Source organism: Bacillus sp. YC2 (assembly GCF_019891195.1).
GTDB lineage: Bacteria > Bacillota > Bacilli > Bacillales > Bacillaceae > Bacillus.
This window is the reverse complement of record NZ_JAHXDO010000001.1, coordinates 921,739-979,409: the sequence shown is the minus strand read 5'-3', so window position 1 is coordinate 979,409 and position 57,671 is coordinate 921,739. Positions and strand designations below refer to the sequence as shown.

Annotated in this window: 58 protein-coding genes and 7 pseudogenes (2 of these 65 only partly in view); 45 read left to right on the top strand and 20 right to left on the bottom strand. The window is 41.6% G+C overall.

Going from position 1 to position 57,671, the window contains the following annotated elements:
- From KY305_RS04885 to KY305_RS04835, 11 genes are all read left to right on the top strand, one after another.
- Positions 1-1,141: the 3' portion of a molybdopterin-dependent oxidoreductase gene (locus KY305_RS04885; protein WP_223061579.1), read on the top strand. 863 nt of this gene lie to the left of the window's left edge; the window shows 1,141 of its 2,004 coding nt (coding positions 864-2,004); its start codon lies beyond the left edge, outside the window; the stop codon is at positions 1,139-1,141.
- Positions 1,142-1,267: 126 nt separating this feature from the next.
- Entirely contained in the window at positions 1,268-2,368 is a 1,101-nt protein-coding gene (gene ychF / locus KY305_RS04880; protein ID WP_061522748.1) for a redox-regulated ATPase YchF, read from the top strand.
- Between the two features lie 110 nt (positions 2,369-2,478).
- Entirely contained in the window at positions 2,479-2,766 is a 288-nt protein-coding gene (rpsF, locus tag KY305_RS04875; RefSeq protein WP_061522749.1) for a 30S ribosomal protein S6, read from the top strand.
- A gap of 39 nt (positions 2,767-2,805) precedes the next feature.
- Positions 2,806-3,324, top strand: a complete 519-nt coding sequence (gene ssbA, locus KY305_RS04870; protein WP_003219228.1) for a single-stranded DNA-binding protein SsbA — start codon at positions 2,806-2,808, stop codon at positions 3,322-3,324.
- A gap of 43 nt (positions 3,325-3,367) precedes the next feature.
- On the top strand, positions 3,368-3,607 hold the full coding sequence (gene rpsR, locus KY305_RS04865) for a 30S ribosomal protein S18 (RefSeq protein WP_004392983.1): 240 nt from the start codon (positions 3,368-3,370) through the stop codon (positions 3,605-3,607).
- A gap of 311 nt (positions 3,608-3,918) precedes the next feature.
- Positions 3,919-4,479, top strand: coding sequence for a bifunctional transcriptional activator/DNA repair enzyme AdaA (locus KY305_RS04860; RefSeq protein WP_223061578.1), 561 nt, complete (start codon positions 3,919-3,921; stop codon positions 4,477-4,479).
- A gap of 16 nt (positions 4,480-4,495) precedes the next feature.
- A complete protein-coding gene (locus KY305_RS04855) occupies positions 4,496-5,011 on the top strand; it encodes a methylated-DNA--[protein]-cysteine S-methyltransferase (RefSeq protein ID WP_223061577.1) in 516 nt (171 codons plus the stop codon).
- 2 nt (positions 5,012-5,013) lie between these two features.
- Positions 5,014-5,829, top strand: coding sequence for an SPL family radical SAM protein (locus KY305_RS04850; RefSeq protein ID WP_316252429.1), 816 nt, complete (start codon positions 5,014-5,016; stop codon positions 5,827-5,829).
- A 17-nt stretch (positions 5,830-5,846) separates the two neighbouring features.
- Complete coding sequence (locus tag KY305_RS04845) at positions 5,847-6,605, top strand: exodeoxyribonuclease III (RefSeq protein ID WP_223061576.1); 759 nt, start codon at positions 5,847-5,849, stop codon at positions 6,603-6,605.
- Positions 6,606-6,668: 63 nt separating this feature from the next.
- Positions 6,669-7,613, top strand: coding sequence for a transcriptional regulator CcpB (locus tag KY305_RS04840; RefSeq protein WP_223061575.1), 945 nt, complete (start codon positions 6,669-6,671; stop codon positions 7,611-7,613).
- A 50-nt stretch (positions 7,614-7,663) separates the two neighbouring features.
- On the top strand, positions 7,664-8,044 hold the full coding sequence (locus tag KY305_RS04835; protein WP_223061574.1) for a VOC family protein: 381 nt from the start codon (positions 7,664-7,666) through the stop codon (positions 8,042-8,044).
- Between the two features lie 32 nt (positions 8,045-8,076).
- Here KY305_RS04835 and KY305_RS04830 read toward each other — a convergent pair whose 3' ends face one another.
- Complete coding sequence (locus KY305_RS04830; protein WP_223061573.1) at positions 8,077-9,408, bottom strand: MFS transporter; 1,332 nt, start codon at positions 9,406-9,408, stop codon at positions 8,077-8,079.
- 217 nt (positions 9,409-9,625) lie between these two features.
- On the opposite strand from KY305_RS04830, the gene KY305_RS04825 reads away from it, so the two are divergent.
- Positions 9,626-10,522 (top strand): CPBP family intramembrane glutamic endopeptidase, encoded by an 897-nt coding sequence (locus KY305_RS04825; protein ID WP_223061572.1) that lies wholly within the window; start codon positions 9,626-9,628, stop codon positions 10,520-10,522.
- Here KY305_RS04825 and KY305_RS04820 read toward each other — a convergent pair.
- The 3 genes and pseudogenes from KY305_RS04820 to KY305_RS04810 all read right to left on the bottom strand — a co-directional run bounded on the left by KY305_RS04820 (position 10,519) and on the right by KY305_RS04810 (position 13,661).
- Positions 10,519-12,408: a thioredoxin domain-containing protein gene (locus KY305_RS04820; RefSeq protein WP_223061571.1), complete on the bottom strand. Its 1,890-nt coding sequence runs from the start codon at positions 12,406-12,408 to the stop codon at positions 10,519-10,521. The genes KY305_RS04825 and KY305_RS04820 overlap by 4 nt on opposite strands.
- Positions 12,409-12,443: 35 nt before the next feature.
- Positions 12,444-12,599 (bottom strand): annotated as a pseudogene (locus KY305_RS04815) (DUF255 domain-containing protein); the annotation flags it as partial.
- Between the two features lie 135 nt (positions 12,600-12,734).
- The gene (locus KY305_RS04810; protein ID WP_223061570.1) at positions 12,735-13,661 is read right to left on the bottom strand and encodes a DMT family transporter; all 927 of its coding nucleotides are present in this window, start codon (positions 13,659-13,661) and stop codon (positions 12,735-12,737) included.
- A 134-nt stretch (positions 13,662-13,795) separates the two neighbouring features.
- On the opposite strand from KY305_RS04810, the gene KY305_RS04805 reads away from it, so the two are divergent.
- Positions 13,796-15,244 (top strand): aminotransferase-like domain-containing protein, encoded by a 1,449-nt coding sequence (locus KY305_RS04805; RefSeq protein ID WP_223061569.1) that lies wholly within the window; start codon positions 13,796-13,798, stop codon positions 15,242-15,244.
- Between the two features lie 40 nt (positions 15,245-15,284).
- On the opposite strand, the pseudogene KY305_RS04800 reads toward KY305_RS04805, so the two are convergent.
- Both KY305_RS04800 and KY305_RS04795 read right to left on the bottom strand, forming a co-directional pair.
- Positions 15,285-15,449 (bottom strand): annotated as a pseudogene (locus KY305_RS04800) (DUF255 domain-containing protein); the annotation flags it as partial.
- Positions 15,450-15,598: 149 nt separating this feature from the next.
- Positions 15,599-15,964, bottom strand: a complete 366-nt coding sequence (locus KY305_RS04795) for an NmrA family NAD(P)-binding protein (protein ID WP_316252432.1) — start codon at positions 15,962-15,964, stop codon at positions 15,599-15,601.
- Between the two features lie 391 nt (positions 15,965-16,355).
- Between KY305_RS04795 and arsR the strand changes: the two genes are divergently transcribed.
- The 4 genes and pseudogenes from arsR to arsC all read left to right on the top strand — a co-directional run bounded on the left by arsR (position 16,356) and on the right by arsC (position 18,653).
- Positions 16,356-16,673: an arsenical resistance operon transcriptional regulator ArsR gene (gene arsR, locus KY305_RS04790; protein WP_223061640.1), complete on the top strand. Its 318-nt coding sequence runs from the start codon at positions 16,356-16,358 to the stop codon at positions 16,671-16,673.
- Between the two features lie 55 nt (positions 16,674-16,728).
- Positions 16,729-17,156: pseudogene (locus KY305_RS04785) on the top strand (ArsI/CadI family heavy metal resistance metalloenzyme).
- A gap of 19 nt (positions 17,157-17,175) precedes the next feature.
- Positions 17,176-18,216, top strand: a complete 1,041-nt coding sequence (gene acr3 / locus KY305_RS04780; protein ID WP_223061567.1) for an arsenite efflux transporter Acr3 — start codon at positions 17,176-17,178, stop codon at positions 18,214-18,216.
- Positions 18,217-18,230: 14 nt separating this feature from the next.
- Positions 18,231-18,653, top strand: a complete 423-nt coding sequence (gene arsC / locus KY305_RS04775) for an arsenate reductase (thioredoxin) (RefSeq protein ID WP_223061566.1) — start codon at positions 18,231-18,233, stop codon at positions 18,651-18,653.
- A gap of 96 nt (positions 18,654-18,749) precedes the next feature.
- On the opposite strand, the pseudogene KY305_RS04770 reads toward arsC, so the two are convergent.
- Positions 18,750-18,915, bottom strand: a pseudogene (locus KY305_RS04770) (DUF255 domain-containing protein); the annotation flags it as partial.
- A gap of 301 nt (positions 18,916-19,216) precedes the next feature.
- Between KY305_RS04770 and KY305_RS04765 the strand changes: the two are divergent.
- The 8 genes and pseudogenes from KY305_RS04765 to KY305_RS04730 all read left to right on the top strand — a co-directional run bounded on the left by KY305_RS04765 (position 19,217) and on the right by KY305_RS04730 (position 23,848).
- Positions 19,217-19,477, top strand: a complete 261-nt coding sequence (locus KY305_RS04765; RefSeq protein WP_223061565.1) for a metal-sensitive transcriptional regulator — start codon at positions 19,217-19,219, stop codon at positions 19,475-19,477.
- 180 nt (positions 19,478-19,657) lie between these two features.
- On the top strand, positions 19,658-20,140 hold the full coding sequence (locus KY305_RS04760; RefSeq protein WP_223061564.1) for a DsrE/DsrF/DrsH-like family protein: 483 nt from the start codon (positions 19,658-19,660) through the stop codon (positions 20,138-20,140).
- A gap of 35 nt (positions 20,141-20,175) precedes the next feature.
- The gene (locus KY305_RS04755) at positions 20,176-20,544 is read left to right on the top strand and encodes a rhodanese-like domain-containing protein (protein WP_223061563.1); all 369 of its coding nucleotides are present in this window, start codon (positions 20,176-20,178) and stop codon (positions 20,542-20,544) included.
- A 63-nt stretch (positions 20,545-20,607) separates the two neighbouring features.
- Positions 20,608-21,165: a sulfurtransferase TusA family protein gene (locus KY305_RS04750; protein ID WP_223061562.1), complete on the top strand. Its 558-nt coding sequence runs from the start codon at positions 20,608-20,610 to the stop codon at positions 21,163-21,165.
- Positions 21,166-21,186: 21 nt separating this feature from the next.
- A pseudogene (locus tag KY305_RS04745) lies at positions 21,187-21,580 on the top strand (DsrE/DsrF/DrsH-like family protein).
- Between the two features lie 19 nt (positions 21,581-21,599).
- Positions 21,600-22,746 (top strand): annotated as a pseudogene (locus KY305_RS04740) (MBL fold metallo-hydrolase).
- Between the two features lie 36 nt (positions 22,747-22,782).
- Complete coding sequence (locus KY305_RS04735) at positions 22,783-23,010, top strand: sulfurtransferase TusA family protein (RefSeq protein WP_223061560.1); 228 nt, start codon at positions 22,783-22,785, stop codon at positions 23,008-23,010.
- Positions 23,011-23,071: 61 nt separating this feature from the next.
- On the top strand, positions 23,072-23,848 hold the full coding sequence (locus KY305_RS04730; protein ID WP_223061559.1) for a sulfite exporter TauE/SafE family protein: 777 nt from the start codon (positions 23,072-23,074) through the stop codon (positions 23,846-23,848).
- A gap of 67 nt (positions 23,849-23,915) precedes the next feature.
- Here KY305_RS04730 and KY305_RS19910 read toward each other — a convergent pair whose 3' ends face one another.
- Positions 23,916-24,095: a hypothetical protein gene (locus KY305_RS19910; protein WP_262417552.1), complete on the bottom strand. Its 180-nt coding sequence runs from the start codon at positions 24,093-24,095 to the stop codon at positions 23,916-23,918.
- Positions 24,096-24,430: 335 nt separating this feature from the next.
- Between KY305_RS19910 and KY305_RS04725 the strand changes: the two genes are divergently transcribed.
- The 3 genes from KY305_RS04725 (at position 24,431) to KY305_RS04715 (ending at position 30,394) form a co-directional block, all read left to right on the top strand.
- Positions 24,431-26,605 (top strand): anthranilate synthase component I, encoded by a 2,175-nt coding sequence (locus KY305_RS04725; RefSeq protein WP_223061558.1) that lies wholly within the window; start codon positions 24,431-24,433, stop codon positions 26,603-26,605.
- A gap of 451 nt (positions 26,606-27,056) precedes the next feature.
- The gene (gene ppsA, locus KY305_RS04720; RefSeq protein ID WP_223061557.1) at positions 27,057-29,657 is read left to right on the top strand and encodes a phosphoenolpyruvate synthase; all 2,601 of its coding nucleotides are present in this window, start codon (positions 27,057-27,059) and stop codon (positions 29,655-29,657) included.
- Positions 29,658-29,968: 311 nt separating this feature from the next.
- Positions 29,969-30,394, top strand: a complete 426-nt coding sequence (locus tag KY305_RS04715; protein WP_223061556.1) for a MaoC family dehydratase — start codon at positions 29,969-29,971, stop codon at positions 30,392-30,394.
- A gap of 111 nt (positions 30,395-30,505) precedes the next feature.
- Here the strand turns inward: KY305_RS04715 and KY305_RS04710 are convergent, their stop codons facing one another.
- Positions 30,506-30,844, bottom strand: coding sequence for an MmcQ/YjbR family DNA-binding protein (locus KY305_RS04710; RefSeq protein ID WP_223061555.1), 339 nt, complete (start codon positions 30,842-30,844; stop codon positions 30,506-30,508).
- 231 nt (positions 30,845-31,075) lie between these two features.
- Complete coding sequence (locus KY305_RS04705; protein ID WP_223061554.1) at positions 31,076-32,053, bottom strand: HD domain-containing protein; 978 nt, start codon at positions 32,051-32,053, stop codon at positions 31,076-31,078.
- A gap of 419 nt (positions 32,054-32,472) precedes the next feature.
- Between KY305_RS04705 and KY305_RS04700 the strand changes: the two genes are divergently transcribed.
- Positions 32,473-33,351 (top strand): YitT family protein, encoded by an 879-nt coding sequence (locus KY305_RS04700; protein WP_223061553.1) that lies wholly within the window; start codon positions 32,473-32,475, stop codon positions 33,349-33,351.
- Positions 33,352-33,412: 61 nt separating this feature from the next.
- On the opposite strand, the gene KY305_RS04695 is transcribed toward KY305_RS04700, so the two are convergent.
- Complete coding sequence (locus tag KY305_RS04695; RefSeq protein ID WP_223061552.1) at positions 33,413-34,315, bottom strand: alpha/beta hydrolase family protein; 903 nt, start codon at positions 34,313-34,315, stop codon at positions 33,413-33,415.
- A gap of 208 nt (positions 34,316-34,523) precedes the next feature.
- Here KY305_RS04695 and KY305_RS04690 point away from each other — a divergent pair, with 208 nt between their 5' ends.
- From KY305_RS04690 to KY305_RS04680, 3 genes are read left to right on the top strand one after another with little or no spacing between them, the layout of a single operon-like run.
- On the top strand, positions 34,524-34,985 hold the full coding sequence (locus KY305_RS04690) for a MarR family winged helix-turn-helix transcriptional regulator (protein ID WP_262417550.1): 462 nt from the start codon (positions 34,524-34,526) through the stop codon (positions 34,983-34,985).
- A 15-nt stretch (positions 34,986-35,000) separates the two neighbouring features.
- Entirely contained in the window at positions 35,001-35,639 is a 639-nt protein-coding gene (locus tag KY305_RS04685) for a nitroreductase family protein (RefSeq protein ID WP_223061550.1), read from the top strand.
- 36 nt (positions 35,640-35,675) lie between these two features.
- Positions 35,676-36,047 (top strand): DUF1304 domain-containing protein, encoded by a 372-nt coding sequence (locus KY305_RS04680; RefSeq protein WP_223061549.1) that lies wholly within the window; start codon positions 35,676-35,678, stop codon positions 36,045-36,047.
- A 68-nt stretch (positions 36,048-36,115) separates the two neighbouring features.
- On the opposite strand, the pseudogene KY305_RS19905 reads toward KY305_RS04680, so the two are convergent.
- Together KY305_RS19905 and KY305_RS04675 are read right to left on the bottom strand one after the other, a co-directional pair.
- A pseudogene (locus KY305_RS19905) lies at positions 36,116-36,244 on the bottom strand (lysine transporter LysE); the annotation flags it as partial.
- Positions 36,245-36,556: 312 nt separating this feature from the next.
- A complete protein-coding gene (locus tag KY305_RS04675) occupies positions 36,557-37,432 on the bottom strand; it encodes a LysR family transcriptional regulator (RefSeq protein ID WP_223061548.1) in 876 nt (291 codons plus the stop codon).
- A gap of 297 nt (positions 37,433-37,729) precedes the next feature.
- Here KY305_RS04675 and KY305_RS04670 point away from each other — a divergent pair, with 297 nt between their 5' ends.
- Positions 37,730-38,245 carry a DinB family protein gene (locus tag KY305_RS04670; protein WP_223061547.1) on the top strand — a complete coding sequence of 172 codons (516 nt, stop codon included), beginning with the start codon at positions 37,730-37,732 and terminating at the stop codon, positions 38,243-38,245.
- A 186-nt stretch (positions 38,246-38,431) separates the two neighbouring features.
- On the opposite strand, the gene KY305_RS04665 is transcribed toward KY305_RS04670, so the two are convergent.
- The 4 genes from KY305_RS04665 to KY305_RS04650 all read right to left on the bottom strand — a co-directional run bounded on the left by KY305_RS04665 (position 38,432) and on the right by KY305_RS04650 (position 43,480).
- Positions 38,432-39,094 (bottom strand): GntR family transcriptional regulator, encoded by a 663-nt coding sequence (locus tag KY305_RS04665; RefSeq protein WP_223061546.1) that lies wholly within the window; start codon positions 39,092-39,094, stop codon positions 38,432-38,434.
- A gap of 88 nt (positions 39,095-39,182) precedes the next feature.
- The gene (locus tag KY305_RS04660) at positions 39,183-40,727 is read right to left on the bottom strand and encodes a glycoside hydrolase family 32 protein (protein ID WP_223061545.1); all 1,545 of its coding nucleotides are present in this window, start codon (positions 40,725-40,727) and stop codon (positions 39,183-39,185) included.
- 74 nt (positions 40,728-40,801) lie between these two features.
- Positions 40,802-42,220, bottom strand: coding sequence for a glycoside hydrolase family 68 protein (locus KY305_RS04655; protein WP_223061639.1), 1,419 nt, complete (start codon positions 42,218-42,220; stop codon positions 40,802-40,804).
- Between the two features lie 345 nt (positions 42,221-42,565).
- A complete protein-coding gene (locus KY305_RS04650) occupies positions 42,566-43,480 on the bottom strand; it encodes a DMT family transporter (RefSeq protein WP_316252431.1) in 915 nt (304 codons plus the stop codon).
- A 185-nt stretch (positions 43,481-43,665) separates the two neighbouring features.
- Between KY305_RS04650 and KY305_RS04645 the strand changes: the two genes are divergently transcribed.
- Positions 43,666-44,079, top strand: a complete 414-nt coding sequence (locus KY305_RS04645; protein WP_223061544.1) for a VOC family protein — start codon at positions 43,666-43,668, stop codon at positions 44,077-44,079.
- Positions 44,080-44,138: 59 nt separating this feature from the next.
- Here the strand turns inward: KY305_RS04645 and KY305_RS04640 are convergent, their stop codons facing one another.
- Positions 44,139-45,068 carry a manganese-dependent inorganic pyrophosphatase gene (locus KY305_RS04640; protein WP_214800285.1) on the bottom strand — a complete coding sequence of 310 codons (930 nt, stop codon included), beginning with the start codon at positions 45,066-45,068 and terminating at the stop codon, positions 44,139-44,141.
- A gap of 208 nt (positions 45,069-45,276) precedes the next feature.
- Between KY305_RS04640 and KY305_RS04635 the strand changes: the two genes are divergently transcribed.
- A complete protein-coding gene (locus tag KY305_RS04635; protein ID WP_223061543.1) occupies positions 45,277-45,648 on the top strand; it encodes a winged helix-turn-helix transcriptional regulator in 372 nt (123 codons plus the stop codon).
- A gap of 37 nt (positions 45,649-45,685) precedes the next feature.
- Here KY305_RS04635 and KY305_RS04630 read toward each other — a convergent pair whose 3' ends face one another.
- A complete protein-coding gene (locus KY305_RS04630; protein ID WP_214800283.1) occupies positions 45,686-46,171 on the bottom strand; it encodes a spore coat protein in 486 nt (161 codons plus the stop codon).
- Between the two features lie 130 nt (positions 46,172-46,301).
- On the opposite strand from KY305_RS04630, the gene KY305_RS04625 reads away from it, so the two are divergent.
- The 10 genes from KY305_RS04625 to KY305_RS04580 all read left to right on the top strand — a co-directional run bounded on the left by KY305_RS04625 (position 46,302) and on the right by KY305_RS04580 (position 56,431).
- A complete protein-coding gene (locus tag KY305_RS04625) occupies positions 46,302-46,454 on the top strand; it encodes a hypothetical protein (RefSeq protein WP_214800282.1) in 153 nt (50 codons plus the stop codon).
- A 244-nt stretch (positions 46,455-46,698) separates the two neighbouring features.
- Positions 46,699-47,634 (top strand): YybS family protein, encoded by a 936-nt coding sequence (locus KY305_RS04620; protein ID WP_223061542.1) that lies wholly within the window; start codon positions 46,699-46,701, stop codon positions 47,632-47,634.
- A 30-nt stretch (positions 47,635-47,664) separates the two neighbouring features.
- Positions 47,665-49,644: a DHH family phosphoesterase gene (locus KY305_RS04615; RefSeq protein ID WP_223061541.1), complete on the top strand. Its 1,980-nt coding sequence runs from the start codon at positions 47,665-47,667 to the stop codon at positions 49,642-49,644.
- Entirely contained in the window at positions 49,641-50,090 is a 450-nt protein-coding gene (gene rplI / locus KY305_RS04610) for a 50S ribosomal protein L9 (RefSeq protein WP_061523429.1), read from the top strand. Before KY305_RS04615 ends, rplI begins: the two co-directional genes overlap by 4 nt.
- 159 nt (positions 50,091-50,249) lie before the next feature.
- On the top strand, positions 50,250-50,813 hold the full coding sequence (locus KY305_RS04605) for a protein kinase family protein (protein ID WP_223061540.1): 564 nt from the start codon (positions 50,250-50,252) through the stop codon (positions 50,811-50,813).
- Between the two features lie 86 nt (positions 50,814-50,899).
- Complete coding sequence (locus tag KY305_RS04600; RefSeq protein WP_223061539.1) at positions 50,900-51,556, top strand: PIG-L deacetylase family protein; 657 nt, start codon at positions 50,900-50,902, stop codon at positions 51,554-51,556.
- On the top strand, positions 51,553-52,887 hold the full coding sequence (locus tag KY305_RS04595; protein WP_223061538.1) for a glycosyltransferase family 4 protein: 1,335 nt from the start codon (positions 51,553-51,555) through the stop codon (positions 52,885-52,887). Before KY305_RS04600 ends, KY305_RS04595 begins: the two co-directional genes overlap by 4 nt.
- Positions 52,877-54,064, top strand: a complete 1,188-nt coding sequence (locus KY305_RS04590) for a carboxylate--amine ligase (protein WP_223061537.1) — start codon at positions 52,877-52,879, stop codon at positions 54,062-54,064. The genes KY305_RS04595 and KY305_RS04590 overlap by 11 nt, the downstream gene beginning before the upstream one ends.
- The gene (locus KY305_RS04585) at positions 54,057-55,112 is read left to right on the top strand and encodes a phosphotransferase (RefSeq protein WP_223061536.1); all 1,056 of its coding nucleotides are present in this window, start codon (positions 54,057-54,059) and stop codon (positions 55,110-55,112) included. The genes KY305_RS04590 and KY305_RS04585 overlap by 8 nt, the downstream gene beginning before the upstream one ends.
- A gap of 26 nt (positions 55,113-55,138) precedes the next feature.
- Complete coding sequence (locus tag KY305_RS04580) at positions 55,139-56,431, top strand: glycosyltransferase family 4 protein (protein WP_223061535.1); 1,293 nt, start codon at positions 55,139-55,141, stop codon at positions 56,429-56,431.
- A 291-nt stretch (positions 56,432-56,722) separates the two neighbouring features.
- Here the strand turns inward: KY305_RS04580 and KY305_RS04575 are convergent, their stop codons facing one another.
- Positions 56,723-57,671, bottom strand: partial view of a glycosyltransferase family 39 protein gene (locus KY305_RS04575; protein ID WP_223061534.1) — the 3' end only. 1,121 nt of this gene lie beyond the right edge of the window; the window shows 949 of its 2,070 coding nt (coding positions 1,122-2,070); its start codon lies beyond the right edge, outside the window; it ends in the stop codon at positions 56,723-56,725.

The window sequence follows — 57,671 nt, the reverse complement described above, 5'->3', positions numbered from 1 at the left end:
TCTTGGGATGCAGCGATATAAAAATGGCGGCGGGACGATACGCTGGATTGACGCTTTGGCTGCTGCGAGCGGGAATGTCGGGATCAAAGGCGGCGGAGCGAATTTTGGGAATGTCCAAGTCGGTGAAAGCTTTGCAAAACCCGGTATCACACGTCCTGAGCTGAAAAAAAGCACGAGAACGTTTTCGATGATGACGCAGGCCGAAGAGGCGCTCAATGCAGCTGATCCTCCTATTGAGATGATCATTGTCACGTGCGGCAATCCGCTCACGCAAGTGCCCAATACCGGAAAAGTAAAGGAAGCATTTGAGAAAACGCCGGTCACAGTGGCCATTGATTCTATCATGACCGATACGGCGAAGCTCTGTGACTATGTTTTACCGACGGCTGTTGTTTTTGAAGAAGAGGATATTTATTACTCAAGTATGTATCATCACTATGTACAATACGGCAAAAAGCTTGTGGAACCGCAGGGAGAAGCAAAATCCGACCGCTGGATTTGGACAGAGCTTGCAAAGCGTCTCGGATTTGGTGAGCTGTTTGACTATAGCACGGAAGAATTTCTGCAAATGGGGCTTTCTTCTTTGGAGCCTGAGGGAATCACCCTTGAAAAATTAAAGGAAAAGGGCCATTTGCCGCTTCCGGTTAAGCAGGTTCCGTGGGATGATTATCAATTTTTGACGCCGAGCGGGAAATTTGAGTTTGTGTCTTCTCTTGCAGAGGAGAAAGGATACAGCGGCCTGCCTCAATTGGAAGTGCCGGAGGAGTCTGTTTATCATGACGGAGAGCTTGCTGAGAAATACCCGTATACGTTATTGTCCATTCATCCGCAGCGCTCTAATCATTCGCAGCACGTCCCGTTTATTGATAAGCTTCAGCAAGTGCAGGTGGATCTTTCACCGGATATTGCGGAGGAGCTTTCTCTTCATGACGGAGATACGGCAGAAGTGTTCAATGACCGGGGGCGTCTGCGCGGAAAGGTGAAAGTGATGAAGAAGGCACACCCGAAGACGGTGAATATAGATGAAGGCATGTGGTCTGTATTCGGCGGCTCTGTCAACACGCTCACAAATGATACAAATTCCGATAATGGAATGGGAAGTACGCTTTTTGACTGTCTGGTAGCGGTTAAAAAAGGATAATCTAAGGAAAGAGAGAGCCGGAAATGCTTTTTTCCCAGCTTGTCTTTTCACATGAACCTCCTTATAATTGCTCTAGGTTTACATTACGTTTATACGATGATGGTTTGATATAGAGGAGATGAAAGAATGGCTTTAACTGCTGGAATTGTCGGTTTGCCGAATGTCGGAAAATCGACGTTGTTTAATGCAATTACCCAGGCTGGTGCCGAATCAGCCAACTACCCGTTCTGTACGATTGATCCGAACGTCGGAATCGTGGAAGTGCCTGACGAACGTCTGCAAAAGCTGACTGAACTGGTCAAACCGAAAAAAACGGTGCCGACTGCGTTTGAGTTTACAGATATCGCCGGGATTGTAAAAGGCGCGTCAAAAGGTGAAGGACTCGGAAATAAATTTCTTTCACATATTCGCCAGGTTGATGCGATCTGTCACGTTGTGCGTGCATTCGCTGACGACAATATTACACACGTTTCCGGAAAAGTTGATCCGATTGATGATATTGAAACGATTAACCTTGAGCTGATCCTTGCTGACATGGAGACGGTCGAAAAACGCATCGTGCGTGTGAGCAAGCTTGCAAAGCAAAAAGACAAAGAAGCTGTTATCGAGTTTGATATTTTGTCTAAATTGAAAGAGGCGTTTGAGCAAGAAAAGCCGGCCCGTTCCGTTGAATTTACGGAAGAACAGCAAAAGCTTGTAAAACAGCTGCATTTGCTGACGTCAAAACCGGTGCTGTATGTGGCGAATGTGAGCGAAGATGAAGTGGCTGATCCGTCAGGAAATGAATACGTCGCGAAAATCCGTGAGTATGCTGCGGGCGAAAACGCCGAAGTCATCGTTGTCTGCGCGAAAATTGAATCTGAAATTGCTGAGCTTGAAGGCGAAGAAAAGCAAATGTTCCTTGAAGAGCTCGGAATCGAAGAATCAGGTCTTGATCAGCTGATTAAAGCATCCTATTCTCTTCTCGGCCTTGCGACATACTTCACGGCAGGCGAACAGGAAGTTCGTGCATGGACGTTCAAAAAAGGCATGAAAGCACCTGAGTGTGCGGGAATCATACACACTGACTTTGAACGCGGCTTTATCCGCGCTGAAACGGTTGCTTATGAGGATCTTCTCGCAGGCGGCGGTATGTCAGGAGCTAAAGAAGCCGGAAAAGTGCGCCTTGAAGGTAAGGAATATGTTGTAAAAGACGGAGATGTCATTCATTTCCGATTTAATGTATAGGACACAGTTGTAAAGGGACAAGAGCTTTGGTATAATATAAACTTGTGAGTAATAGAATTATTGCTCCTTGCCCATTTAGGGCCGCTTAGTCCAAAAGGAGGTGCAAACAGATGAGAAAGTACGAAGTTATGTACATTATCCGTCCGAACATTGACGATGAGTCAAAGAAGGCAGTTATCGAGCGTTTCAGCAACGTTTTGACTTCTAACGGAGCGGAGATCACTGGAACAAAAGATTGGGGTAAACGTCGTTTAGCATACGAAATCAACGATTTCCGCGACGGTTTCTACCAAATCGTAAACGTTCAGTCTGATGCTGCAGCGGTTGCTGAATTCGACCGTTTGGCTAAGATCAGTGACGACATCATTCGCCACATCGTTGTTAAAGAAGAAGAATAAGCAATTTGAAATATATAATGTTAAAAGGTGGTCTTTCTTATGCTTAACCGAGTTGTATTAGTCGGAAGACTGACAAAAGACCCAGAGCTTCGTTATACGCCAAACGGTGCGGCTGTTGCCACGTTTACTCTTGCTGTGAATCGTACATTCACGAATCAGTCCGGAGAACGTGAAGCCGATTTCATTAATTGTGTCACTTGGAGAAGACAAGCCGAAAACGTTGCAAACTTCCTCAAAAAAGGAAGCCTTGCAGGCGTAGACGGCCGACTGCAGACAAGAAACTATGAAAACCAGCAGGGACAGCGTGTCTTCGTGACCGAAGTCCAAGCTGAAAGTGTTCAATTTCTTGAGCCTAAAAATGGCGGCGGTTCTGGTTCAGGTGGATACAACGAAGGAAACAGCGGCGGAGGCCAGTACTTTGGCGGAGGCCAAAATGATAATCCGTTCGGCGGAAATCAGAACAACCAGAGACGAAATCAAGGGAACAGCTTTAATGATGACCCATTTGCCAACGACGGCAAGCCGATTGATATCTCGGATGATGATCTTCCGTTCTAATAGATTATCGCTATATTCATAACAGGAAAGGTGGGAAATGACAATGGCAGGAGGACGCAGAGGCGGTCGTGCGAAACGCCGTAAGGTTTGTTACTTCACTTCTAACGGCATTACGCACATCGATTACAAAGATGTAGATCTTCTTAGAAAGTTTGTTTCTGAGCGTGGTAAAATTTTACCTCGCCGTGTAACTGGAACAAACGCAAAATACCAACGTAAATTGACTATCGCGATCAAACGCGCACGTCAAATGGCTTTACTTCCATACGTAACTGGCGAGTAAGCCGATAGATAAAAGAGCAAGGACCTTTGGGTTCCTGCTCTTTTTTTGATTTATAGCGCTGCTTCCGCCTGACCTCATGTCTCCGAGAATCGCCCCTCTCAGTTTGTGTCTTTATCCGTTTCTCCCCTGTCACTTGCTTCAATACAGCGATGTACGGAATGTTTCACATGAAACATTGAAAAAACAGCCGGATTACTTCAAATGACCTCGAGACGGTTTTCATAAAGTTAATCTTTGTTATCTTGCTCGCCTATTCAAAAATGCGTACATACGTACTGTTTTTGTTTATACTGAAGGAGGAGGTGATTCAGATGGGAACAGAAAGACATGTCCTGACGGAGGAAAAGTGGAACGCGATCATTCACAATGATTCTTCCTATGATGGGACGTTTTTTTATGCGGTGAAAACGACGGGGATTTTCTGCCGGCCTTCTTGTAAATCCAGAGTTCCGAATAAAGAAAATGTGGTGGTATTTCAAACGGCGGATGAGGCACTGGCCGAACACTTTCGTCCGTGCAAACGATGCCGGCCGAACGGACTCCGTCTGCCTGATGAAGAGTGGGTCACGCAAATCACTGAGTATATCGACAGCCATTATCATGAATCACTTACTTTGGAGACGCTGGCTGATATGTGTCACGGAAGCCCGTATCATTTACAGCGGACATTTAAAAAGATCAGGGACACGACTCCGAATGAATATATACAGAACATAAGGGTAGCAACGGCTGAGCGCCTTTTGAAGCTGACTGATAAGACAGTCACGGAGATTGCGATGGCCATCGGGATTTCGAACACTTCCCATTTTGCGACTCTTTTTAAGAAAAAAACGGGAAGTTCGCCAACGGAGTACAGAAAATCACAAAGATAGGACAAGGAGGTTCATCATGACTCATGAGATAACTGTATATTGGACACTATTTACATGGAATGATTGGAGTTTATATATGGCTGCCACCTCCAAGGGCCTTTGCTTTATCGGCTCGAACCAGGGGAAACTGGATGAATTGGAGCAGTGGGCCGGGAAAAAAATGCCGCAATGCCGATTGGTGCGCGATGATGAAAAACTTGAGCCTTACACAGCTGAATTGCATGATTATATCAAAAACGGCAAATCAGCATTTACAATGCCGCTTGATCTTCGCGGGACGGAGTTTCAGCTTGCTGTATGGAAGGCGCTTCAGGACATACCGTACGGGGAGACATTCTCCTACTCTGACGTAGCGGAAAAGATTTATAGACCGCAAGCAGTCAGAGCCGTAGGTGCCGCAATCGGTGCAAACCCTGTGTTAATTACGGTTCCGTGCCATCGTGTTATCGGGAAAAACGGGAAATTAACTGGGTTCAGAGGCGGCTTAGAAATGAAAAAGCAATTGCTGGCATTAGAAGGCAGGCAGATGTAACGGTGAAGCACTTATTATATAAACAGCCGAAAACAATGTTAAACAAAGGTTCAGGATTTTTATCAGGGTACAGCCACACGCTAAATCCATATACAGGCTGTACATTTGGGTGTTCTTATTGTTATGTACGGCGCATGCCTGTTTCATCGTTCCGAAAAGAAGAATGGGGAACATGGGTCGACATTAAGCAGGGTGCCGCAGAGCTTCTGGAGAAAGAACTCACAAGGGCGAAGAAAAAAGGCAGTGTCACGATTTTTATGTCCTCCAGTACAGATCCGTATCAGCCGATTGAACAGCGAGAGAGGATTACGCGGACACTAATAGAGGTCATGTCGGTCAATCAGCCGGACTTCTTATTGGTGCAGACGAGAAGTCCGCTTGTTCAGCGGGATATTGATTTGTTAGGAATGTTAAAAGATAGAGTCAGAGTCAGCATAACGATAGAAACGGACAGAGAGGATATTCGGAGGCGTTTTGCCCCGAATGCGCCTTCGATTCAAGGAAGGCTTCATACGCTGAAAATTCTTTCTGAAGCGGGGATTCCGGTTCAAGCGGCGGTTGCGCCCATTCTGCCAAGCACAGAAGCATTTCCGCAGAAACTCGCGCCGCACGTCTCCCGTGTTTGTATTGATGATTATTTTATGGGAGACGGAAGCGGCGGCAAGCGGACAAGGCAGCTGGGAATTGAATCGATCTATGAGGAATTGGATATGCGGGAATGGTACTCTCCCGGTGCTTACCGTAAAGTTTATAACAGAATGGCAGACGTTTTTTCACGGGATCAGCTGTATGTGAGCCGTGACGGATTTTTGCCGTGAATATCAGGAGGGGAGCAATGAAACTTATTTCTTGGAATGTCAACGGCTTGCGGGCCGTGATGAAAAAAATGGATATGGTTGCATATGTACAGGAGGAGGAAGCAGATATTCTATGTCTGCAAGAAACAAAAGTACAGGACGGACAGGTATCATTGCGGCCCGAAGGATATCATGCATATTGGAATTATGCGGAGAAAAAAGGGTACTCGGGCACCGCTGTTTTTTCAAAACAAGAGCCGCTATGTGTATCGTACGGATTGGGAATAGAAGAGCATGATCAAGAGGGCAGAGTGATTACGCTGGAGTTTGAGAATGTGTATGTTGTCAACTGCTACACGCCCAATGCTAAACGCGGATTGGAACGAATTGATTATCGGCTTCAATGGGAAGCGGATTTTAAGGCTTATTTGCAGGAGCTTGATCGGAAAAAGCCTGTCATTTTATGCGGCGATTTGAACGTGGCGCACCGGGAGATTGACTTGAAGAATCCAAAAGCCAACCGGAAGAACGCAGGTTTCTCCGATCAGGAGCGGGCGGCTTTTACCTCATTGTTAGAAGGCGGATTTACCGATTCATTCCGCTATTTGCATCCTAAGGTGGAGGGGGCGTATTCTTGGTGGTCTTACCGGCTGAATGCACGGGATAAAAATATCGGCTGGCGCCTTGATTATTTCATCGTCTCGGACAGGCTGAAGGAACGGATCAGCCAAGCGAATATTTGTGCCGGCATGATGGGTTCTGACCATTGCCCTGTTGAAATTACAATTGATTTATGATGAGATAGCAGTAAGAGTTTTCCGCTCTTGCTGCTTTTCTTATCACCGAAACTGGAGGAGTACATGGTAAATATAAAAGAGATTGCAAAATTGGCGAATGTGTCGGTAGCCACCGTGTCCCGCGTGTTAAATCATCATCCGTACGTGTCTGAAGAGAAAAGGCAGCTTGTGCATCAAGTGATGAAGGAATTGGATTATACGCCCAATCGCACTGCCATTGATCTCATTCGCGGAAAGACCAATACGATCGGCGTGATTCTGCCTTACAGCGACCATCCTTGCTTTGATAAAATTGTAAACGGTATCACAAAGGAAGCCTTTGCTCATGACTATGTGACAACCCTTCTCCCCACCAATTACGACCCCGATATTGAGATAAAATATTTCGAGCTGTTGAAAATGAAAAAAATTGACGGATTGATTGTCACCTCCCGCGCGAATGAGTGGGAAACAGTGGTTCCGTACCTTGAATACGGGCCTGTTGTCGCCTGTGAATATACGCAGCATCAGGATATTCCATGCGCTTATAATGACAGGCTATCAGCGTACAGAGAAAGCTTTCAGTATTTAAAAAGCCGCGGGCATCAAGACGTCGCTTTTACCTGTGTCCGAGAATCGGAAAAAAGCCCAAGCACGGCTGATAAAGTAAACGCATATGAGGCTGTTTACGGGGCTCTTGATGACAGCCGTATTTTGGTCGACTGTCATGATATGGACGACGGAGAGCGTGCCGGTGCATACTTTTACAACTGCAGCCAAACACCGACGGCCATATATGCGCATAGTGATGATGTTGCCGCCGGCTTATACCATTTTGCGCAAAGACAAAAATGGGATGTGGAGATCATTGGTGAGGGGAATCTGAGCGTCAGCCGGGTTTTGAACATTCCTTCCTTGGAGCTTCATTTAGAACGGGTCGGCAAAGAGGCTTTTTCTTTGTTTTTACACAGGAATATGGACAAAAAACAAATTATGCACCAAATTCAGAGGAAAAAACTCTTGAGCTGAAATGGGTTTCATGCCTTATAACTAGATTGATAAGGAAAGGGAGGATGAAGATGAGGATTGAGCATGCGGCCATATGGGTCAAGGATTTAGAGCGGATGAAAGAGTTCTATGAGAAATACTTTCAAGGAAAAGCGAATGACCTTTACCATAATGAGAAAAAAGATTTTAAATCGTATTTTATTTCGTTTGACTCCGGATGCAGACTGGAAATCATGAAAAAAGGCGATGTGAATGAGACACCTTCGCAGAACATGACAGGTTGGGCGCATCTCGCATTTTCAACCGGCAGCAAGGAGCGGGTGAACGAACTGACGGAAACCTTTAAAAAAGACGGTTTTAAGGTAATGAGCGGCCCGCGGGAGACGGGTGACGGTTATTATGAGAGTGTGATAGAGGATTGGGAAGGCAATTTGATAGAAATTACAGTGTAACAGTGCGGAGAGTACCCGCACTGTTTTTCTTATCAGATTTGCTGTGCGTTTGTTTTCGGCCCGAAAAGGATTAATAGGACGGAACATAGGAGCCAGCAGCCGCCAATGAAAACAAAGACGCTGACATAGCCAAGCTTTACGGCAATAAAACCGACAAGCAAGGAGCCGAATATATTTGAAAAACGGCCGAGTCCGTACGCCAATCCGCTGCCTGACGAGCGATATTCGGTAGGATATGGTTCGGATGTGTACGCGTATAAGTTTGAAGTGAAAACCCGTTCCGTGATGTTGACGATAAAACCGAAGACAATAATCATGATGGGAATAAACGTCATCCCGTATAATAGACCCGCGATTGCGGTCAGAAAGGCGCTTGCCGCCAAAATCCATTTTCGCTGGAATCTTTCGGATATCAGTGACCCGAGCAATGCGCCAAGCGGAGCGCCGACAGAGTGAAGTACATTATACCAAAGCGTTTTTTCCATGGTGATGCCGTTGCTTTTTAATAAGCTGGGCACCCATGAAGCAAAGCCGTAGAAGCCAAAGGTTTCAAAAATCCAGACTGCGGACAGGATAATGGTAATTTTTAAGTTTCTTCCTCGAAACAGTCCTAAGTAGCCTGCGTGCTTGACGGCTGGCGGAGCTGCTGCCTCCTTGGGTGCGGGAAGCGGGCCTTTTTCTTGCTCCACCCGCGCTTCAATCCGATTCATAATGGCGTCCGCTGTATCGTAAGAGCCGCGGTTCTCGTGCCAGCGCGGTGATTCCTCAAGCCTGCGGATAAAGAAGAAATAAATAAGACCGACGGCTCCCCATACAAAGACAAGCCGCCACCCCCATGAGCCTAAAGGAATCACAAAAGCAGACACGACATTTGTGACGGGAACGCCTATTAAACCGATCATTGCACAAAAGGAGATGTACTTCCCGCGCACTGAGGAAGGGAAAAATTCCGCCAGATAGCTGTTCGTCACGATCATTGCAGCTGCGACGCCGAGTCCGGTCAGAAAACGGAAAATCATTAAGGAAGGGATATCCCAGGCTAACGCATTTAAAAAGGATGAGATTGAAAAAATAAGGACAAAACAGTTGAGCGCTTTTTTTCGGCCTATTCGGTCAGCTAATCTTCCTCCGAGCGAAGCGCCTAAAAACATGCCTAAAAATGATGCGGCCGTGATATCGGCAATGGTGGACAGCTTTACGCCCCAATGCTCAATAAGCGCCGGAGCGACATTGCTGAGCGTAAACAGATCGGCAAGATCGAAGAAATAAATGATTCCGAGAGCGGTTAACACTTGGTAGTGCACACGCGAAATGGGGAGACGGTCTAATCGATTCGCGACGTTTGAGAATGACTGATTTTTCATAAAAAACCCCCTGATTTGACTGTTGTAATCAGAAAATACTGTAAATTTCATCCTGCAAATACATTATAATGGTCTTTCTGTCTCGAAAAAAGAGTTTAAATAACCAGAGACCGAGGAAATGGAATAGCGCTTTTTTCTTAAGGACTTATAAAATTTTCCTATATAGGATGCCGTTCATATAGTAAAATGTTCAAGGAAAGGAAGCTGATACATAAAAATGAATACATTTATACGGCCTTTAGAAGGCAAAAATAGTGTTTGGAGATATCTCCTTTCTATATTATTAATCGTGGGTTTATTCTTTTTTGGAAGTATTGTGGCTGTGTTTTATATGGTTCTCACGTCCGTTATTGAGCCTTCGTTAACATTCGATTGGGATGAGGGGGTTTTAAGTGACCCGCTGGCAGACATTTATTTGCAGCATATCGTATATTTTATAGCGATTCCGGGCATATGGATTGCCGTTCGATTTATCATGAAACGCCGGTTTTTATCAATCATCACACCGAATCGGACGCTGAATTGGAAGAGGATTTTCTTTGGATTCGGCACTTATTTTATCTTGATGATCATAGCGGAGCTGATCGATTTTGCGGTCAATCATGATAGTTTCTCACTGCAGGAATTCCATGCTTCCCGCTTTTTATGGCTGTTAGCGGCAGCGATCTTTTTGGTGCCGTTTCAAACCTCTGCGGAGGAATTTCTATTTCGCGGCTTCCTGCTTCAGTTTGCCGGAAAATTGACAACAAACACGGTGATCCTGTCCGTAATCATCGGAGGGTTATTCGGCGCTCTGCACTTCGGAAATCCGGAAATGGAAAATGGAGCTCTCTGGGCGGGGATTGGATATATCGCCATCGGCATGATATGGACCTTCATCAGTATTAAAACGGGCAGTTTGGAACTGTCGCTGGGCGGGCACGCCGCGAACAATATGTTTTTATTCATATTTCTCACCGAGGATCACACTGTGTACAGCGGTATTCCTTCTCTATTTCTATATACCGGTCACCATGAATTTTACGACTGTATATCGACGCTGGCCATCAACGTTGTATTTGCATGGCTTGCATTCCGTTTTGTGAAGAAAGAAAAAAAGCAGCAGGATGTTTAATCCCTGCTGCTTATTTGTAATGTCTTCATGGCTTCATTAATGTCTGTTGTCGGCTGTCGGCACGCGAAATTTTCACAAATGTAAACCGTCGTTTTGCCGTCGATGATTTGATATTCCGCTGCAAAATCGGCAATGTCTTTGAGATCTTCCGGTTTTTCTGCTGCGAGAATCGTGTACGCGGGTGTGAAATGCTGCTGAAGAGTCTCTATGAAACGCTTTCTGTCCGGATCGTCTTTGCTGCCGAATATGACGATTTCTTTCTGGGGCATTATATGTGCCAATACGCTTTGCATAAAAAAGGCATTGCTGCTTGGGTAAGCTTCAATTTCCCGTTTGAATACAGAAAACATGGTTTCCGCTTTTTCGATCAGCGATACATCACCCGTCAGACGGCCGAGACGAAGCAGCTGAACGGCTGCCATGCTGTTTCCGGAAGGCACGGCGCCGTCATAGACTTCTTTTTCCCTGACAAGGAGGGTTTCGGCGTCATCGCCTGTGAAGTAAAACCCGCCGTGCTGTTCATCCCAAAACAAATGAAGCATCCCCTTGCATAATTCTTTTGCTTTTTGCAAATAAGATGTGTCAAAATCGGCTTCGTACAGCTCGAGATAAGCTTGCATGAGAAAGGCATAGTCATCGAGAAACCCTTTGTTTTTCACTTCTCCGTCACGATACCGGACCATTACGCGACCGTTTGGCATGAGGTGATGTTCAAGAAAACGAACGGCTTTGTCGGCCATGCTGAGATATTCAGGTTCATGAAACGTCCTTGCCGCTTTTGCGAGTCCGGCAATCATGAGCGCGTTCCATGAGGTCAGCACCTTATCATCCACGTGCGGATAGGTTCTGTTTTCACGGGCCTCTAACAGTTTCCGCCTTGCGTCTTCCAGCCGTTCGCTAAGCTCATGCTTTGTCAGGCCCGTCTCTTCCAGGATGTCTTCCAGCCGTGTGAAAATAAGATGAGGGATATTTTTCCCTTCGAAATTGCCTTTTTCCGTGATGTTATACACTTTGCAATAAAGCGAGCCGAGTTCATCTCCTAAAAGATCTAACACTTCATTCCTCGACCATATGTAATATTTCCCCTCTTTGCCCTCTGTATCGGCATCTAAAGCCGAGAAAAAACTGCCGTCTTCATGCATCATTTCCCGCTGAATAAATGTAATGATCTGTTTGGCAACATGTCTGTAACGCTCATTTCGCGTGACTTGATACGCCTCTGTATAAGCGGTCAAAAGCAGGGCATTGTCATACAGCATTTTCTCAAAATGGGGCACGAGCCATTCATTATCAGTCGAGTACCGCGCAAAACCAAAGCCGATATGGTCGAAAATGCCGCCATTTGCCATACTGTCGAGCGTTTTTGTCACACTGTTCAATGCCTGCTCTTTATCTGTATAGCTGTAGTAACGAAGCAGAAACATGAGCATATGCGGCATCGGAAACTTCGGAGCCTGGCCGAACCCGCCATACACCGTATCAAACCCCCCGGCCAGCTGGCGGAAAGTGTCATGAACGGCCTGTTCGCCGAGCATGCCCTCAGTTTGATGGGTCTTCACTTCAAGATGAGCTGCCGCATTTTCTGCTATATCCTCCACATGCTGCCGATCATTCGCAAACGTCTCGGACAGATGGTCAAGCACATCAATAAACCCCGGACGATTAAATTTGCTTGTCTTCGGAAAATACGTTCCTGCGTAAAATGGCTTCTGATCAGGCGTAACAAACACATTCAGGGGCCATCCGCCCTGCCCCGTCATCAGCTGGCAGATTCTCATATACACCGAATCCACATCCGGCCGCTCTTCCCGGTCTACCTTGATGGCTACGAATTTATCATTTAAAATGCCGGCGATTTCTTCATCCTCAAAGGATTCGTGTGCCATTACGTGGCACCAGTGACACGTTCGCTAAGCTACCCGTACCCAATAGATAAGAGAACAGGCTTATTCTCTCGTTTCGCTTTTTCAAATGCTTCATCGCACCAAGGATACCAATCCACGGGGTTATAAGCATGTTGGAGTAAGTACGGTGACTTCTCAGTGATTAATCTATTGGGTACTTTTTTATTTGGCATGGGATCACCTTCTTTCTTTTAATATTTGTACGTTTAACATACCACAATTCTCTAAAAAAATTCATTTAAGTCTAACTTTTTGCACCAAGCTCAAGTCATTAAAAATAGAGCCTACTTATGACTCTATTTTCAAGGTTAAACTTCATCCACCTTATTGCTTTTTAGAGAGAAATAAGGATTTAAAATCTTTTTCATTTTATTTACTTTTAGATAGGTGAAACACACCCCGCCAACTGTAACCACCCCGCCTGTTAGTGCAATAAACGCAGGTACTTCACCTATCCACACCCAAGAAATGACCAAGGCTATAGCTGGTGTTAAATAAAGTGAAATGGTTGCTTCTGAAGCACCGACAAGTGAAGTTACATATGCAAGTGCAAAGTAAGGCACAACCGTTGGTAATAAACCTAAGTAAACGATAGACAATGTTGAGTTCATTGAAGCGTTCAAAAATTCTTCCCCTAAGCCCGGCAGAAAAACAAGCATAGGTATTGTCCCGCCCCAAATAGTGAATGTAACAAATGGAATAAATCCATATTTTTTTATATAGCGAGCTTGAAAAACGAAATAAATACTCTCCGAAAAAGCTGCCAGCAAGATAAACAAAATACCTTTCACTGAATTTGTATAGTCTCCTGCCCCAAATGAAATGAACGACACACCCAATAAACTTATGATAGAGCCAATCCATTTATAAAGCCCAAAATGTTCACCAAAAAACAGACGAGATAACATTGCAGAAAAGATCGGTGCCGTGGTCACAATTAAGCTAGCTATCCCAGCGCTAACTGTTTTTTCACCGATATTCAGCAAAATGTGATATAGCGCAAAACCTAAAAACCCTAAAAATAAAATGACAGGGATATCTTTCATGTCAGGTAAGCGAATCTGAGTCAAAACAGCAAAAAGTAACAATGCCGTAGATCCAATTACCAAACGAAATAAAGCAAGGTGTTCAGGTGTGTAATATTCTAGACCTACACGAATTCCCGGAAAAGCTGATGCCCACAAACCAATCATAAGACTATTAGATATGATGATTTGGAGAGTTTTCTTTTGCATGTTCTTCACTCCTCTTTACAAAAACCAACCAATTCTTTAATGTGTTTTATACTAATAAAGATTTGTTGAAATGACTTCAACCAATTAAACGAATTTTGTCCCAACCACTTTAGTTGTTAAGGAGAATACTTTTTATGAGCTTTCCAGAAGAAAAAAAGATTAAAAAGCTTCCTAAGTACATACAAATCATTCATTTTATAAAGGAGAAAATAGGAAATGGAGAGTGGCCAATTGGAAGTCGAATTCCAAGCCAGCGCACGCTTGCAAAAGACTTTAAAGTAAATCGAAGCACAGTTATTACAGCTTTTGAGGAATTGATGGCAGATGGGTTAATTGAAGGAAGAAAGGGTAAAGGAACAGTTGTCATCAACAATACATGGACACTATTGGCTAAGAATTCTGCTCCTAATTGGGACCAATATGTAACCTCTGGAATCCAGCAGCCAAGCCAAAAAATCGTTCAAGAGATCAATAAATCAGAATCAAATTCTGATCTTATACAGCTCAGTAAAGGAGAACTTTCAAATGAGATTTTTCCTTTAGCTGCTATGAAAGAGATTATGGGCAAGGTATCTCAAAACATAGAGGCATTCGGATATGAGCAACCAAAAGGATATTTACCTTTGAGAGAGGCATTAAGTGGCTATTTAAGAACAATCGGAATTCAAGCTTCATCTTCTTCCATTCTTATTGTTTCGGGTGCACTGCAAGCCTTACAGCTTATATCAATGGGGCTTTTGCAAAGAGGTTCGACCGTTTATCTTGATCAGCCTTCCTATCTTTATTCATTACACGTATTTCAATCAGCTGGTATGAAGCTGACTGGACTTCCTATGGATAATGATGGACTTTTGCCGGAACATATCCATATGACAAGGGGAGAACGGGGGAGGGCTATATTATATACAAATCCTTGTTTTCATAATCCGACAGGTATTTTAATGTCAAAAAAGAGACGAGAAGAAATCCTTGCGGCAAGTGAGAATGCACAGCTTCCCATTATTGAAGATGACATTTATCGTGAGTTATGGATAGATGAGCTTCCTCCAGATCCTATTAAAACAATAGATAAAAATGGGCATGTGCTTTACATAGGAAGTTTATCTAAGACATTAAGCCCAGGCTTAAGAATTGGATGGATGGTCGGACCAGAACCAGTGATTGAACGTTTATCCGACATAAAAATGCAAACAGATTACGGATCTAGTTCGTTATCTCAAAGAGTAGCGGCAGAGTGGTTTACATCCGGTGAATACCAGCAACATCTAGAACAGGTTAGAAGTCAATTAAAGGTGAGAAGGCAATTGGTCATGAGTGCTTTAGAAACCAATTTGAAGAATGTAGCTACATGGAATATTCCAAAGGGGGGATTCTTTGTCTGGGTAAAAATACTGCCTTCAATATCTATGAAATTACTTTATACAAAAGCTTTAACAAAAGGGATACTTCTCAATCTCGGCAGTATCTATGCTCAGGAAAAAGGGAATTATGTTCGCTTATCATATGCTTATGCATCTCTTGAAGACCTTCAAAAGGGAATTTATGAATTGGGTTTGATTATTAAGGAATTAGCAAGTAGATAAATATATAATGATTACTTTAAAAGAAAGAGACGTGCTATCAGTGACAAGTCGAATAGCCGATGCTGACAAGAACCGGCTTGTTTTCGCGCTTTGCTTTCTCGAAGGCTTCTTCTCCCCAGGGGTGCCAGTTTACCGGGTTGTGGGCATGTTGAAGTAGATATGGCGACTTCTCAGCGATTAAACTATTGGGTTTGTTAGTGGGCATGGGATCACCTTCTTTCAGTTTTATTTACATTTAGGTTACCACAGTACTTCTAAACAAATGCAAAATTTAAATGATTTACTTATAAGGACGAAAAAACCCCATCTTTTGTCTTGTGATGAGATTTTCGTGTGCTATTGTTTTTCAGTAGGTTAATACGTCCAATATTTTTCAAGCAAATGATGTGATCCCCATCTTGGAAATTCAGTATGTGTACCTGCACGAGCAACAAAGGTGTGAATAAACTGTTGGACGCCACTTTTTAATGTGCTCTTAATTAATGAAAACCCTTGTTGTCGCTCACTATCCGTTCCTGGTTTGGCAGGAAGTGTTATAGAAAATACTGCATCTGCATTTTTCATGGTTTTTTCCAAAGAAGCCAGATCATTAATATTGCCCTCAACAGCTTCCGTGCCGGTATGAATAAGTGCCTGAACTTTAGAAGAGTTTATATCTCTAACTAAATACGAACTTGAAATCCTTGTTTTAAAGCTTTTCTTGCAACAGCGCTTCCTTATTTTAAAGCCCCCTATTTGCTCTAGAATTTACATAGGATAAAGTATGCACTTTTTTGTAAGGTACTTAGAGTATAGAATGACCAAAAGCAATGAGGAATTCCAAGGGTATGAAGCCTTTAACTAGACCCTTTCTATTATGAGCGGAAAGTGGAAGATGTTAATCATTTTCCATTTATTGTGTTTTTTCGTGTCAAAATAACTTTAAAAAAATGGTGCGGCACCAAATACAAGTGGTAACCTTGATGTAATGAAGATATTAAAAAAATGGTTACACAAGTTTTTAGGGGTTTTAATAATTAATCAAAAAAAATTGATTTATTTCGTTGCATTTATTAAAAAATCCTGAGTATAATCAATACATCAAAAAAATTTGATTAAAGAGGGCGATATGATGAATGAGACGAAATCAGAATTACTTCGAAGATATGAACAAAAATTCAAAGCTCTTTCTGATCAGAAACGATTAGAGATCATGTATGAACTTTGTCAAAGGGGAAAAACCTGTGTTTGCGATCTGACTGAAATCTTTGAGATGACACAATCTAAACTCTCTTATCATCTTAAAATTTTATTAGATGCCAACTTAATTATGAAAGAAACAAAGGGAACATGGAGCTATTATGATTTAAATGACAATGAGGTAAATCATTTATTATCTGAAGAACTTTGTTGTGTATTTAGAAAAAAAGGTGAAGGAGATTGTTGTTAAACTGTTAATCATTAAATCAAATTTTTTTGATTAATAGATAAGAGGGGGAATTATTATGAAATTTGTTCATGTAGGGATTAATGTTGTCAATTTGAAGAAATCGATCGATTTTTATCAAAAGGTCTTTGGAGTAAAGCCTGTAAAAGTAAAAACGGACTATGCAAAATTTTTATTAGAAACTCCTGGATTAAACTTCACTTTAAATGCTTGTGATGAAGTAAAGGGAAATCAAGTGAATCACTTTGGATTCCAAGTAGATGGTTCTTGAACCACAAGGAAAGGCTTGAAAAAGAAGGGTTTTTTGCGCGTGAAGAAATGGATACGACTTGTTGTTATGCAGTCCAAGATAAATTTTGGATTACTGATCCTGACGGGAATGAATGGGAATTTTTCTTTACCAAATCAAATAGTGATTTTCAAAAACAAAATTCCTCCTCTTGTTGTGTAACACCAAGTGAAAATACAACGAACTCATGCTGTTAATATGAAAGGTGAGGATTAGATGAAACGTTTATCTTTGCTAGATCGCTATTTAACCCTCTGGATTTTTCTAGCGATGGCATTAGGAATAGGATTAGGTTTTATATTTCCGGGTTTTGTTGGTGGATTAAACAAGTTACAAGTCGGAACTACATCCATTCCTTTAGCTATTGGTTTAATACTAATGATGTATCCTCCTTTAGCAAAAGTTCGTTATGAAGAAATTGGGCGGGTATTTAAAGATATTAAAGTGTTAATTTTGTCATTAGTGCAAAACTGGATTATCGGGCCGATCCTGATGTTTGTTTTGGCTATCATCTTTTTGCCAGATAAACCGGAGTATATGATTGGACTTATTATGATTGGATTAGCTCGCTGTATTGCGATGGTTATTGTTTGGAATGACTTATCAAAAGGTGATACGGAATATGCGGCAGGGTTAGTTGCTTTTAATTCAATCTTCCAAATGCTTTTCTTTTCAATTTATGCTTATGTATTTGTGACGGTTATTCCACAATGGTTAGGAATTGAAGGAGCTATCGTTAATATAACGATGTCGGAAGTCGCAAAATCTGTATTCATTTACCTTGGAGTTCCTTTTATTGCCGGAATGCTGACACGTTATATTTTTGTAAAAGTGAAGGGAAAAGAATGGTATGAAAAAGTGTTCATTCCTAAAATTAGTCCAATTACATTAATTGCTTTGCTATTTACAATTATCGTCATGTTTTCTTTGAAAGGTGATGTAATCGTCAGCTTGCCGTTAGATGTTATTCGAGTTGCGATTCCATTATTGATTTACTTTGTTTTGATGTTCTTTGTTTCCTTCTTTTTAGGAAAGAAAATTGGAGCAAACTACGCTGTCACCACTACATTAGCTTTTACAGCAGGAAGCAACAACTTTGAATTAGCGATTGCTGTAGCTGTGGGTGTATTTGGAATTCATTCAGGTGCAGCATTTGCCGCCGTAATTGGTCCGCTTGTAGAAGTACCTGTTATGATTGCACTTGTTAATGTTGCTTTGTGGTTTCAACGAAAATACTTTCAAAATCACTCCATGTAAAGGGAGAATCATATATGAAGAATAAAAAAATTATTTACTTCCTTTGTACAGGAAACTCTTGCCGAAGCCAGATGGCTGAAGGATGGGCTAAACGGTATTTGGGTGATGTGTGGGAAGTTTACAGCGCTGGAATAGAAGCACATGGATTAAATCCTAATGCTGTTAAAGCTATGAAGGAAATAGGTATTGATGTATCTAATCAAACATCGGATATTATTAATCCTAACATTCTAAACAATGCTGATTTTGTCGTCACATTATGCGGTGATGCGGCAGATAAATGCCCCATGACTCCGCCACATGTTAAAAGAGACCATTGGGGTTTTGATGATCCTGCAAAAGCAAAAGGAACCGAAAAGCAAAAATGGAACACCTTCCAACGAGTCCGTGATGAAATTGGAGAACGCATAAAACGATTTGCTGAAACAGGTGAATAGAATTTTAATAGCCGTGGGGGAATCTCTCGGCTATTATTTTTATCAACATAAAGAAGATGTGAATTTTTGATGGTTATTCTAACAGACATGACACTAGTGACATGTCGAATAGCCGATGCTGACCAGAACCGGCTTGTTTTCGCGTTTTGCTTTCTCGAAGGCTTCTTCTTCCCAAGGATACCAATCACGGGATTATGAGCATGTTGAAGTAAATATGGAGACTTCTCGCGATTAATCTATTGGGTTTATAATTAGTAGGTATGAGATCCCCTTCCTTCTATTTAATTTTTTATCCGTATTGTCTTTACTTTAATTAATATACCAGGAATCAATTATATACTGAGAGTTGGAAGTAACGTATAAGAGGTGGGACTAATTATATTAACTCTTTATAATGATTCTCATGTACTTACCTAGCTCTGAAAATTGACAATATACCCACGAGGGTATATTATTGATTCATAAACAATATATCGTTAATAATGTAGTGTGTTAAAGTGCATAGTATGAATTGATAGTTGATAACATGTAAATATATAAATTTCAAAGAAGGAGTCCTGCGCATGGAGTATGATCAAAAGATTAAAAATCGTCTACGCCGGATAGAAGGGCAAATTAAAGGTGTATTGACAATGATGGAGCAAGGAAAAGATTGTAGAGATGTTGTGACTCAATTGGCAGCATCACGGAATGCTATCGACCGAGCATTGGGTGTTATTGTCAGTACAAATCTCGAACATTGTGTTCGCGAAAGCTTGAAACAGGGAAAAGATACAGAGGATTTAGTAAAAGAAGCTGTCGACTTATTGGTAAAAAGCCGATAAAAATTCATCAGCCTATTAGGTTGACGAATTTTTATATGTGTTGTAATATACCCGTACAGGTATATGTATATAGGATTTTATTTTTTTTTTTTTTTTTTTTTTTTTTTTTTTTTTTTTTTTTTTTTTTTTTTTTTTGCCTTTTGATATACCCCGGGGGGTAATTTGTTTAGGAGGAGAAATATGAAAGAACAAACAAAACGCACAACAATTGTTTTATTTAGTGGAGATTATGATAAAGCAATGGCAGCTTATATTATTGCAAATGGTGCAGCTGCCTACGATCATGAAGTGACTATCTTCCATACTTTTTGGGGATTAAACGCTTTGCGTAAAGAAGAGCTGGTTCCAGTGAAAAAAGGGTTTCTTGAAAAAGTGTTTGGAAAGATGATGCCTCGCGGTGCTGATAATTTGGGCTTATCTAAAATGAACTTTGCAGGTATGGGCCCTAAAATGATTAAAAATGTTATTAAAAAACATAATGCACTAACATTACCTCAGTTAATTGAGATGGCTCAAGAACAGGGGGTAAAGCTCGTAGCTTGTACGATGACAATGGATCTTCTTGGTTTACAGGAAAAAGAATTATTAGATGATATCGACTATGCTGGTGTAGCAGCTTATTTAGCAGATGCTGAAGAAGCCAGTGTCAACTTATTTATTTAATGTATCCATTGAATGAAGGGAGGTTAGTCAACACTATGGATAGTGGTGTAATTATCAATACCTTACTCATTTTATTTATACTTTGGGTTGTATTTCGACGTTTTTTACCAATGAAAGGTGTTAAACAAATAACAACTGCTGATTTAAAGTCAGTAATGAAAAATAAAGACAAACAGTTTATAGACGTACGATCACCTTATGAGTTTCGTACAAGGCATATGAAAGGGTTCAAAAATATTCCCTTGTCTAACTTGGCTCGTCAAACTAATCAGCTTTCGAAAGACAAAGAAGTTTTTGTTATCTGTCAAAGTGGTATGAGGAGTTTGAAGGCAAGTAAAGTATTGAAGAAACAAGGATTTATAAATATCACAAATATAAAAGGTGGCATGAATACATGGCATTAACACTCTAGAAAGTAACTTTTTGTATATTTATATACCCCCGCCCCTATATGAGAAGGAGGAAAAATGGTGAAAGCAAATATCGTATTAGACGCTAAAGGCTTGGCATGTCCAATGCCTATTGTAAAAACGAAGAAGAGAATGAAGGATTTAAAAGCTGGTGAAGTATTAGAAATTCAAGCGACAGATAATGGTTCTACGGCAGATCTGCAAGCATGGGCAAAAAGTACAGGCCATGAATATCTAGGTACTGAAACAGAGGGAGAAGTCCTTCGTCATTTTCTTCGAAAAGGAGGAGAGCATTCATCAGAAAGGGCATCTTCAATTCCTGAGATTTCATTAGAAGCTTTCAAACAGAAAGTGGAAAGTGACGAGCCTCTTAATATTTTAGATGTCCGCGAGGTAGAGGAGTATGAAGAAGCTCATATTCCGGGTGTTGTTCACATCTCTCTTGGTGAAGTAGAAAAGCGCTCTAATGAATTAAACAAAGATGATGAAATTTATATCATCTGCCATTCGGGAAGAAGAAGTGAAATGGCAGCCCAAACCATGAAAAAACAAGGGTTTAAAAAGTTAATTAATGTTGTTCCAGGTATGCGTGATTGGACAGGCAAAACAGAATAAATAAAAAAGGATGATGAACACATGAGTACAAGAGTAGCAATTATTGCGGCAAATGGTGGTCTATTCGATGCTTATAAAGTTTTTAATATTGCGACTGCAGCAGCAAGTGATCAAGAAGTATCCATCTTCTTTACATTCGAGGGATTAAATCTGATCCATAAGCAAGCACATTTTAGCTTTAGAAATGCCGAAAGGAAAAGAACACTTTGCGGAAGGATTTAAGAAAGCAAATGTGCCCTCTATTCCTGAACTGATTGAAATGGCGCAAGAAATGGGTGTTAAATTTATTGGTTGTCAAATGACGATGGACGTTATGGGTTTAACAAAAGATGATTTTGCAGAAGGAATTGAAGTAGGCGGGGCTGTTACCTTTTTAGATTTTGCTAAAGATGCTGATATATCCTTAACATTTTAGTACTGCTGAAAAAGATTCAATACAGGAGGTATTTAAACATGACCGTACAGGCACTTACCGCAAAAGAAGTGACACAAAAAATCTTTAACAAAGAACCTTTATTTATTCTGGATGTACGTAATGAAAATGATTTTAGCGATTGGAAGATTGAAGGGCATTATTTTGACCATCTGAATGTACCATATTTCGATCTTTTAGATGGCGTAGAAGATATCTTGGAGAAAATTCCTTCTGACAAAGAAGTGCTAGTCGTATGCGCAAAAGAAGGTTCATCCGTCATGGTATCCGAAATGCTTTCTGAAGCAGGTCTTTCTGTATTCTATCTTAAAGGTGGGATGAAAGCATGGAGTGAACATTTAGAGCCGGTAAAAGTCGGGGATTTAAAAGATGGAGGTGAGCTGTATCAATTTGTTCGAATCGGAAAAGGTTGCCTATCATATATGATATTATCCAATGAGGAAGCAGCGATAATAGATGCTGCACGTATGGCAGAAGTGTTTATAGATTTTGCTAAGGAGAAAGGTGCAACGATTACTCACGTATTTGATACACATCTTCACGCAGACCATATTTCAGGCGGCAGAGTAATTGCTGAAAAAACAAAAGCAACCTACTGGTTACCGCCGAAAGATGCTGAAGAAGTGATTTTTGATTATCAGCCGTTGGAAGAAGGAAATGATATTATCATTGGAAATACAAAGATTAGAATTCAACCGATTTATTCCCCTGGACATACCATTGGCTCCACTTCTTTCATTGTCGATGATCAGTATCTTCTTTCAGGTGATATTTTGTTTATCGATTCAATAGGGAGACCGGATTTAGCTGGTATGGCAGAAGATTGGGCAGGAGATTTACGAAAAACTCTTTATAGCCGTTACAAAGCGCTATCAAAGGATTTAATTGTATTACCGGCACACTTTATGATCATTGATGAGCTAAATGAGGATGGAAGTGTCGGTAAAAAACTAAGTACATTATTTACCGAGAATCATGGTTTGAACATTACGGACGAAACAGAATTCAGACACCTAGTGACAGATCATTTGCCTCCGCAACCCAATGCATATCAAGAGATTCGTGAAACAAATATGGGGAAAATCAACCCTGATGAAGAAAAACAGCGCGAAATGGAGATTGGGCCAAACCGTTGTGCAATTCGGTAACACAAGGTTTTATTAAACAACAGAGGAGAGATGAACATGAAATCAGATAAAGTATTAGATGCCAAAGGACTGGCATGTCCAATGCCAATCGTCAGAACAAAAAAAGCTATGAATGAATTAGAATCAGGTCAAATTTTAGAAGTGCATGCAACAGATAAGGGAGCTAAAAGTGATCTCGCTGCTTGGTCTGAATCAGGCGGGCATGACCTTTTAGAGCAAACTGAAGAAGACGATGTACTGAAATTCTGGATTAAAAAAGGATAATTAATGTGACAGGGTATCGAATAAAAAGATACCCTTTTCCTTTGAAAAGGAGGAAACCCGAATGGATATTGCCTTTATGATAACTCTTTTCATCATAGGATTTATTGGTTCTTTTATCTCCGGAATGATCGGTATTGGAGGATCTGTTATTAATTATCCAATGTTACTGTACATTCCTCCTTTGGTGGGAGTGATGTCTCTAACTCCCCATGAAGTTTCAGGGATTGGGGCTATTCAAGTTTTCTTTGCGACAATTGGCGGTGTTTGGGCTTATCGTAATAGTGGCTTTTTAAACAAAGCATTAATCGTTTATATGGGAAGTAGCATCCTTAGTGGGAGTGTATTGGGAAGTTACTTTTCTCATCTCATACCTGAAAAAGGAATAAATTTTATATACGGAATTCTAGCCATTATAGCTGTTATTTTAATGTTTATTCCTAAAAAAGGACAAGAACATATAGAAGGCAAAGAAATTATATTTAATAAATGGTTAGCTTCTTCTTTAGCCTTTATCATTGGCGGAATATCAGGCATTTTAGGAGCTGGGGGCGCTTTTATCCTAGTTCCTATTATGTTGTCTATTTTAAATATTCCCGTAAGAATCACTATTGCTTCTTCTCTTGCCATTACTTTTCTTTCATCTATTGGAGCAACGATTGGAAAATTGGCCACAGGTCAGGTGCTTTTTGTTCCAGCACTAGTTCTTATTGCTGCTAGTTTAATTGCTTCCCCTATAGGTGTAAAAGTTGGACAAAAAGTAAACACAAGATTCTTGCAATGGATTTTAGCTCTATTAATTTCAGCGGCAGCTATTAAAATTTGGCTGGATTTTCTATGAGAAAATTAGCTTTTTCACATCAAGATTTAAAAGAAAGGCCAACAAGTTCACTAACCGTTGGCCTTTCTTATTTCTGTGCTTGATCACATTCAATAAATGTTTCAAGTGCTGGATGAAATTCTTTTTGATAATGACGATTGGGGCAAGTTTTAATGATAGTACCATGAAAAGCATTTGATTTAGTGGCGTTTAATGTTTTTTTGCATGTAGGACAGCGTTCAGAAAATAAAAAATGCCATAACTTCAATGGCGAGCGATTCCGTAACCAAACAAAGGATATACATCAACTAACAAAAGGTTTAAATTCAAATTCATCAAATATCTCCCCTTACTCAACTCATCTCTTCTTAATCTAACTAATTGGTAATTCTTGTGTCAAATATAAAATAACCTAATATTTTCAGTCAATATTACAAAAAAACTAATTTTAATTAAATTTGCAATATTGAAATAAATTATTTAAAATTATTTACAGAATAGCCAAGTTTAGATTAGCAGAGACAGGATAGCTGAGTAGAGTAAGGAAACCCTTATAATGTATAGCTCAGTTTTCTCCTGTAAATTTTAAAGGAGGAACTAGACATGAGCATTCTTAAAGATTTTACAGCATCAGAAAACGGACAAAAGCAATATTTCACGAAAAATGGGTTGCAAATCATCAGGACTCAGAAATTGCTTGATCCTACAGCGGCAGCCAAGCAAGTTGAAACCGTCGTAAAAGGTATTGATTCGAAAAAAGGGGCTTTATTCTCAAGCAGTTATGAGTACCCAGGCCGTTACTCGCGTTGGGATATGGGCTTTGTCAATCCACCGATTGAGTTAAGTTCGTTCAAGGATTCATTTAAAATACGAGCTTTAAATAACCGAGGGAAATTACTTTTACAGTATTTAAATGACCATCTGTCCAGTTTCGAGGGAGTCTGTATCACTTTAGAAAAAGACATTGAAATAAACGGGAAGATTACTGCTTCAGAAAGTATCTTTTCTGAGGAAATTAGGAGTAAGCAACCGTCTATTTTTACCTTAATAAAGTATATAATGAATTTGTTTTTTTCCCAGGAGGATTCCTTCCTTGGTTTTTATGGTGCGTTTGGTTATGATCTTATATTTCAATTTGACCCTATAGAACAAAAGCATACACGAAATGAAAACCAAAATGACTTGCTGCTGTATATACCTGACGAAATTTTAATAGTCGATCACAGGCTGTCAACAGCTTATCGATTGCAATATGAATTTTCGTATAAAACGTACAACACAAATGAATTGGCACGTGATCAATTGTATTTTCAAGATGAACAACCAGCTTCGAAAATCAAACCAAAAGCGTATGTCGATGGGAAATATGCTGATTTGGTCCGAACTGCCACTCAGTCTTTTAAAAAAGGCGATTTATTCGAAGTTGTACCGACGCAATGCTTTTATGAAAAGTGTACAGATCAACCGTCTGATGTTTTTATGAGGCTACAGCAAATTAATCCGAGTCCTTACGGGTTTATTATTAATTTGGGTGGAGAATATCTAGTTGGCTCGTCGCCTGAAATGTATGTCCGTGTCGAAGGGAAAAGGGTAGAAACCTGCCCGATTTCAGGCACAATAAAGCGTGGTAGTAATGCACTAGAAGATGCGGAGCAAATCCTAAAGTTGCTGAATTCTAAAAAGGATGAGTCCGAGCTTACCATGTGTACGGATGTGGATCGAAATGATAAATCGAGAATTTGTGTGCCCGGGACAGTCAAGGTCATTGGCAGAAGACAGCCTGAGATCTATTCTCACTTGATTCATACAGTGGATCATATAGAAGGGCAGTTAAAACCTGATTTTGATTCCCTTGATGCCTTTATCACACATATGTGGGCAGTAACAATTACAGGAGCTCCTAAAAGGGCTGCGGCGAAATGGATTGAACAGCATGAAGAAGCACCCCGTAAATGGTATGGAGGGGCAGTTGGACACATTTCTTTTAATGGGGATATCAATACCGGTCTGACACTTAGAACGATATACATACAGGAAAATCAGGCAGAAATCAGGGTGGGTGCCACTTTATTGTACGATTCTATTCCAGAAGAGGAGGAAAAAGAAACACAATTAAAGGCACAAGCTCTAAAGAATGCGATTAGAGGGGATATAAGAGGAGCAGGAGGTGAAAAGTGTCCAGAAAACAAAGTCCTTTCCTCCAAAAGAATTCTTCTGGTTGATCATGAGGATTCATTTGTTCATACACTGGCTAATTATTTAAGGCAGTTTGGAGCGGAAGTGATCACGATGCGACACAAATATGCTCTTGAAGTTTTAAAAGAAAAGAATTTTGATTTAGTCTTTCTTTCACCTGGTCCAGGGCTTCCTTCAGAATTTATGACGAGCGAAACAATTCATTTATGTATAAGCAAACATATTCCTATATTCGGTGTTTGTTTAGGACTTCAAGCGATTGTTGAATACTTCGGGGGATCACTTGACGTGTTAGAAGAACCAAGGCACGGCAGAAAGAGGAGTATACATCTAAAGGGAACCTCCAAAATCTTTGAAGGGGTGCCCCGTCAATTTGAAGCAGGTCTTTATCACTCAATTTTTGCTCAATCAATATCTGAAGATCTTCGAGTGACAGCTATATCTGAAGAAGGGGTTGTGATGGCGATCGAACATAGAAATCTTCCTATCGCAGCCATTCAATTCCATCCCGAATCCATAATGTCAGCCCATGATCAAGTAGGTTTGACAATTATAAAAAACGTTATTCATTATATTAAATAGAGAAGAACCAAAGCCTCCCTAAATGCTAGGGAGGCTTTTTCGAAGTATGGGGTTATCCATCATTATAAACATCTTATTACATTAATCGATGAATATTTCAAATAATTCCATTTTAAACCTTGTTGTCCGATAATAAGGTAAAAATTCTTATGTTCCTGAAGTTGCACTAAATGATTGGGTATCATGTTTTGTGAGTCATTTATTTGAGAAATGTGGTTTTTCTTCCTTTGAATTCGCAACAATTATGGTCTTGTAAAAACATTGATAAAAAAGAAAAACTGTGATAAATTGATATAGATACACTATTATTGGATTTTTGTGTATAAAGTCCCTATTTTAATTATACAACATAAAATCCTTTTCAGTCAACCCCTATTTTTAAAAAAAAGGAGTGTTTTGATGTGAACATGGAGCAAGAACGAGTGGAGAGCGATAAATGGGAGGGAACGAAATGAAACCATATGTACTGGAGTTTCGGGAGATCGATAAAACGAGACAAATGGCGGTCGGCGGCAAAGGGATGAATTTGGGCGAATGTTCGAGGATTGAAGGAATACTTGTGCCAGAAGGATTTTGTGTTACCACTGATGCATATAAAAGAGTCATTGGGAAAAATGAGGAGTTTCATCAATTGCTGGATCAACTGGCAGTTCAAAAAGTGGACGAACGAGAAAAAATCAGTGAAATTAGCAGGCAGATTCGTGAGCTGATTGAGGGGATCGGGATCGACAAGGGGATCGAAGAAGAGATCGATCGATGTCTCTTAGCTTTTGGCTTCGAGCATTCATATGCCGTTCGTTCAAGTGCTACAGCCGAGGATCTTCCATTTGCCTCCTTTGCAGGTCAACAGGATACCTATCTAAACATCAAAGGGAAAGATGCAATTTTACAACATATTAGTAAGTGCTGGGCTTCACTATTTACTGACCGTGCTGTGATTTATCGAATGAAAAACGGATTTGATCATCGCAAGGTTTATCTGTCTGTTGTTATTCAAAGGATGATTTTCCCGCAAGCTTCCGGAATACTGTTTACAGCTGATCCAGTTACCTCAAACCGCAAAGTGCTGTCGATCGATGCCAGCTTTGGGCTGGGTGAGGCACTTGTCTCTGGCTTAGTGTCTGCGGACAACTATCAAGTGCGGGAAGGCAGGATTGTAGAGAAGAAGATTTCCAGCAAAAAGCTGGCTGTATATGCTCGAAAAGAAGGCGGGACGGAGGAAAAGCAAATTGAGCCGGATCAGCAGAATCTATCGACCCTGTCAGATGAGCAAGTGTTAGAGCTTGAAGGGATTGGCAGAAAGCTTGAGGCGTATTTTGGCTGTCCGCAAGATATCGAATGGTGTTTGGCTGATGATACATTTTATATTGTCCAAAGTCGACCAATCACGACTTTATACCCCATTCCCGAAGCAAATGATCAAGAAAATCACGTCTATATATCTGTCGGTCATCAACAAATGATGACTGACCCCATGAAACCATTGGGATTGTCTTTATTCCTGTTAACAACTAATGCACCCATGTGTAAAGCCGGCGGAAGGTTGTTTGTTGATGTCACACATCAACTGGCTTCACCTGTCAGCAGAAACAGTTTATTAAATGCCATGGGACAACATGATCCGCTCATGAAAGGCGCACTTATGAACATTATTGAGCGAGGAGATTTTATAAAATCGTTGCCAATTGATAATAAAGCACCGAGTCCCGCTAGAGGCAATACAGATATACCGGCACAAATTGAAAACAATCCATCAATCGTTTCTGATTTGATTAAACGCAGTCAAACATCCATTGAAGAGTTAAAACAAAACATCCAGACGAAATCAGGAGCCGATGTAATTGATTTTATTCTAGAAGATATCCAGGAATTAAAGAAGATTTTATTTAACCCGCAAAGTTCGGGCGTGATTCGGGTTGCTATGAACGCTTCATTATGGATCAATGAAAAAATGAACAAGTGGTTAGGTGAAAAAAACGCAGCAGACACGCTTTCTCTATCTGTACCCAACAATATTACTTCGGAAATGGGTCTTGCGCTTTTGGATGTCGCAGATGTGATTCGTCCGTATCCAGAAGTAATTGAGTATTTACAACACGTAAAAGATGATACCTTTTTGGATGAACTGGTTACGTTTGAAGGCGGGCAAAAAACCCAGGACGCTATCTATGCTTATCTGAACAAATACGGAATGAGATGTGCCGGGGAAATCGATATTACGAGAACTCGTTGGAGTGAAAAACCAATTACACTTGTCCCGATGATTCTTGGTAATATCAAAAACTTTCCGCCTAATGCCAGCCAGCGGAAATTTGAGCAAGGGCGGCGTGTTGCTTTGAAAAAAGAACAAGAAATATTAGATCAATTGAAGCAATTACCGGATGGTGAACAAAAGGCTAAAGAAACAAAACGAATGATCGACCTGGTCCGGAATTTCATAGGCTATCGGGAATATCCAAAATACGGTATGATTAATCGCTACTTTGTTTATAAGCAGGCTTTGCTGAAAGAAGCTGAACAACTCGTTCAAGCGGGAGTTATTCATGACAAAGAAGATATATTCTATCTCACTTTTGAAGAACTTCACGAAGCCCTACGCACAAATAAACTGGATGACCAGATCATCAGCAAACGAAAAGACGAGTACAAATTATATGAAAAACTAACTCCGCCACGTGTGATCACGTCAGACGGTGAAATCATTGCAGGTGAGTACAAACGAGAAAATCTCCCAGCCGAAGCTATTGCAGGGCTTCCTGTTTCTTCCGGAGTGATAGAGGGACGAGCACGTGTCATCTTAAACATGGAAGATGCTGTTCTGGAAGATGGAGATATATTAGTCACCTCCTTTACTGATCCTAGCTGGACCCCATTGTTTGTATCCATAAAAGGTCTAATCACCGAAGTTGGCGGACTGATGACCCATGGAGCAGTTATCGCCCGTGAATATGGCTTACCGGCAGTTGTAGGTGTGGAGAATGCTACGAAGCTGATCAAGGATGGACAAAGGATCAGGGTGAATGGAGCAGAAGGGTATATAGAAATACTATAATTCATGACATCAGTGCTTTGCGGTTATGGTAAGAACCCTGTCACTAGGACATTTAAGGGACAATAACTGAAGGCAGATATGAATGTCTGTTGAGACATTGAATCCTAGTTTTCTGTTAAAGAGCGCGGTTGTACAGCGACACAGACAGAAAATGAGGATTCCATAAATCTTTTAAACGTTTTTTTAATATATCAGCCTTTCATTATTGGTTCCTTTTGCGAACGTGCCGTCAAAGCAAAGGGGATTCCTTAAGGTATGTTAAAATGTTATGTGGGATGGGTTATGAAGATTGTATTCACGGAGGTGTATTTGTGAAGTTAGATGAATTTACTATTGGACAGGTTTTTCGAACTAAATCTTTTGAATTAACTAAAGAGAATGTAATGAATTTTGCAGAAGAATATGACCCGCAATACATGCATTTAGATGAAGAGAAAGCAAAAAGAGGCAAATTTAATGGGATCATTGCTTCTGGAATACAAACGTTAGCGATTACTTTTAAGCTCTGGATTGAAGAAGGGTGTCATGAAGACGATATTATTGCTGGAACAGGAATGAATAATATAAAATTCCTAGCACCCGTATATCCCAATGATAAACTGAGCACTATTGTAAAGGTTATTGATAAAAAACCAAATAAAAGTCAAACGGGGATACTTACTGTATCGTTTTCTACCTATAATCATAAAGAGGAAAAAGTATTTGAAGGTGAGTTATCAGTATTAATTAAACGATAAACTATTTACAAACAGGAACTTAATAGAGTTCCTGTTTTATTTATTCTGTACTATGGGAAGTCACTGGAAATCGTCCATTAATACCTTTAGTTTATCGTTTTGAAATAGATGTTAGCGATGTGACTTCTTTGGCTCTGTCAATTTGAAGCTATGTTGCACCATATCCTCAAGGGCCTCTTTCGAGAGGCTGCCATCTAAAATAATGGTATTCCAGTGGTCTTTATTCATATGATACCCAGGCCTCACCTCTTTAAAAATGCCACGCAGAAAATTGGCATGCTCAGGTTGGCATTTAAGGTTGACGCATAGATGACCATTAAGATTAAAGATAAGCGCAAACAACTTTTTATTGCCATTGTGACGCATCGCTGTCCACCCTTCACCAAAAGGATAGTCTTTATAGGTGTCTGGATAAGTCAGACAGTAATCGATTATTTCATCCTTAGTCATAAATAGGCCGCCTCCATTCTTTACAATTAATGATAAAGACAAATGAGCCAATGATTCATTGTGGATTTGAAAATTACTAATGAAAAAAAGAGAGACGATTGTTATCAAGAAAATCTAAGCATCACTCTTTTTCTTCCCTTTTCCATTTGGCTGTGTTGAATTTTATTGTTTTTTTTCATATCGGACTTCTTATTTGCAGTCCCTTTACCCTTTTAAAGTTCAAGAAGCAAATTAGTTTGAAATTATTTTGACATACATACCTTCCTCGGCTTTCCTCTTAGCGTTTTCGTTCATCTTTTTAATTTCAATTGATAATGCAGAAGAAGGTATAAGTTTGTCATCATAGAATACAGATGGGTCAATAAGCCTCACTTTATTTTTACGATGCAGATGATATCCGATCTTATCTTCTTTAACAATTACATTTCGATGTATGCGATTTAAAAGTTTTTTAACATCTATATCGCTGGATGAACGTAAGAGGTCCATTACTTCTTCATCTGTTCCGAGCAGTGTATTTATGTTAATTATTTTTTTATCCAAGGCGATTTTTAAAGTCTTAGCCAAGAAATCATAACCATAAATATTAAGAGGGTTCATAAAGAAATCAATAACCTCTTTATAATAAGTTCTTACAAACCATTCAGCAGTTTTTATATCCTTTAGGTGTATTTTTCCTTCTTTAACCATAAGATTATCTAAGAAAATATCGACTTCTTCTATTGTGATGTTTTCGTAACGATACATATCTCTCAAGGTATAATCTATCCTGTCAACGCATAACTCAGGAGCTGGTTGTTCGAGCAAATTCCAATGAGAGTTGTCTGATAGAATGTTTTTATAATCATATCCGTATTTACTAAGAATACGAGGGATTTCTGAATCAGTTATGATTTGATGATAAATGTTTTCGTGATAATCCTCATTTTTATTTTCAAACACAAAATCAATAACGTGTGAAAATGCAGTATGCGATACATCGTGAAGTAATCCTGCGATTTGTTCTTCTAAAGAACCGCCCAGTTTTTTTATTAGGAGCATTACGCCTATGGAATGTTCATACCTTGTTACATTCCACTTTTCATTAACAAAATAACTTGCTCCTCCTTGGTAAACACCTTTTAGTCTTTGTACTGGATTACTGAAAATAAGTTCTTCAAGAATGCCATCTATTAAATAATCACCATAAATATTATCTATTATCTTCATTTACTTTACGCTCCTTTATGCACTAATTGCACTAACTTGATGGTCTAAGCCTTTGGGTAATCGAACAAATACGCCGCCAGTGACAAGTCGAATAGCCGATTGCTGATAGGAACAGACTTATTTCCGCGCTTTGCTCTTCTCCCCGGGTTTTGATTGTCGGCGATTCAAGAGATTCAGAAGTGTTTTCCTCCTTTTGCAGAGAGACATAGGTCTTAACTGACATTTGAATGTTCAAAGCCATAAATGGTTAACTTATCTTTAAGATCTGCCATTCCTCGGTTCCAATCCTTTTATACAGCATGGCCTAAAATCCAATATCAGAGTGTGAGAAAAACTTATCTAATAAAAGCATGTTTTTAACTGAAAATATCTATTATGGTATATTTAAATAAGACAAAATATTTGAAACGAGGAATGATATGAATTCAATCGAAAAGCAAAAACATAAGAAATTTAAAGTGAAAAAGATCGTACAAGTCATCATGGTCATTATCGGCGGGATTATAGCGGCATATGGATTAGAAACAGTATTGATTCCAAACAGTGTATCTGATGGAGGAGTGACCGGTCTTAGCATTGTCGGTTCACAACTATTTCATTTGCCGCTAGGGATCTTGATCGCAGTGATAAACATTCCGTTTGTCTGGTTAGGATATAAGCAAATTGGGAAAAGCTTTGCGTTATTATCTATTATCGGAATCGCATCACTCGCCGCCGGTACAAGTTTTTTTCACCACACTCCAGCTATCATAGAGGGCGATACCTTGTTAATAACCGTTGTTGGCGGGATTATCCTTGGATTGGGAATGGGGTTGGCATTGCGCAATGGCGGCGCATTAGATGGAATTGATATGCTTGCCGTGCTGCTATCCCGAAAATTACCGTTTGGAACGAGCGACCTCATTCTATTTCTAAACATTTTTGTGTTTATTTTTGTTTCTGTTGTATTCGGCTTACAAGGGGCGTTGCTTTCAGTTATTGCTTACTACATTGCGTCCAAAGTCATTCATGTTGTTGAGGAAGGGTTAAGCGGTTCTAAAACCTTTCAAATCATTACAACACAGCCTGAATTAATGGTTGAGACAATACGTGATGAATTAGGCCGAGGCGCCACCTATAAAGAAGCTTACGGCGGGTTTTCCAACGAGAAATTTAAAGAAATCACATGTGTCATCAACCGTTTAGAAGAAACCAAACTAAAGGAAATTATTAATGATATTGATAAGCATGCCTTTGTTACCGTATATGACGTAGCTGAAGTGAAAGGCAGTAATTTTAGAAAACTTAATAATCATTAGAAAAAAACACAACTTATAATGAAAATGAGAGTTACCGTTTTAAACGGTGGCTCTTTATCTTTTAAAGAGTGCGGTGTAAGAAATCCAGGATATCTGCTTGTAATTCTTTATGGTACTCCTCCCGATTAAACCCAACCGGATCTTGTGAAGGAGGAAATGCCTCATTTTGCATATGATCGGGAAAGGGGCTGAGAAATGAGAAATGTCCCCCGTTTTTCACCACTTTATGGTGAATTTTATTTTGATCGAAGATTCCTTTTAATACAAACTCAGCATGAAAAGAAGGGGTGATGGTATCCTTTTCTCCTGTTATCATGAAGATAGGAATATCTGCTTTTTGCAGCGCTCCTTTTTCTCTGAACCATCCGGCTGCCGGAGCTAAAAGGATGATTGATTGAACACGGTCGTCATGTACAATATGTAACTCGTGAGGCTTATGATCTGATGATTCATGCGGAAAAGATGTGGGAACTCCCCCTGCTATCGCCAGTGCAGTATATCCCCCCATTGAATGGCCGATCAGGCAAATGGCATTTGATTTAATAGATGACGAATATCTGCTCTTCTTTACTATCCAGTCTATCACTGTGTATATCTGCTGAGGGCGGTTCCTTAGATTTTCTTCAGTCCCTGATAAGGTATTATCTTCTCGGTTATTAAAAGGATGTTGAGGTATGACTGCTATGAATCCATTACGTGCAAGAAACTGAGCGATGGTTCGATAAGCAAACGGAGTGCTTCCGTCACCGTGAGAAATGATCACCAGCGGAAATGTTCCATTCGCAAGAGGAGCATCTTTCGCTATTTTTAACTGATAAGGCCCTATTTGTTCTGCTTTTTCTTCAGTGTGTGCAGGATACATCATCATCGTTGGAATAGTGATCTCATCGTGATCATGTTTTATATGCATAAACTCAAAACCTGCAGAGAACTGCGCATTTTCTCTATTTTTCAATTCCTTCATCTCCTTCTCCCATCGGAAAATCTAACTCAAATGTATCGAACGTTATGATAAGTAATATACCACTTTATTCTTGAACTCACTGATCTAAAATTTGTCACTATATTTATGAGTGGAATGGAAATAAAAACACGAATGAAATAAAAATACTTGCCAAAAAATAAAGCTGGGTGTATATTATTGATATATCAAACATTGACTAGTCAATTAATTGCGCATAAGAAAGTGGGGATGGGTTGTGGCAACATGTTGTTCACAAGAAGCTGAGATTTTATATCAGCTGCAATGTTTGCATAAAGTGATTGGTACGAAATTTGAAGCGTGCACCGGTATCAGTCAATCTCGCCTTGAGCTGCTCGCAGTGCTCTTTCACGTTGAGGAAATCAGTCAAAGCGATCTTCAAAAAAAGGTTAATATCGATAGCGCAGCCGTCACAAGGCACTTGAAACAGCTTGAAGCAAAAGGAATGGTAGCAAGAAGACGGAAGCCTGAGGACAACCGTATCATACTTGTCCGCCTGACCGGGCAGGGACGGGAGAGAATCGAGTCTTCCAAAAAAGAAAAGGAGCGTTTCATAAAGGAAATGCTGGAAGGTATCAGTAAAGAAGAACGAAGTATGTTGAAAAATGTACTGTCACAGATGCAAAAAAATATAGAAAATATTAAGGCATAGAGGAGTGTTTTACACATGGAAACTGCATTAAAAACGAATGATTTTATGGAGATTATGAAAGGACGACGTTCCATTCGGAACTATGATCCAACGGTAAAAATCAGCAAAGAAGAGATGACTGAAATACTGGAGGAAGCAACTACAGCACCTTCTTCAGTCAATGCGCAGCCATGGCGTTTTCTGGTCATCGACAGCCCGGAAGGCAAAGAAAAGCTAGCGAAGCTCGCCAGCTTTAATCAAACACAAGTCAGCACATCATCTGCCGTTATCGCAGTATTTGCAGATATGAACAATGCTGACTATTTAGAAGAAATTTATTCAAAAGCGGTAGAACTGGGCTACATGCCGCAGGAAGTAAAAGACAGACAAATAACTGCGCTGACAGCACATTTTGAAAAACTTCCGGCACAAGTGAACCGTGAGACAATCCTGATCGATGGGGGTCTCGTTTCCATGCAGCTGATGCTTACGGCGCGCGCGCACGGCTACGATACAAACCCGATCGGCGGCTATGACAAAGAAAACATCGCTGACGTCTTCGGGCTGGAAAAAGAGCGTTATGTACCGGTTATGCTTCTGTCGATCGGAAAAGCGGCAGACGAAGGATATGCATCCTACCGTCTCCCTATTGAAAAAATCGCGCAATGGAAATAAACTTTCTGAGGTGAGGGGACCGAAAGGAGAGAACCGATGGAAATCGTTGCAGCTGTTTTAGTTGGAGTTGTCGCTTTGGAGCATGTATTTATTATGATACTTGAAATGTTTTTTATCAATTCAAAGGCAGCAAAACGGTCTTTTAAATTGCCGAAGCATTTAGAAGGAGACCCGAATGTAGCCGTCATGTTTGCAAATCAGGGACTGTATAATGGATTTCTGGCTGCCGGACTCATTTGGGGGCTTATCCTCGGAGCTGCTCCGATTGGCCATATGATTCAATTGTTTTTCATCATTTGTGTGGTCATAGCAGCCATTTTCGGAGGATTTACATCCAATAAATCAATTATTGTGAAACAAGGTCTTCCGGCTATTTTGGCTCTGGTTTCCCTTTTATTGGTGATGTAGACATATCGTAAAGGATCATAGTTGAGGAGGGCTTCTAAAAGGGAAGCCCTCTTTTTTCATTTTCACGATTACAGAAAAATGATCACCGCAGAATAGATGAGCAGCAAACACATCACAATTCGAAAGGCTTTATCGAGTTTCTTGAAGAGATTTTTAAAAACAGAACCGAACCCTGCCCATAGCAGTAAAGCTGACCAGCGGACTCGGTTTTTCTGTTTTACCCTATGTAACGGTGAAAGAAGAAGTGGATGTAAACTGAAAATCCTTCATCACTCTGAGAGCTTCGATCGGCTTTATTCTCATATGTTAGTGAAAAAGAAAAAATGGCAGCTGCCGGCAGCAAAACTTTTGTGTCACTTGTTCTTGAGTCGTTTGGTGCTCGTGATAGTTTATGGGTATATTTTGTGAATACTGAAAATGAGATTCTTTATAAAGCCGAGGCTCACGAGCGTCGGCTTGTTTTTGTGTCTATCAAGATTTGTCATTTATCGTATTGTGAGGCGGTGTCCTCAGCTGAAATGTTCGATAACATGCTGCTTGAATTTTTCAGCAACAGGTGACAAAAATCTCCCTTCTATCCAAGCAACACCAATGATGCGCTGACATGTTGGCCAGCTGATACGTATTTTTGAGAGGTTGCTTTGATCCAGGCCTTTTAAATCAGGCAGGATAGAAATACCGAGACCAGAGGCTGTAAAACCGGCTGCGGTTGCAGCCTCTTCGCTTTCAAACATAATGTTCGGGTGAATTCCTGCCTGATCAAACAGTTCATCTATCGTGATTCGAAGGGCATAGCCTTTTTTCAATAAAATAAAAGGCTCCTCTGCGATTTCATTTAATGTGATACTTTCATAACTGGCCAATCGGTGCCCTTTTGGTACATATAAAAAGAGTTCTTCGCTCCATAATTGTACCCATCGAATAGACTTTTCAGGTTTGATGGATGCGAGGAGGCAGAGGTCCAGTTCGCCTTCTTTAAGCTGATCAAGAAGCCAATAAGAATGATTTTGTCTTAATGTAATGTCAATTCCGGGGTATTTTTGCTGAAATGTTTTGATAACATCCGGAACCAGGGCCGTCCCAAGTGTATGTAAAAATCCGAGCGACACTTCTCCTTGATTCGGCTGTAAAAGTGCCTGAATTTCCTCTTTCCCATCACTAAACTCTTTCATCATAGCTTGAACCCGTCTTAAAAACATATTCCCGTACTTGTTTAACTTAATCGAACGGCCTTGCCGATCAAATAGCGGAGCTCCTAAGTGGTTTTCTAATCGTGCAATAGAACGGGAAAGGGCAGGCTGCGATATTGATAAAAGCTGTGCGGCTTTCGTTACATGCTCGGTTTGCGCAAGTGTCTGAAAATATTCAAGCTGTTCCCACTCCAAGAACATCACCTCTTTCTTTCGTATGACACATAGGCATTGTAAATATTTATATAATGCATTATACATCATAAGGGATCGGTGCTAGTATAACAATAAACAGACCCGAGGCTGTTCATTGTTATAATCTGCAAAAAAGCTGGATGGTTGAGAACCAGATGACATATATTCAAACAGGGACTCCGGCTTTTAACGAAATAACCCTTTCTTTTTTTGCTAATGAAGAAAACCGTACAAAACAGGAAGTAACGTGGTATAATTAGGGAACATACGTTTGTTTAATAGGAAGGAGAGGGTTATGTGGGGCATCTCGCATTACAGCTGTATGACTATCATATCTGGGCAAATAAACAAATCTTCAGTCGGCTCAAAGAGCTTCCAAATGATGTGTACCATCAAGAGGTTGAAAGTGTGTTTCCATCGATAGCCGGTGTACTGGCTCATGTCTATCTGTCAGATTTAGGGTGGATTGACGTGTTTTCAGGCAAACGTCTGGAGGATACGCTGAGGACAGCGGAAGAGCGAAAAGAGGAAATCATGTCCAAGGATATAGAAGAGATGGAAGCGATGTTTTTGGAATTATCAGCCCGATACAAATCGTTCCTTCAGCAAGATGATAATATCAATCAGCCTCTTGTGATAGAACATCCTTCCGGTGACGTCATGAAGACCGCCGTGTCCGATATGGTACTCCATGTTGTGAACCACGGGACGTATCACCGCGGCAATATAACAGCGATGCTCCGACAGATGGACTATGCTTCTGTTCCGACAGATTACGGTGTTTATTTATATGTAAAAACAAAGGAAGAGTAAGGAAGACAGTCATTACGACTGTCTTTTTTCTTTTATCCGAAGCGGTTTATACACTTTTCATAAACCCACAGTGCATTCAGCAGCAATGCGCTTGTGATGAGAAATACAAATTTCAGCGTTAACAGAGTCATTATAAGCAGCAAAAAAAGCCAAATCATATGAGTGATTTGGCTTTTTTGCACGTTTTTAAGACATCTCTTGCAGACGCTTTAAACTGTTTTTCCAATTCGCTTCAATTGCTTCTAAAGCAGCGTCGGCATCTTGTTTTTCGATCACGCTGATGATGTTTGAGTGCTCGTTATATGATCTGGTCAACGCATCATCTTCGCTGAAATAACGAATTTCCATTCTCTGTATTTTCACTTTCAGGCTCACAAGCAGTTTGTGAAGCTCAGGGTTGCCCGCCTGCAGGATGATGTGATGATGAAAAGCGTTATCTGCTTCGAGAATGGCTAATTTGTCGCCTTCTTTCAATGTTTGAAGCAGATTTTCATTAAGCTGTTTCAGTTCTTGAATAACTGCGGCGGTCATATGCGGGAGGGCCTTTTCCAAAGCAAGTCTTTCGAGTGTCCAGACAATGGAATAGATGTTTTCCGCTTCTTTTAATTCAATTGGAGCCACCAGCGTCCATCTGTTTGCTTTTGTTATGACCAATCCGTCATCTTCCAATCGCAATAAGGCTTCCCGTATCGGAGTGCGGCTGATACCCAATGTTTCCGACAATTCCTTGTCCTTTAACTTCGTTTCCGGCTTAAGCTTGCCCGATATGATCCAATTTCGGAGTGTATGGTACACTTCGTCCCGCATAATGGTTCTTTTTAACACAGGTTCTTTTTTTGGATTATTCAATTGAACACCTCATGAATCGTAATATACTGCATATATTACTTGCATTTTACCACAGTCCAAAGGCTGTTAAGAAATGAAGAGGTGATGTCTATGAATGAATCGAGCCGAAGTGCTTCACCTCAATATTCTGAAACTCGGCGGAACCGCCTTCAGAAAAGAGGGTGATTCCTTGGTCCTTGGATTTCGGAAAGACTTCATTTGTAAAAACGGTTTTTCCATCGTCCGCAAAGACTTCAATGCTTGTTTTGTCCACGAGGATTTTCAGATGTACGCGCCGTTTGTTTCCATCAAAGGGAGCTTTGCTTTCGGCATATGTCCCGCTTTTGTCGGGCTGATCTGTAAACGCTCTGTTGACATAAGCATAGCCGTCTTCTGCTGAAATACCAACGTCAATGTGCCGCTTTTGGTTTTCCGATTCTCTGAGTCTTACGCCCGCGTTTTTGAAATCTGACCAGGCCATATCCATCTCCAGCTGATACGCGGTGCCTTTAATTGGCAATGTTTCAGAGCCGTTCACCGTCATGTCTTCTATTTTGTCAGTAGAAGAGGTTAATTGACTCAATGCTTCAACGGGCTCTGAGATGAGGCTGTATGAGCCGCCGTCCTGGTGCTGAAGGCGGATTTCACGGACGATGGAGTCTGTGCCGTTAAAGCCGTTCTTTTCGGTCGGCGTCTCATTTGGATAATCCCAATTGTTCATCCATGCCAGCGCATACCGCTTTGTTAATGGATCTGTGCTTTTGCCGTCTTCGAATGTGACTCCGCCGTACCAGTCAAAGCCGTAATCCAGCCATTGCGGTTCGGATTGATCAGCAGCAAATTCTTTTCCGTCAAAGTCTCCGGTCCAATAGGCGTACGTATTCGGTTTGCCCTGCGGCTTGCCGTTTGCGCTCGCGCCGAGAATCCACTTGTACGTCCCGTCATCTGCCCGCATCATATAAAGGTCGGGGCATTCAACAAGGCCGATCTCCTGTGTAACAAAGCCGCCTGTATAATGCCAATCCTTTAAATCGGGAGATTCATAAAAGCCGATCTTCTCGCCTTCAGCCATGGCCATCACCCATTTTCCGTCCTTTTCATCCCAAATGACTTTCGGATCCCGGAAATCCTTTGTGCCCGGATTTTTCATAATCGGCTGATCACTGTAGGATGTAAATGTTTTTCCTTTATCCGTGCTGTACCATAAATATTGCTCCTGGCTTTTTGTTTTTGCGGAGGGCTGCGTCACAATTGCCACAATCGCGTTTTTGCCGAAACCGGCCGTGTTGTCTTTATCAATGACGACAGAACCGGACCAAATGTCGCCGTTTTGATTTGTATATTTAGGAATGGCCACACCTTCATCTGTCCAGTGCACCAAGTCCTCTGATACGGCATGCCGCCATTCTGTGCCGTTTCCGTCCGGGTAATCTCGGTTATAAAGATAGTAGTAATGATATTTCCCCTCAAAAAAAATCGGTTTTTGGGGATCGTTTTTCCATTTGTCCGGGGTTGTAAAATGGTATGCCGCCCGGTAGTCCGTCTCTTGAGTTGGTTTTGTTTTTGAAGGGTGATTGCCTTTGTCCGGCAGTAAGCCGACAAGCAAGAATGCCCCCAAAAACACCAGTGCTGTAATGGACCATTTTCGTGCCATTATTCATTCACCGCTTTGTTGAGAAATAAAAGAAAATGCCAATGGAGTATCGGCATTTTCTTTTTTCTTTATTATTAGTTGACCGTCAGCTGTCCTTGTTCAAGAATGCTGTTTTTAACAACAGACGTTTTCTTTCCTTTAATATTCATTAAGAAGCTTGGCGCAAATGTTGCCTGCTTGTCTGCAAAGAAGCCTCTGTTTGTCATGTAGCTTGTGATGACGACATTATTTCCTTTTGCTTGAGGTACTGCAAAGTGAGAGTAAGTAAAGGTCACGTCGTTAGGATCAAGATCCATTTTCAGCACAAGACCTGTTTTGTTCAGCGGTTTGTATGGACCAGTTAAGGAATTAGATACATAACCCAGCATATAAATGTCGTTTGATGTAATGCCGTCGATTGTCATTTTTGATCCTCGTGAATCAGTGAACAAATACCATTTGCCGTTCATTTTGAAGACATTCGCGCGTTCGATTTCATCTGTTACTGTATTAGAAGTAATCAGCGGCTTCATCACTTTTTTCAGTGTGTAGTCGTCGTTTAATTCAACGATGCCGAGTGCGCCGTTCGCTAATTCAGCATCACGTTTTTTAGCGCTCTGCTGAAGCTTCTGACTTTCCTTGCGGAAGAAGCTTGTGCTGTTGCCATAGTATGCTTTGTTAAATAAAGACTCTTCGCCTTGGTAGCCGTCTTCTGTTCCAGTGTTAGCTTCGAATACAAGGTATTTATGGCCTTTGTCTTCGACATAGTGAGGGTCTCTCAGCGTATGGTTGTCGCCGGATGTATAATTCCCTTCATCGATAAACTGCTGAATGTTCTGATATGTTTTGCCGTCGCCGTCAAAAATCGTTTTATGATCTTCAACTCCGTTGATATTGAGCGTGTCATCAGATTTTGATACATTTACCTGCGCCGTTGTCAGACTTTGTTTGCCGTAATGTTTACCGGAAAAGTCAGTGTAGAATAAACGGATTTTACCGTCGGATGTAAATGTTGCTGATCCTGACCATTCTTGCGTCTGATCTTTCAAGATTGAATCATTTGCATCGAATTTATCGCTGTCTTTAAAGACGCGGCCCGCATTTTTCCAGCCGTCAATCGAGTTGTCTCCGACCTTTTGATAAAACATGTAGATCGATGTGTCATCAGCGTCTTTCGGACTGCCGGCAAGAGCAAATACGATGTGGTAGCCGTTGTATTCAGCGACTGTTCCGTCAGCGTTTTGCAGCGGCCAGCTATCCCAGACATCCAAGCCTTTTGCGGAAGAAATATTTTTAATCGTTGATTGATCAAATTGAGGCACTTGATATTTTTCGCTTTTTTGCTGTTCAGGGATTTTCAGCATATCATGGCGTGTAATATGAGATACGCCGTACGTTTCTTTGTATGCTTTTTGGTTATTTTCTTTCGCAAAGGTTTGAGTAGCGCCCCCTGCCAGCAGTGCAGTCGTAAAGGTTAGAACTGTTGCTTGTTTTACAATTTTTTTGATGTTCATCATTCATGTCTCCTTTTTATGTACCGTTTTGGCGATCTGCTTTTCCAGCCCTCCTGCTTTCATAAATGACAGGTCAGTTACACAAAAAAAGACCTAAAATATGTAAGGGGTGACGCCAAAGAATACACTTTGCCCTTAACACATTTTAGGTCTTGCCTGCTTAATCAGTAACAATCCTGCATTATTTGCTTTTCGAACTCATTCTATTAGACTCTGATTCGGATGACAACTGGTCTATTTACCTCTTTTGCATTGATAGAAAATGAAAAAAGCCCTTGTAATATATGGGTCAATGAGACTATTTGTTTTTGATTGCACGACAAAAGCCTCTCTAAACAAGAGAGGTCATTTTTGCTTCTTTATGGATAATAAAGCGATTGTTCCTAAAATCAGCAGCGTCCCAAGCCATTCCGATAATCCAAAGGGCACATGCAGCCATATGACCGCTAAAAAGGCTGCGGACAGCGGCTCTGCACAGGCGAGCAGGCTGGTTTCAGAGGCGCTCAAATATTTCAGGCTTTCCAGGTAGCAATAGAAAGCGATGAGTGTTCCAAAAATGATAATAAACACTATGGCTGCATAAGCGGACAGTGACCATTGACCTTCAAAATTCCACGGCCGGCGGACAAAGCTGAGCGCGATTCCGCCGATCAGCATGCCCCATCCGACTACGATAGCCGATCCCCATTTCTTCAGAAGCCGGTGAGGCTGCAATGTATAGAATGCCAGTGCAAAAGCCGAGCTGATACCCCAAAAGATTGCCCAGCCGGACATGGACAGGCTGCGGACATTACCGTGTGTCACAAGGATAAATGTGCCTAAAACGGCCAGCAATACAGCGAGCAGCTCTTTTCCTGAAGGAAGCCTTTTTGAACGAAGCGCTAAAAAACAAGTGATAATGGCAGGTCCTAAATATTGAAGGACGGTAGCGGTGGCCGCATTCCCGTGCTGAATAGCCGCAAAATAGGTGTATTGAACGCCTAACATACCGAAAATACCGAATAAGAGAAGAGAAAATCCGTCTCGTTTGTCCTTCCAGACAGACCAGATGCGCCGTTTTTCTTTTCGGTAAGCAATCCCCAGCAGCAATATGCCTGACATCAATAAACGCACTGAGGTTAACCACTCTGTATTAAAATGTTGGTGCTGAAATAGATACTGGGCGACCGTTCCCGAAACGCCCCATAATATAGCCCCGATGAGCACCAGCACAATTCCCGTTGTTCGCGAGTAAGAAATAGCTGCGTTTTTTTCCAATATAAAATCCCCCGTACATCGTGTTGCGGCGGCTGTATTTACAGATTCTGAAAATTCGCCTTTTCATGTGATATATTATATATCACATTTCATATGCGGTCAAAATGATTTTGAGCTTCAGCTTCTTGTTGACTCTGACGCTGCGTTATAGCCTACACTTGATTCATCTACAGAAAGGAGTGTGGCATATGGAAGCTTATCCGATGCCTATGTTTGCCAAACTGACAGTTCAGGACGTGAAAAAATCGATTCAATGGTATAGAAAGGTTCTTCATTTCACAGCTGTGTTTGAGCTGACGGACGATGATGGGAATGTCGTAATGGCTCACATAAGAAGGAAGAAATATCAGGATCTGATGCTGGTGCTTGGTGACACTCACGGTGCTTTCCAAGAGGAGAGAGTGATTCTTCAGTTTGCTGCAGATGACGTGGATGCGATTGTGAAGAATGGCGGGGCCGACATCATAGAGGGACCTGTTATCCGGCCTTGGAACGCCCGGGAACTGGTTTTAAAAGATCCGGACGGATACGTGCTGACGTTCTCAATGAGAGTGGATCATGAGAAAACGTTTCATGATGTGATTGACGAAGTGACCGGCTAATCATACGAAGGATACACAAAAAACACCCCAGCGGGATAGCCGGGGTGTCTGTCTGTCATTTATTCTGCAATCGCATCTGTTAAGACAGGAACAACTTGTTTCTTTCTGGAAACAACGCCTTTTAACAGAGCTGTGTTGTTTTCTAAAGTGACGTTGAACGCTTTTTCCACTTTTGACGCTTGATCACCGAGGGCAAGCGCGAGTGAATCGTTTTCCAGGATATCTGTAATCACGAGAAGGAACAGGTCAAGGCTCTTTTCAGCGATTACTTTTGAAAGAGCTGCTTCTAGTTCCGGCTGGCGCTTTCTCACGTCTTCAATATCCACTGTGTTAACTTGAGCGATTTCGACTTTTTTGCTGCCGAGTGTGAATTCTTTCGCATCAAGAGAAATCAGTTCTTCCACTGTTTTTTTGCTTAAGTCAGCGCCTGCTTTCAGCATGTTTAAGCCGTACTCCTCTGCATCAACGCCGGCAATGGCAGCAAGTTCTTTTGCAGCTGCGACATCTTGGTCAGTGCAGGTCGGGGATTTGAACAATAGAGAATCAGAAATGATCGCTGACAGCATAAGTCCCGCGATTTCTTTTTCGATCGTTACGTTATGCTCTTTGAACATTTTGTTAAGGATTGTAGCCGTACAGCCGACCGGTTCCGCTCTGTAGTAAAGCGGCTCGCTCGTTTCGAAGTTCGCGATTCGGTGATGGTCGATGACTTCAAGCACTTGAACGTCTTCGATGTCCTTGATGCTTTGCTGGCGTTCATTATGGTCAACGAGAATTACGCCGTTTACTTCGTTTGCCGCTGTTTCGACAAGGCGAGGGCTTTCTTGCTTGAAGTAATCAAGCGCGTATTTCGTTTCTTCATTTACTTGGCCGAGTCTGACCGGTTCAGCGTTTACGCCGAGCTTGTTTTTGAGATTTGCATAGGCAATGGCAGAGCAAATGGTATCAGTGTCTGGATTTTGATGTCCGAAAATAAGAATTTTTTCCATAATAACTCCTTGTCCTTTTTAAAGTAGTGTAAACATTCTTTTTATAGTTTAACACGTCTTGCGGAAGGTGTAATCTTCAAAACCTTAAAATTTGATGTGAAAAAGGAGCATTTTTGTTGTGAGGAACGGGGTGATGCGAGTAAAATACTGGGTAAGTCAGATGCTAAACAGCATATAGTATCAAAAAAGGTACTATGGAGGATGAGAGATGAATATTTATCCGAATAAAGAGGGATGTCCGGTTGAATTGACGCTTTCCGTGATCGGCGGGAAATGGAAAGGGATTCTGTTTTATCATATGATCGGCGGAAAAAAGCGATTTAATGAGTTTCGGCGCATCTGCCCCAGCATTACGCAGCGTATGCTTACGCTTCAGCTTCGGGAGCTTGAAGCGGACGGCATCGTGCATCGCGAGGTGTATCAGCAAGTGCCCCCAAAGGTGGAATATTCGCTTACCGAGTTTGGCAGGTCGCTTGAGCCGATCGTGCTGCAAATGAAAAAATGGGGAGACGCCAACAGAGAGAATCTCGAATCGTATCGGAAAAAAACGGTCCCCCAGAATCAATCCGCCCAAAAATAAGAAGCAGCAAAGGAATACGTTTCCTTGCTGCTTCATTTTATTTCATAGCAATGGCTTTTCTCGCATTTCTGACATCGTTTCTCAGCAATTCACTGAGGTTGTAAGCCGGGTATTGGCTGTGTTCTTCCATATAATCAAAGACCATTTGGTGCCACTTTATGGCCGCGTTTAAATGTTTGACGAAGACATTTCTCAATTGCGGTGTGGCTGTCTCTGTAATGGCCCAAGCATAACTGCGTACAGACGTCTTTGCCATACTCAGCAGGCCGCCGCTGTAAAAAGAGGAATCGGCGCGTTCTTCGGTTTCATCTTCACGAAAGCCGGGAGCCTCCGGGAAAAACGGGAGAAGCTCTCTCAAATTTTGTTCAAGCGATTGGATGGAAAATCGATAAAGCTGTTTTAACCTGGCATCGCTTACTTCGCGTTCCGTTCTTTTTAACTTCACAAGTCCGTTTGCCTGAAAAGCGACCAACTCATGCATCTCTAACGTTTCATGCCATGCCAATGTTCTCCGCTCAGTCATGTAAGAATCTCCTTTATCAATCATTTTCAATATCAGCATATGCCCCGGTGCGAATGTTGTTCATGATGTTTTGAAGTTTTCAGAAAGGGAAATTCATTGTAAAGGAAAAACGAAATAGAGGTGAAATGATATGTGGGACATGATAAAGAACTTTTTCCTTTTCAGCAGCGGCGTGTTACAGGCAACCACTCTTTTACTCGTCATTATTGTATTGTTATATGTACGGAAAACGAAAAAGAAAAATCGAGATACCTCTGGTTTCATGGATGATCAGGATAACTGATACAACGGGCATTCTTTCACTGGAATGTCCGTTTGTCTGTTCAGATGTTTCACATGGAACATTGCGCCTGTTTGTGCTGATTTTACTTGCGATTTCGACTTATGTTAAAATATAAACGTGTATTTTAAAGAGTTTATGGAAAAATCAGGTCTGATAAGAAACGTTGCGGCGTCAAAAGAGCAGTCGTCTAAGCTGCTCTTTTCTATTCGTATGTTGTGAACGATACGAGGTTTGAGGTGAGTAAGTGAAAAATACAAGGGCTTTAATGGAAGGCGCTATTTTAATCAGTATTTTTGCAATCATTTCGCTTTTGATTGTATACATCCCTTTATTAGGAGCCGTTCTTTTCTTTGCTTTACCGCTGCCAATCATTCTCTACACCATTCGGCACGGACTGAAGCTGGGAATGTGGATGAGTATTGTCAGTCTTCCCGTTGTGTTTATCGTCAGTTCGTTCAACGGTCTTGCCGTGGCGTTTATGGCAGCGTGTGCTGGAATCGCGATGGGGTATTTTTTTAAGAAGAAACAGCCCGGATACGCGGTGGCGGGCGGAGCTATTGCTTATGTGCTCTGTATCGTCGCTTATTTTGTGATCAGCATACTGGTTTTTAATATGAATGTGATTGATCAAACAATGACTCAGCTTCGTCAGTCACTGTCTCTGACAGAATCCATGGTAAAACAGATGGGTTATGAAGGCCAGATGGGAGAGCAATTGAAGCTGATGGAAAAGCAGTTAGGCACTGTTCAATATCTTTTCCCGACAGCCATCGTGATGGCAGGCGTTGTCTTTTCTTTCCTCAGTTATTTTATCGCACGGCCGCTCTTAAGGCGATTCTCCCCTGATCTTCCGAATATCAAGCCTTTTAGAGAGCTGAGATTCCCGCAAAGTGTTGTGATTTTGTATTTTATTGTGACGATATTAGGATTTCTGCCTTTAGAAAAAGGGCATATGCTGTATTCCGTTTCATTAAATGGGGGATTTATTCTCAGCTTGCTGATTTGTATTCAAGGGTTAGCGTTTATTTTCTTCTATTGCCATGAGATGAAGATGCCGAAGGCGGTTCCGGTGATTGCGATTGTTATCGGTTTACTCTTTCCGGTCATCATGTCATTGTATCTCCTCTTAGGCATTATAGACATAGGCTTTAACATAAGAAATAAGGTGACGCGAAATTGAGTGTGACTTACAGGTGGGGAGTTGATAGAAATGCCTAGTTTTTATGAAAAACCGTTGTTTCGGTATCCCATCTATGCATTGATTGCATTATCAATCATCATAATCCTCATCAGCTTTTATTTTAACTGGATCATAGGAGCCGTTGGTGTTTTACTGCTCGCCGTTATTTTGTATTTCATTAAACGTGCCGATTCTCTGATCAGAAAAGAGATTGACGACTATATATCCACGTTATCCTATAGGTTGAAAAAAGTAGGCGAAGAGGCATTAATGGAGATGCCTATCGGGATTATGCTGTTTAATGATCAATATTACATTGAATGGGCCAATCCTTTCCTGTCTTCCTGCTTTAATGAAAGCACGCTTGTCGGGCGCTCGCTGTACGATACGTGTGAGGCGGTCGTGCCGCTGATTAAGCAAGAGGTCGATTCGGAAACGATCACGCTGAATGAACGAAAGTTTAAAGTGGTGATCAAAAGAGATGAGCGCCTGCTGTATTTCTTTGATGTGACAGAACAAATTCAGATCGAGAAGCAATATGAAAATGAAAGAACCGTTTTGGCTTATATCTTTTTGGATAACTACGATGATGTCACACAGGGGCTGGATGACCAAACGAGAAGCACGATGAACAGCCAGGTCACCTCCTTATTGAACGCGTGGGCGCAGGAGTTTGGGATTTTCCTGAAACGGACGTCCTCGGAGCGGTTTATCGCTGTGTTAAATGAACACATTTTAACCGAGCTTGAAAACGCGAAATTTTCGATTTTAGATGAAATTCGTGAAAAAACGTCCGTTCACAGTGTGTCCTTGACGCTGAGTATCGGAATCGGCGCATCGGTTTCTTCTTTGAAGGAGCTTGGCGATCTGGCGCAGTCCAGCTTAGATTTGGCGCTTGGACGCGGAGGCGATCAAGTTGCGATTAAGATGCCGAACGGCAAGGTGAAATTTTACGGCGGGAAAACGAATCCGATGGAGAAACGCACAAGGGTCCGCGCCCGAGTGATTTCTCATGCGCTCAAGGAAATCGTCTCAGAAAGCAGCAACGTCATCATTATGGGGCATAAGTTTCCTGATATGGATTCTATCGGAGCCGCAATTGGGATTTTGAAGGTGGCGCAGGCCAACGGCAAGGGCGGCTATATCGTCATTGACCCGAACCAAATCGGATCGAGCGTCCAGCGCCTTATTGAGGAAATTAAGAAATATGAAGAGCTATGGTCGCGGTTTATCACGCCGGAAGAGGCGATGGAAACCTCAAACGATGACACGCTGCTTGTAGTGGTGGATACACATAAACCGTCGCTTGTGATGGAAGAGCGTCTTGTGAACAAAATTGAGCATATCGTCGTGATCGATCACCACCGAAGAGGCGAAGAGTTTATCAAAGATCCGCTGCTCGTCTATATGGAGCCGTACGCATCCTCAACTGCCGAGCTTGTCACGGAGCTGCTTGAATATCAGCCGAAGCGCCTGAAAATCAATATGATTGAAGCAACGGCCCTGTTAGCTGGTATAATAGTGGATACGAAGAGCTTTTCCCTTCGCACGGGCTCGCGCACCTTTGACGCTGCTTCTTATTTAAGAGCGAAAGGCGCTGACACGGTTCTGGTGCAGAAAGTCCTCAAAGAATCGGTCGGTTCTTATATTAAACGGGCGAAGCTGATCCAGCATACGTCTCTTTATAAAGAAACCATTGCGATTGCTTCTCTTCCCGAGAATGAAGAGGAGTACTTCGATCAAGTGCTGGTCGCGCAGGCTGCTGATTCCCTCTTATCCATGAGTGAGGTGGAAGCCTCATTTGCCGTAGCGAGACGGGATGAGCACACGGTGTGCATCAGTGCGAGATCGCTTGGCGATGTCAATGTGCAGATTATTATGGAGGCGCTGGAAGGCGGAGGGCATTTAACCAATGCGGCGACCCAGTTATCAGGCATTTCTGTTTCAGAAGCGCTTGATCGGCTGAAGGATGCCATTGACGAATATTTTGAAGGAGGCGTTCAGAGATGAAGGTTATTTTCTTACAAGATGTAAAAGGTAAAGGAAAAAAAGGCGAAGTCAAAAACGTAGCAGACGGTTATGCACATAACTTTCTCATTAAAAAAGGCCTCGCTGTTGAAGCAAATGCATCAAGCATCAGCGCATTGAACGGACAGAAAGAAAAAGAGAAAAAAGAAGCGATTGCGGAGCTGGAGCAGGCGAAGGATTTAAAAGAAACGCTTGAAAAGCTTACGGTTGAGCTGAGTGCCAAATCCGGAGAAGGCGGCCGTCTATTCGGGTCTGTCACAAGCAAACAGATTGCAGAAGCGCTTCAAAAAACGCACAAGATTAAAGTGGATAAGCGGAAACTTGAGCTGCAAGACGGTATCCGCGCACTGGGTTATACAAACGTTCCTGTAAAGCTGCATCCTGAGGTTCAGGCTGTACTGAAGGTTCACGTAAAAGAGGAAGCGTAACATATATAAAGTGTGAAGCTTAAATAATGAAAAACCCGCCGTTCTCGGCGGGTTTTTTCATGTCTGCAGACGGGGCGAGTCTGGAAATGAGGAGAATGCTTCATTTCTGATGGTTGCGGGATTGCATATTGTAATAGATCATGACAAAGGAGTGTTGATATGAAGCGTTTTTTTCCTGAGAACTTCTTTTATAACCCGGAGAATAAAAAGGTGCTGGAAGACTATCGGCTGATCGGAGATGGAAAAGACGGGGAAGTCTATCGCTTAACGCATAACAAATGCTTAAAATACTTTTTCAAAAAAGAGACATACAAGAAGGAATTGGAAGCTCTGAAAATCGGGCAAACGTCCCCGGTGATTCCCCGGCTGTATGAATACGGAGATTATTATATTGTGATGGAATACGTCCAAGGCACTTCCCTCGCCCGCCATATCAAAAAAGAAAAATTCCTATCCTTAAAACTAACAGCTGACATTTTAGATATGCTGGATGAATTAAAAGACCTCGGTTTTACGAGATGGGATGCCGAAATCAGGCACATTCTAATCAACGAACACGGTGATCTTAAAGTGATCGACCATAAAAGAGCTTTTTCCACCGTTGCCCAAGTGCCTGTAAAACTATTAAAAGGATTAGAAAAATACGGCTTGGCGGATGATTTTTTGCACAACATGAAAAAATTGAATCCATCCCGTTACCGGGAATGGCAGCGGCAGCTGTAAGTTTCTGAAAATCCGCATATGTAAGTTGCCTTTTTTTGGGGCAGTCATATGATATTTGTAATATTTGTTGGTGGAGTGTGGAAAAAATGGAAGAATACATTATGATTGTTGGTGCTCATCCTGATGATGAACTATTGGGATCAGCAGGAACCATAAAACGGTTAATCAATGAAGGATATAAAGTTATTTCCATCATTACAGCTTTAGGCAGAAAAGAAGAAGCTCATCACATTAAACAATTAGGTGAACGTGCGAATCAGGAGCTTGGAATTGAGAAAATCATCTTTCTGGAGCATGCGAATTTAGAGCTGGAATGTATGCCTCTTCATAAGCTTGTGAAAGAATTAGAGCAATACATTCACGCCTATCAGCCTAGTAAAATCTTTACTCATCATTACGGTGATATCAATATTGACCACCAGAAAACATTCCAAGCTGTCTTAACAGCCGCCAGACCGCTTCCACACCGAAAACCTATTGAACTGCTTACGTTTGAAACGTTATCTTCAAGCGAGTGGGAGAGGAATACGGCAGATAAACTCTTCAAGCCTAATTACTTCGTTAATATCACAGATACTATGGACGCCAAACTCGCGGCGCTTAACCACTATGATGTAGAAATGCGGGATTACCCTCATCCCCGTTCATATGAAGGCGTCAAACATTTAGGAAAAGTCAGAGGGATGACAGCAGGTGTGGAATACGCTGAAGCATTTGAAGTCATACGGAGGATCTGGAAATGATCAAGACATTTTCTGTCCCTTATCCGTACATGGTTCAGACGCTTGATCACTATTATGGAATAAAAGCCCCTCCGAAAAAAAAAACAGCATTAAAAACTCAGCTGAAAAATGAACATCTCATTCCGCGATTATACAGTAAAAAAAAGAAGCTATCCATTTTAATCACCACTTTTTGGGACTATCCGCATACCGGCGGTTTATCCAATTATATTAAAACCCTTAGTGAAGGACTTAAAAAGGAAGGGCATAAGGTGGATGTCATATCGCCTAAACAGTTTCCGGCCGCAAAGGTAAAAGAATTGCGCGCGGCTGCTATCCCAAAATTGAAAGATTTCTTTACAGACAGATACGGGGATTACAACGATCATATTTTGAAAAATAATCGGCTGATGTTTATATACGAGCAAATGCTTCAAACGCTTAATTTGGAAAAATATGATGTGTTTCATGCTCAAGATTTATTTACAGCCAATATATTAGGCAGGTTCAACCGAATCTATAAAAAACCGTTACTGTTTACACCGCATGGCATGTTCACTTTCAACAGACTTAAATTTCACATATTTAAAAAAGGATCGGTAGAAGAGTTTTATTATAAAAAATTAGAGATGAAAGCCATTGAATACGCAAATCATCTGATTATTCTCAGCGATACGTTTCGCAGTCCGCTAATGAAGCTTGGAGCAAAACAAGAAGACATGACAACGGTGATCACAGGAATAGATTACGATGTAAAAACAGGCCGGGAGAAGAATATCCCGTTTCCGAAAAATAAGATCATCATCGCATGTATTGCAAGATTAGGCCCGAGAAAAGGACATAATTATTTATTGGACGCACTCTCGCAAATTCCGTCCGATTTACTCCATCATGTTGAAGTACTGATCGTGGGCGACGGAGAGAGAAGGAGTGCCTTAGAGGAACAGGCTCGGAAACTGAATCTCTCAATGGTCTCATTCCTGGGGAAAAGAGGAGATGTTCCCGCTATTTTGGATAAGACGGACATATTCGTACTGCCGACGATTAATGATAGTCTGCCTATTTCTATAATTGAAGCGATGTTTAGCGGCTCGGCTATTATCGCTACAAATTGCGGAGGCATTCCGGATCTGATACAGCATAACAAGACAGGGATTATTGTCGAGCCGGGAAATGCAGAGGTTCTTGGCCGGGCTTTAGCGTTTTTTATCACAAACAAATCTGCACGGAAGCAGGCTGCTTCGAATGCAAAGACCTACGCTGCTAAATATTTAAGCAGTGAGACGATGATAAAAAATATCGAATCCATTTATCAAAATACGATCAGCGCGGAGGGAGATCATGAAACATGAACATGCGGCCGTTGTGCTTGATTTTAGTGCAAACGGGATCGGGATGATTCGAAGCCTGGCCCGAAGAGGAATAGATGTTTACGCGTTTGACACGGAGGAACCTTATCGTATTGGAAAATCAAGATTAGCAACATGCGGTATATGCCCAAGCCCTTTAACACAAGAGAAAGAACTTCTGGCATTTCTGTCTGATTTTGCGAAGCAATTCCAAGTCAAGCCGGTATTATACGCAGGGTCCGATGACTATGTGGGATTTATATCCAAATACCGCGAAACGTTAGCCGGATTTTTTTTATTTTTGCTCCCGAGTCACTCGCTGTTGGAAACTGTCTTAGATAAAGATAAAGCATATGAATTAGCGATTCAACATGACATCCCTTGCCCGAAAACCTTTTTTCCGAACAATCAAGATGAGCTTGAAGAGGCCATCGCAAATATCGAGTTCCCGTGTATTTTGAAACCGGTGACCGGCCACGAATTTAGAAAAAAAGTAAACAAAAAAGCAATTGTTATGAAGGATGCAGCACAATTGCGCAAGGAATACCAGTCCTACAGAGAAAATGGAAAACTGCTCGTGCAAGAAATCATTCCCGGGGACAATCAGTGTTTTTATAAAGTCGCCACTTTTTATGATGACCAAATGAAGTTGCTCGGCTTATTTTCTCTCCAAAAAAACCACCAATTCCCTGCTGATTTTGGTACGGGCGCTCACGTCTTAAGCAAACGAATTCCTGAATTAATAGAGAAGTGCCTGCCGTTTTTTGAAGCGATTCAGCTGAAAGGTATCGGTATGGCAGAATTTAAAAAGGACCCTCGTGACAATGTGTACAAATTTATAGAGATTAATCCGCGCTTCTGGCTCACCCATAGTCTCACAGAACAGGCAGGGGTCCATTTCGTTTACATGTATTATCTGTATGTGACTGGACAGCATGTGAAGCCTCAGCTCGAACAAATAGACGGAATCAAGTGGATTTACGGGGTCCGTTACTTTTTAACATTTTTGCAGAAACGAAAAAGAGGAGAAATGACGTTCCGGACTTTTTGGAAAGGATGCAAAGGAAAAAAAGAGTATGCCCTATTTGCTTGGAATGACCCGATGCCATTTATCAGAAGCACTTGGTCCCATCTCAAAAACAGCTGGAAACGGAAGCGGAAGGAAGATCGGCATGTATGAAAAGGATCTTTTATATAACGCATTTCAAAAACTGAGAATTGACGAAAAATTATCGTATTCGTTTGGCGAAAAGGCGGCGGTGAATCCGGACGGCATCACATGTCTGAAATCAACAGACAGAAGCGCCATTTATAAACTGCTTGTGAAAAAGAAATCCGGCACTGTTCCGCTGATTTTGAAGGTGTATAAATCTTCCCGTGAAAAAAACGCGGTCGAGATTAATATATACAGGAAAGCCCGTTCTGTTTTAGGGGATTTGCTGCCGGACATATATCTTATAGAAGAAAGCAGCCGTGAAACATGGATATTTATAGAGTTTGTCAGTCAGATCAGAGGACAGCTTACATTTCATCCTAAGCACTTCAGATATATTATTCCGTCTGTCGCTGAACTGCACAGCCGCACCTTTGAAAATAAGAATGTTTCTGACGGAAAATGGCGGTCATGGCTTCCGGTATATGAATCGGAAACCATGCGGAAGGGACGTAAAAAGCAGATAAAAAAGACAGCGGAATTACTTGATAGGGCCCTTGAAGATGAGCGCACAAAAGATATCGTAAAGCCCCATTATCGGCAAATCACAAACTTGCTGGAGCACAAGGGTCCGGATTTCTTCCCTGAATTGATACAAAACGGCTCAGCGATTACACACGGTGACCTTCATATGCAGAATATCTGCACCCACAATGCGTCCGGAGATGAACCGTGGGATATTCAATTCATAGATTGGGAATCAGCGAAATACGCGCCGGTTTGGTTTGATATGGTTGTGCTGGTTGAAATTTTACTCGGTTTCAGAAAAGATTGGAGCAAGCATGCAGAAGACATTCGGACTTACTGCGTGAAAGTGTATACGAAAGAAATGAAAAAGCGGGGCATTCATTTTCGGACTCCTCCTATGACTCTTTATAAAATGGCCTACTTGCAGAGAACACTGGAGAAAGGGCTTCATACTCAATTGCGCAGAATCTTCGACAATCGGGGAGGGGAGCTGCTGCCGTATCATTTAGATAAAGTGTCACAATGGGGCCGGGAATTAGGTTTATAGGTTTACAGAGAGGGGGGAGCGAGTTTTTGAGAGAAGAGATTGGAAAGTCAAACAGTCTGGTGCCTCTCACATTATTGCGCGTAATGGATCAATTTTATGGTATCGAACATCAAAATGAACAAGAAACACTGCGGCCATTTGGTGTGGAAAAAAAGAGCTCTTCCAAAAGAAAAAAGCCATTGCGTATTTTGTACGTGACCTTTCTCCGTTACCCAAATGTCGGTGGATTAGCGAGTTATATTGCGTCAGTTAAGACAGGTTTTGATCGCATCGGTCATCGGGCAGATGTCATCTCGCCGCTCCAGATGCCGCCATCTTTTTTTCAGGAAGATATCCCGCGGGCCGCTGATGACATCAGGGCGTTTCTTTTTGGCAGATACGGAGCCGCAAACGAAAAAATTGTGAAAAACCTTAGCTATTTACATGTGTTTCAGAGATTTTTGAATGAAAAGGATTTAGAACAATATGATTTGTTTCACGCGCAGGATTTATTTGCGGTATTTTTGATGGGATACCTCAATCAGAGGTATCGGCGGCCGCTCTTTTTTACGCCTCACGGACATTTTACTAAAAGCCGGATAAAGTTTCATAAAATACAAAAGGGTTCACTTGAAGAGGCATACTTCAGCGAAATAGAAAGACAGGGTATTCGGGCATCGGACAAAATCATTACAATCAGCGATTCCTTTCATGCGCCTTTAATGGATTACGGCGCGAAGGAGACCCAGCTGACGACTGTTTATACCGGCATTCAATTTCAAACCGCACCGCAGCAAAAAAGTGCTGAAAAGCTTGTGATTACGTGTGTTTCCCGTCTGACAGAGCGAAAAGGACATGACGTGCTGCTGGACGCCCTCGCACAAATTCGGCAGCATTTGTCCGGGGTTGAAATATGGATAATCGGAGACGGAAACATGAGAAAGATTTTGGAAGAGAAGAAGCAAAAACTTGGTCTTTCCAGTGTGGTTTTCTTCGGAAAACGACATGATGTGCCAGCGCTTTTGGCTGAATCATCTATTTTCGTCCTGCCCACGCTAAACGATAATTTTCCCGTAGCGATCATCGAGGCTATGTTTTCCGGTAAAGCCATTATCACATCTGACTGCGGGGGAATACCTGAAATGATCCGGCATGAGAAAACAGGGCTGATTTGTCAGCCCGGAAATAGTCGCGAGCTTGCTGATGCTCTCGTATTACTGATTACGAATAAGTCTCTCAGAGAACGGCTCGGAAAAGAAGCACACTCATATGCCACGCAGTATCTGCGGCAGGATATCATGGTCTCAGGAATAAACAGTGTGTATCATTCATTTCTATAAAAAAGATCGGAACTTTTAGAGAGTGTGCTTTTTTCATGATGAAGATGGGGATCTTTAGAACATGCAGGTATGTTTTCAAACCGTCCTTCCGTCAACAGCCCGTATCACAAAGGAAGCCGGAAAGATCCCATCTGTTGATTGAAAGCGGTATATCTTTACATATCGGCGAGTAATTTTCAGCGCGGAACCGTTCGCGGCCTTCAAAAAACAGAAGAGCAGGATAGGAGGCGGCTGTATCCGCCCGGATGATAAAAAGAGGCTGGAGTTAAATACCCAGCCTCTTTTCTCCAGCTATTTTTTAATTTCATACAGAGTCTGCTGACTTTGTCCGCCTGGCCCGCCCATCATTCCTTGCTGGGATGAGCTGCTTGTTTTAGCGGTGCTGCTGTACTTATCAGCCGCGATTTTTGTACCGTTCTTTTTGATCCAAGAAACGAGTTTCGTGTTTCCTGAACTGTTTCCGGATAATAAGAAATACTTCACTTTTCCTTCATCGACGAGTTTCTTCAGCTGTGCCGGTGTCAAAATCGGATCAGTGCCGTTAAATCCGCCGAGCGCCATGACTGACTCATTCGTGTTGATGATATAAGGCGCGGCCGTTACCGTTGTCAATGTGGCAAACAAGTATTCTTCGCCTGTATTATGCTTTTTCAGGTAGGACAGCAGGCCTGAATCGACTTCAGAGGTAAACATATTGCCGCCGCTTGAACTCTTCAGCTGCGGGCCGGATTCAGGAATGACGCTGTTGCCTCCATAAAGAATCGGTGTGGCCGACCAGTAAAGCGGTGTAAGCATCAAGACGCACAGGGTGATGATGGTCATTTGCTTGCCGAACGGATGCTTGTGCTTCATGACAAGCAGCGCCACGACTGCACCAAGCCCTAAAAGTCCGAGTCCATTCATCCAAGCGCTGCCGATTTGGCTTGTATATGCGCTTAATATGAAGACCTGGAATGCGGCTGTGAGAAAGACCGCCGCCGGGAGCAGATAGCTTGCCCAATCTTTAGAGTGTTTGTATAAGCCGTACATAGCGTACCACCCGATTCCGCAAAGGGCTGCGATTGGCGGCGCCAGCATGATCAGGTAGTACGGATGGAAAAAGCTTGCGACGCTGAAGAAACCGGCGGCAGGCACAAGCCAAGCTGCCCAGAACAAGGTTTCTTTCATTTCAGCTGCTTTTTCACGGCGATTGCGGAACCAGCTGATGACGACACCGAGCAGTCCGATCAGCGCGAATGGA

Coding starts and splice junctions, on each gene's coding strand:
- ychF (WP_061522748.1), top strand. CDS start 1,268: ATGGCTTTAACTGCTGGAATTGTCGGTTTGCCGAATGTCGGAAAATCG.
- rpsF (WP_061522749.1), top strand. CDS start 2,479: ATGAGAAAGTACGAAGTTATGTACATTATCCGTCCGAACATTGACGAT.
- ssbA (WP_003219228.1), top strand. CDS start 2,806: ATGCTTAACCGAGTTGTATTAGTCGGAAGACTGACAAAAGACCCAGAG.
- rpsR (WP_004392983.1), top strand. CDS start 3,368: ATGGCAGGAGGACGCAGAGGCGGTCGTGCGAAACGCCGTAAGGTTTGT.
- KY305_RS04860 (WP_223061578.1), top strand. CDS start 3,919: ATGGGAACAGAAAGACATGTCCTGACGGAGGAAAAGTGGAACGCGATC.
- KY305_RS04855 (WP_223061577.1), top strand. CDS start 4,496: ATGACTCATGAGATAACTGTATATTGGACACTATTTACATGGAATGAT.
- KY305_RS04845 (WP_223061576.1), top strand. CDS start 5,847: ATGAAACTTATTTCTTGGAATGTCAACGGCTTGCGGGCCGTGATGAAA.
- KY305_RS04840 (WP_223061575.1), top strand. CDS start 6,669: ATGGTAAATATAAAAGAGATTGCAAAATTGGCGAATGTGTCGGTAGCC.
- KY305_RS04835 (WP_223061574.1), top strand. CDS start 7,664: ATGAGGATTGAGCATGCGGCCATATGGGTCAAGGATTTAGAGCGGATG.
- KY305_RS04830 (WP_223061573.1), bottom strand. CDS start 9,408: ATGAAAAATCAGTCATTCTCAAACGTCGCGAATCGATTAGACCGTCTC.
- KY305_RS04825 (WP_223061572.1), top strand. CDS start 9,626: ATGAATACATTTATACGGCCTTTAGAAGGCAAAAATAGTGTTTGGAGA.
- KY305_RS04820 (WP_223061571.1), bottom strand. CDS start 12,408: ATGGCACACGAATCCTTTGAGGATGAAGAAATCGCCGGCATTTTAAAT.
- KY305_RS04810 (WP_223061570.1), bottom strand. CDS start 13,661: ATGCAAAAGAAAACTCTCCAAATCATCATATCTAATAGTCTTATGATT.
- KY305_RS04805 (WP_223061569.1), top strand. CDS start 13,796: ATGAGCTTTCCAGAAGAAAAAAAGATTAAAAAGCTTCCTAAGTACATA.
- arsR (WP_223061640.1), top strand. CDS start 16,356: ATGAATGAGACGAAATCAGAATTACTTCGAAGATATGAACAAAAATTC.
- acr3 (WP_223061567.1), top strand. CDS start 17,176: ATGAAACGTTTATCTTTGCTAGATCGCTATTTAACCCTCTGGATTTTT.
- arsC (WP_223061566.1), top strand. CDS start 18,231: ATGAAGAATAAAAAAATTATTTACTTCCTTTGTACAGGAAACTCTTGC.
- KY305_RS04765 (WP_223061565.1), top strand. CDS start 19,217: ATGGAGTATGATCAAAAGATTAAAAATCGTCTACGCCGGATAGAAGGG.
- KY305_RS04760 (WP_223061564.1), top strand. CDS start 19,658: ATGAAAGAACAAACAAAACGCACAACAATTGTTTTATTTAGTGGAGAT.
- KY305_RS04755 (WP_223061563.1), top strand. CDS start 20,176: ATGGATAGTGGTGTAATTATCAATACCTTACTCATTTTATTTATACTT.
- KY305_RS04750 (WP_223061562.1), top strand. CDS start 20,608: ATGGTGAAAGCAAATATCGTATTAGACGCTAAAGGCTTGGCATGTCCA.
- KY305_RS04735 (WP_223061560.1), top strand. CDS start 22,783: ATGAAATCAGATAAAGTATTAGATGCCAAAGGACTGGCATGTCCAATG.
- KY305_RS04730 (WP_223061559.1), top strand. CDS start 23,072: ATGGATATTGCCTTTATGATAACTCTTTTCATCATAGGATTTATTGGT.
- KY305_RS04725 (WP_223061558.1), top strand. CDS start 24,431: ATGAGCATTCTTAAAGATTTTACAGCATCAGAAAACGGACAAAAGCAA.
- ppsA (WP_223061557.1), top strand. CDS start 27,057: ATGAAACCATATGTACTGGAGTTTCGGGAGATCGATAAAACGAGACAA.
- KY305_RS04710 (WP_223061555.1), bottom strand. CDS start 30,844: ATGACTAAGGATGAAATAATCGATTACTGTCTGACTTATCCAGACACC.
- KY305_RS04705 (WP_223061554.1), bottom strand. CDS start 32,053: ATGAAGATAATAGATAATATTTATGGTGATTATTTAATAGATGGCATT.
- KY305_RS04700 (WP_223061553.1), top strand. CDS start 32,473: ATGAATTCAATCGAAAAGCAAAAACATAAGAAATTTAAAGTGAAAAAG.
- KY305_RS04695 (WP_223061552.1), bottom strand. CDS start 34,315: ATGAAGGAATTGAAAAATAGAGAAAATGCGCAGTTCTCTGCAGGTTTT.
- KY305_RS04685 (WP_223061550.1), top strand. CDS start 35,001: ATGGAAACTGCATTAAAAACGAATGATTTTATGGAGATTATGAAAGGA.
- KY305_RS04680 (WP_223061549.1), top strand. CDS start 35,676: ATGGAAATCGTTGCAGCTGTTTTAGTTGGAGTTGTCGCTTTGGAGCAT.
- KY305_RS04660 (WP_223061545.1), bottom strand. CDS start 40,727: ATGGCACGAAAATGGTCCATTACAGCACTGGTGTTTTTGGGGGCATTC.
- KY305_RS04655 (WP_223061639.1), bottom strand. CDS start 42,220: ATGAACATCAAAAAAATTGTAAAACAAGCAACAGTTCTAACCTTTACG.
- KY305_RS04645 (WP_223061544.1), top strand. CDS start 43,666: ATGGAAGCTTATCCGATGCCTATGTTTGCCAAACTGACAGTTCAGGAC.
- KY305_RS04640 (WP_214800285.1), bottom strand. CDS start 45,068: ATGGAAAAAATTCTTATTTTCGGACATCAAAATCCAGACACTGATACC.
- KY305_RS04635 (WP_223061543.1), top strand. CDS start 45,277: ATGAATATTTATCCGAATAAAGAGGGATGTCCGGTTGAATTGACGCTT.
- KY305_RS04630 (WP_214800283.1), bottom strand. CDS start 46,171: ATGACTGAGCGGAGAACATTGGCATGGCATGAAACGTTAGAGATGCAT.
- KY305_RS04625 (WP_214800282.1), top strand. CDS start 46,302: ATGTGGGACATGATAAAGAACTTTTTCCTTTTCAGCAGCGGCGTGTTA.
- KY305_RS04615 (WP_223061541.1), top strand. CDS start 47,665: ATGCCTAGTTTTTATGAAAAACCGTTGTTTCGGTATCCCATCTATGCA.
- rplI (WP_061523429.1), top strand. CDS start 49,641: ATGAAGGTTATTTTCTTACAAGATGTAAAAGGTAAAGGAAAAAAAGGC.
- KY305_RS04605 (WP_223061540.1), top strand. CDS start 50,250: ATGAAGCGTTTTTTTCCTGAGAACTTCTTTTATAACCCGGAGAATAAA.
- KY305_RS04600 (WP_223061539.1), top strand. CDS start 50,900: ATGGAAGAATACATTATGATTGTTGGTGCTCATCCTGATGATGAACTA.
- KY305_RS04595 (WP_223061538.1), top strand. CDS start 51,553: ATGATCAAGACATTTTCTGTCCCTTATCCGTACATGGTTCAGACGCTT.
- KY305_RS04590 (WP_223061537.1), top strand. CDS start 52,877: ATGAAACATGAACATGCGGCCGTTGTGCTTGATTTTAGTGCAAACGGG.
- KY305_RS04585 (WP_223061536.1), top strand. CDS start 54,057: ATGTATGAAAAGGATCTTTTATATAACGCATTTCAAAAACTGAGAATT.